Source organism: Amycolatopsis kentuckyensis (genome assembly GCF_041679295.1).
GTDB classification, from domain to species: domain Bacteria; phylum Actinomycetota; class Actinomycetes; order Mycobacteriales; family Pseudonocardiaceae; genus Amycolatopsis; species Amycolatopsis kentuckyensis_A.
Window position 1 is genome coordinate 114,765 of the sequence record NZ_JBGDMD010000007.1, and the last position, 55,655, is coordinate 170,419.

General features: G+C 72.6%; 59 protein-coding genes (2 of these 59 cut by a window edge). 29 read left to right on the plus strand and 30 right to left on the minus strand.

Annotated features, from left to right (window positions below; translation table 11 throughout):
- Positions 1-84, minus strand: the 5' portion of a protein-coding gene (locus ACERZO_RS29385) for a sigma-70 family RNA polymerase sigma factor (protein WP_086678273.1). The gene continues 429 nt to the left of window position 1, outside the view; the window shows 84 of its 513 coding nt (coding positions 1-84); the start codon lies at positions 82-84; its stop codon lies beyond the left edge, outside the window.
- Between the two features lie 4 nt (positions 85-88).
- Entirely contained in the window at positions 89-457 is a 369-nt protein-coding gene (locus ACERZO_RS29390) for a hypothetical protein (RefSeq protein WP_372668020.1), read from the minus strand.
- A gap of 105 nt (positions 458-562) precedes the next feature.
- On the opposite strand from ACERZO_RS29390, the gene ACERZO_RS29395 reads away from it, so the two are divergent.
- On the plus strand, positions 563-997 hold the full coding sequence (locus ACERZO_RS29395) for a QcrA and Rieske domain-containing protein (RefSeq protein WP_372668021.1): 435 nt from the start codon (positions 563-565) through the stop codon (positions 995-997).
- Positions 998-1,069: 72 nt separating this feature from the next.
- Here ACERZO_RS29395 and ACERZO_RS29400 read toward each other — a convergent pair whose 3' ends face one another.
- Positions 1,070-1,525, minus strand: a complete 456-nt coding sequence (locus tag ACERZO_RS29400) for a PTS sugar transporter subunit IIA (RefSeq protein ID WP_364446486.1) — start codon at positions 1,523-1,525, stop codon at positions 1,070-1,072.
- Positions 1,522-1,761 carry a glucose PTS transporter subunit EIIB gene (locus tag ACERZO_RS29405; RefSeq protein ID WP_372668022.1) on the minus strand — a complete coding sequence of 80 codons (240 nt, stop codon included), beginning with the start codon at positions 1,759-1,761 and terminating at the stop codon, positions 1,522-1,524. Before ACERZO_RS29405 ends, ACERZO_RS29400 begins: the two co-directional genes overlap by 4 nt.
- Before the next feature lie 242 nt (positions 1,762-2,003).
- On the opposite strand from ACERZO_RS29405, the gene ACERZO_RS29410 reads away from it, so the two are divergent.
- From ACERZO_RS29410 to ACERZO_RS29430, 5 genes are all read left to right on the plus strand, one after another.
- A complete protein-coding gene (locus ACERZO_RS29410) occupies positions 2,004-2,792 on the plus strand; it encodes a GntR family transcriptional regulator (protein WP_086678278.1) in 789 nt (262 codons plus the stop codon).
- Positions 2,789-4,024 carry a PTS transporter subunit EIIC gene (locus tag ACERZO_RS29415; RefSeq protein ID WP_372668023.1) on the plus strand — a complete coding sequence of 412 codons (1,236 nt, stop codon included), beginning with the start codon at positions 2,789-2,791 and terminating at the stop codon, positions 4,022-4,024. Before ACERZO_RS29410 ends, ACERZO_RS29415 begins: the two co-directional genes overlap by 4 nt.
- 40 nt (positions 4,025-4,064) lie before the next feature.
- Positions 4,065-4,331, plus strand: a complete 267-nt coding sequence (locus ACERZO_RS29420; RefSeq protein WP_013224593.1) for an HPr family phosphocarrier protein — start codon at positions 4,065-4,067, stop codon at positions 4,329-4,331.
- Positions 4,332-4,405: 74 nt separating this feature from the next.
- On the plus strand, positions 4,406-5,221 hold the full coding sequence (locus ACERZO_RS29425; RefSeq protein ID WP_372668024.1) for a serine hydrolase domain-containing protein: 816 nt from the start codon (positions 4,406-4,408) through the stop codon (positions 5,219-5,221).
- Entirely contained in the window at positions 5,218-6,699 is a 1,482-nt protein-coding gene (locus ACERZO_RS29430) for an alpha/beta hydrolase (RefSeq protein ID WP_372668025.1), read from the plus strand. The genes ACERZO_RS29425 and ACERZO_RS29430 overlap by 4 nt, the downstream gene beginning before the upstream one ends.
- Before the next feature lie 186 nt (positions 6,700-6,885).
- Here the strand turns inward: ACERZO_RS29430 and ACERZO_RS29435 are convergent, their stop codons facing one another.
- Entirely contained in the window at positions 6,886-7,821 is a 936-nt protein-coding gene (locus tag ACERZO_RS29435; RefSeq protein ID WP_372668026.1) for a D-2-hydroxyacid dehydrogenase family protein, read from the minus strand.
- A gap of 4 nt (positions 7,822-7,825) precedes the next feature.
- On the minus strand, positions 7,826-9,019 hold the full coding sequence (locus tag ACERZO_RS29440; RefSeq protein WP_372668027.1) for an endonuclease/exonuclease/phosphatase family protein: 1,194 nt from the start codon (positions 9,017-9,019) through the stop codon (positions 7,826-7,828).
- Positions 9,020-9,136: 117 nt separating this feature from the next.
- On the opposite strand from ACERZO_RS29440, the gene ACERZO_RS29445 reads away from it, so the two are divergent.
- On the plus strand, positions 9,137-9,796 hold the full coding sequence (locus ACERZO_RS29445; RefSeq protein WP_372668028.1) for a TetR/AcrR family transcriptional regulator: 660 nt from the start codon (positions 9,137-9,139) through the stop codon (positions 9,794-9,796).
- Here ACERZO_RS29445 and ACERZO_RS29450 read toward each other — a convergent pair.
- From ACERZO_RS29450 to ACERZO_RS29480, 7 genes are all read right to left on the minus strand, one after another.
- Entirely contained in the window at positions 9,783-11,030 is a 1,248-nt protein-coding gene (locus ACERZO_RS29450) for a GrpB family protein (RefSeq protein WP_372668029.1), read from the minus strand. The genes ACERZO_RS29445 and ACERZO_RS29450 overlap by 14 nt on opposite strands.
- A 59-nt stretch (positions 11,031-11,089) precedes the next feature.
- A complete protein-coding gene (locus ACERZO_RS29455) occupies positions 11,090-11,917 on the minus strand; it encodes a shikimate dehydrogenase (RefSeq protein WP_372668961.1) in 828 nt (275 codons plus the stop codon).
- 16 nt (positions 11,918-11,933) lie between these two features.
- A complete protein-coding gene (gene mltG / locus ACERZO_RS29460; protein ID WP_372668030.1) occupies positions 11,934-14,132 on the minus strand; it encodes an endolytic transglycosylase MltG in 2,199 nt (732 codons plus the stop codon).
- A complete protein-coding gene (gene ruvX, locus ACERZO_RS29465) occupies positions 14,129-14,629 on the minus strand; it encodes a Holliday junction resolvase RuvX (protein ID WP_372668963.1) in 501 nt (166 codons plus the stop codon). The genes mltG and ruvX overlap by 4 nt, the downstream gene beginning before the upstream one ends.
- Complete coding sequence (alaS, locus tag ACERZO_RS29470; RefSeq protein ID WP_372668031.1) at positions 14,622-17,282, minus strand: alanine--tRNA ligase; 2,661 nt, start codon at positions 17,280-17,282, stop codon at positions 14,622-14,624. Before alaS ends, ruvX begins: the two co-directional genes overlap by 8 nt.
- Positions 17,283-17,353: 71 nt before the next feature.
- Positions 17,354-17,659: a hypothetical protein gene (locus ACERZO_RS29475; protein WP_372668032.1), complete on the minus strand. Its 306-nt coding sequence runs from the start codon at positions 17,657-17,659 to the stop codon at positions 17,354-17,356.
- Positions 17,656-18,042: a DUF948 domain-containing protein gene (locus ACERZO_RS29480; RefSeq protein WP_086678291.1), complete on the minus strand. Its 387-nt coding sequence runs from the start codon at positions 18,040-18,042 to the stop codon at positions 17,656-17,658. The genes ACERZO_RS29475 and ACERZO_RS29480 overlap by 4 nt, the downstream gene beginning before the upstream one ends.
- 129 nt (positions 18,043-18,171) lie before the next feature.
- Here ACERZO_RS29480 and ACERZO_RS29485 point away from each other — a divergent pair, with 129 nt between their 5' ends.
- Entirely contained in the window at positions 18,172-19,053 is an 882-nt protein-coding gene (locus tag ACERZO_RS29485) for a hypothetical protein (protein WP_372668033.1), read from the plus strand.
- Here ACERZO_RS29485 and ACERZO_RS29490 read toward each other — a convergent pair.
- From ACERZO_RS29490 to ACERZO_RS29500, 3 genes are all read right to left on the minus strand, one after another.
- On the minus strand, positions 19,050-19,895 hold the full coding sequence (locus ACERZO_RS29490) for an NAD(P)-dependent oxidoreductase (RefSeq protein WP_372668034.1): 846 nt from the start codon (positions 19,893-19,895) through the stop codon (positions 19,050-19,052). The two genes, ACERZO_RS29485 and ACERZO_RS29490, sit on opposite strands and share 4 nt — an antisense overlap.
- Positions 19,896-19,921: 26 nt before the next feature.
- Positions 19,922-20,299 (minus strand): VOC family protein, encoded by a 378-nt coding sequence (locus ACERZO_RS29495; RefSeq protein ID WP_372668035.1) that lies wholly within the window; start codon positions 20,297-20,299, stop codon positions 19,922-19,924.
- Between the two features lie 116 nt (positions 20,300-20,415).
- Positions 20,416-21,792 (minus strand): replication-associated recombination protein A, encoded by a 1,377-nt coding sequence (locus ACERZO_RS29500; RefSeq protein WP_372668036.1) that lies wholly within the window; start codon positions 21,790-21,792, stop codon positions 20,416-20,418.
- A gap of 143 nt (positions 21,793-21,935) precedes the next feature.
- On the opposite strand from ACERZO_RS29500, the gene ACERZO_RS29505 reads away from it, so the two are divergent.
- The 3 genes from ACERZO_RS29505 (at position 21,936) to ACERZO_RS29515 (ending at position 24,679) form a co-directional block, all read left to right on the plus strand.
- Entirely contained in the window at positions 21,936-22,631 is a 696-nt protein-coding gene (locus ACERZO_RS29505; RefSeq protein ID WP_372668037.1) for a TetR/AcrR family transcriptional regulator, read from the plus strand.
- Positions 22,632-22,664: 33 nt separating this feature from the next.
- Positions 22,665-23,888, plus strand: a complete 1,224-nt coding sequence (locus tag ACERZO_RS29510) for a cytochrome P450 (RefSeq protein ID WP_372668038.1) — start codon at positions 22,665-22,667, stop codon at positions 23,886-23,888.
- Positions 23,889-23,950: 62 nt separating this feature from the next.
- The gene (locus ACERZO_RS29515; protein WP_372668039.1) at positions 23,951-24,679 is read left to right on the plus strand and encodes a metallophosphoesterase family protein; all 729 of its coding nucleotides are present in this window, start codon (positions 23,951-23,953) and stop codon (positions 24,677-24,679) included.
- Here ACERZO_RS29515 and ACERZO_RS29520 read toward each other — a convergent pair.
- The 7 genes from ACERZO_RS29520 to sthA all read right to left on the minus strand — a co-directional run bounded on the left by ACERZO_RS29520 (position 24,651) and on the right by sthA (position 34,993).
- On the minus strand, positions 24,651-25,517 hold the full coding sequence (locus tag ACERZO_RS29520) for an SGNH/GDSL hydrolase family protein (RefSeq protein WP_372668040.1): 867 nt from the start codon (positions 25,515-25,517) through the stop codon (positions 24,651-24,653). The genes ACERZO_RS29515 and ACERZO_RS29520 overlap by 29 nt on opposite strands.
- A gap of 913 nt (positions 25,518-26,430) precedes the next feature.
- Complete coding sequence (locus ACERZO_RS29525; RefSeq protein ID WP_372668041.1) at positions 26,431-27,618, minus strand: phosphotransferase; 1,188 nt, start codon at positions 27,616-27,618, stop codon at positions 26,431-26,433.
- A gap of 74 nt (positions 27,619-27,692) precedes the next feature.
- Positions 27,693-28,640 carry a DUF389 domain-containing protein gene (locus tag ACERZO_RS29530; RefSeq protein ID WP_372668042.1) on the minus strand — a complete coding sequence of 316 codons (948 nt, stop codon included), beginning with the start codon at positions 28,638-28,640 and terminating at the stop codon, positions 27,693-27,695.
- Positions 28,640-30,415: an aspartate--tRNA ligase gene (gene aspS / locus ACERZO_RS29535; protein WP_372668043.1), complete on the minus strand. Its 1,776-nt coding sequence runs from the start codon at positions 30,413-30,415 to the stop codon at positions 28,640-28,642. Before aspS ends, ACERZO_RS29530 begins: the two co-directional genes overlap by 1 nt.
- A gap of 95 nt (positions 30,416-30,510) precedes the next feature.
- Complete coding sequence (merB, locus tag ACERZO_RS29540) at positions 30,511-31,113, minus strand: organomercurial lyase (protein WP_372668044.1); 603 nt, start codon at positions 31,111-31,113, stop codon at positions 30,511-30,513.
- A gap of 449 nt (positions 31,114-31,562) precedes the next feature.
- A complete protein-coding gene (locus tag ACERZO_RS29545; protein ID WP_372668045.1) occupies positions 31,563-33,461 on the minus strand; it encodes an intein-containing Rv2578c family radical SAM protein in 1,899 nt (632 codons plus the stop codon).
- Positions 33,462-33,580: 119 nt separating this feature from the next.
- Entirely contained in the window at positions 33,581-34,993 is a 1,413-nt protein-coding gene (sthA, locus tag ACERZO_RS29550) for a Si-specific NAD(P)(+) transhydrogenase (RefSeq protein WP_372668046.1), read from the minus strand.
- A gap of 90 nt (positions 34,994-35,083) precedes the next feature.
- Here sthA and ACERZO_RS29555 point away from each other — a divergent pair, with 90 nt between their 5' ends.
- The 5 genes from ACERZO_RS29555 to crcB all read left to right on the plus strand — a co-directional run bounded on the left by ACERZO_RS29555 (position 35,084) and on the right by crcB (position 40,711).
- Positions 35,084-38,077 (plus strand): ATP-binding protein, encoded by a 2,994-nt coding sequence (locus ACERZO_RS29555; RefSeq protein WP_372668047.1) that lies wholly within the window; start codon positions 35,084-35,086, stop codon positions 38,075-38,077.
- A gap of 80 nt (positions 38,078-38,157) precedes the next feature.
- Positions 38,158-39,546: an FAD-binding oxidoreductase gene (locus ACERZO_RS29560; RefSeq protein WP_372668048.1), complete on the plus strand. Its 1,389-nt coding sequence runs from the start codon at positions 38,158-38,160 to the stop codon at positions 39,544-39,546.
- A gap of 69 nt (positions 39,547-39,615) precedes the next feature.
- The gene (locus ACERZO_RS29565; protein ID WP_372668049.1) at positions 39,616-40,008 is read left to right on the plus strand and encodes a fluoride efflux transporter FluC; all 393 of its coding nucleotides are present in this window, start codon (positions 39,616-39,618) and stop codon (positions 40,006-40,008) included.
- Positions 40,008-40,340, plus strand: coding sequence for a DUF190 domain-containing protein (locus tag ACERZO_RS29570; protein ID WP_372668050.1), 333 nt, complete (start codon positions 40,008-40,010; stop codon positions 40,338-40,340). Before ACERZO_RS29565 ends, ACERZO_RS29570 begins: the two co-directional genes overlap by 1 nt.
- Positions 40,337-40,711 carry a fluoride efflux transporter CrcB gene (gene crcB, locus ACERZO_RS29575; RefSeq protein WP_372668051.1) on the plus strand — a complete coding sequence of 125 codons (375 nt, stop codon included), beginning with the start codon at positions 40,337-40,339 and terminating at the stop codon, positions 40,709-40,711. The genes ACERZO_RS29570 and crcB overlap by 4 nt, the downstream gene beginning before the upstream one ends.
- Positions 40,712-40,868: 157 nt before the next feature.
- Here crcB and ACERZO_RS29580 read toward each other — a convergent pair whose 3' ends face one another.
- From ACERZO_RS29580 to ACERZO_RS29600, 5 genes are read right to left on the minus strand one after another with little or no spacing between them, the layout of a single operon-like run.
- Entirely contained in the window at positions 40,869-41,819 is a 951-nt protein-coding gene (locus ACERZO_RS29580; protein ID WP_372668052.1) for an LLM class F420-dependent oxidoreductase, read from the minus strand.
- On the minus strand, positions 41,816-43,915 hold the full coding sequence (locus tag ACERZO_RS29585; protein WP_372668053.1) for a S9 family peptidase: 2,100 nt from the start codon (positions 43,913-43,915) through the stop codon (positions 41,816-41,818). Before ACERZO_RS29585 ends, ACERZO_RS29580 begins: the two co-directional genes overlap by 4 nt.
- 20 nt (positions 43,916-43,935) lie before the next feature.
- On the minus strand, positions 43,936-44,775 hold the full coding sequence (locus ACERZO_RS29590; RefSeq protein ID WP_372668054.1) for a PPK2 family polyphosphate kinase: 840 nt from the start codon (positions 44,773-44,775) through the stop codon (positions 43,936-43,938).
- Positions 44,776-44,792: 17 nt separating this feature from the next.
- Positions 44,793-45,260, minus strand: a complete 468-nt coding sequence (locus tag ACERZO_RS29595) for an SRPBCC family protein (protein WP_372668055.1) — start codon at positions 45,258-45,260, stop codon at positions 44,793-44,795.
- Complete coding sequence (locus ACERZO_RS29600; RefSeq protein WP_372668056.1) at positions 45,257-45,577, minus strand: ArsR/SmtB family transcription factor; 321 nt, start codon at positions 45,575-45,577, stop codon at positions 45,257-45,259. Before ACERZO_RS29600 ends, ACERZO_RS29595 begins: the two co-directional genes overlap by 4 nt.
- Positions 45,578-45,721: 144 nt before the next feature.
- On the opposite strand from ACERZO_RS29600, the gene rocD reads away from it, so the two are divergent.
- Positions 45,722-46,954, plus strand: a complete 1,233-nt coding sequence (gene rocD, locus ACERZO_RS29605) for an ornithine--oxo-acid transaminase (RefSeq protein WP_372668057.1) — start codon at positions 45,722-45,724, stop codon at positions 46,952-46,954.
- A 244-nt stretch (positions 46,955-47,198) separates the two neighbouring features.
- Positions 47,199-48,548 (plus strand): DUF2252 domain-containing protein, encoded by a 1,350-nt coding sequence (locus tag ACERZO_RS29610; RefSeq protein WP_372668058.1) that lies wholly within the window; start codon positions 47,199-47,201, stop codon positions 48,546-48,548.
- On the opposite strand, the gene ACERZO_RS29615 is transcribed toward ACERZO_RS29610, so the two are convergent.
- Positions 48,535-49,413, minus strand: coding sequence for an FAD-dependent oxidoreductase (locus ACERZO_RS29615; RefSeq protein WP_372668059.1), 879 nt, complete (start codon positions 49,411-49,413; stop codon positions 48,535-48,537). The two genes, ACERZO_RS29610 and ACERZO_RS29615, sit on opposite strands and share 14 nt — an antisense overlap.
- Positions 49,414-49,475: 62 nt before the next feature.
- Here ACERZO_RS29615 and ACERZO_RS29620 point away from each other — a divergent pair, with 62 nt between their 5' ends.
- Complete coding sequence (locus ACERZO_RS29620; RefSeq protein WP_444843238.1) at positions 49,476-50,033, plus strand: phosphatase PAP2 family protein; 558 nt, start codon at positions 49,476-49,478, stop codon at positions 50,031-50,033.
- On the opposite strand, the gene zapE is transcribed toward ACERZO_RS29620, so the two are convergent.
- Positions 49,987-51,006 carry a cell division protein ZapE gene (zapE, locus tag ACERZO_RS29625; RefSeq protein WP_372668060.1) on the minus strand — a complete coding sequence of 340 codons (1,020 nt, stop codon included), beginning with the start codon at positions 51,004-51,006 and terminating at the stop codon, positions 49,987-49,989. The genes ACERZO_RS29620 and zapE overlap by 47 nt on opposite strands.
- Before the next feature lie 90 nt (positions 51,007-51,096).
- On the opposite strand from zapE, the gene ACERZO_RS29630 reads away from it, so the two are divergent.
- The 10 genes from ACERZO_RS29630 to ACERZO_RS29675 form a co-directional block, all read left to right on the plus strand.
- A complete protein-coding gene (locus ACERZO_RS29630) occupies positions 51,097-51,834 on the plus strand; it encodes a pyrimidine reductase family protein (RefSeq protein ID WP_372668061.1) in 738 nt (245 codons plus the stop codon).
- Entirely contained in the window at positions 51,831-52,385 is a 555-nt protein-coding gene (locus ACERZO_RS29635; protein ID WP_372668062.1) for an RNA polymerase sigma factor, read from the plus strand. The genes ACERZO_RS29630 and ACERZO_RS29635 overlap by 4 nt, the downstream gene beginning before the upstream one ends.
- Complete coding sequence (locus ACERZO_RS29640; protein ID WP_372668063.1) at positions 52,385-52,798, plus strand: Asp23/Gls24 family envelope stress response protein; 414 nt, start codon at positions 52,385-52,387, stop codon at positions 52,796-52,798. Before ACERZO_RS29635 ends, ACERZO_RS29640 begins: the two co-directional genes overlap by 1 nt.
- An 89-nt stretch (positions 52,799-52,887) precedes the next feature.
- Positions 52,888-53,325 (plus strand): Asp23/Gls24 family envelope stress response protein, encoded by a 438-nt coding sequence (locus ACERZO_RS29645; protein WP_372668064.1) that lies wholly within the window; start codon positions 52,888-52,890, stop codon positions 53,323-53,325.
- Complete coding sequence (locus ACERZO_RS29650; protein ID WP_372668065.1) at positions 53,322-53,543, plus strand: hypothetical protein; 222 nt, start codon at positions 53,322-53,324, stop codon at positions 53,541-53,543. Before ACERZO_RS29645 ends, ACERZO_RS29650 begins: the two co-directional genes overlap by 4 nt.
- A gap of 39 nt (positions 53,544-53,582) precedes the next feature.
- Positions 53,583-53,759: a hypothetical protein gene (locus ACERZO_RS29655; protein WP_086674141.1), complete on the plus strand. Its 177-nt coding sequence runs from the start codon at positions 53,583-53,585 to the stop codon at positions 53,757-53,759.
- Positions 53,756-54,106 (plus strand): hypothetical protein, encoded by a 351-nt coding sequence (locus tag ACERZO_RS29660; protein ID WP_372668066.1) that lies wholly within the window; start codon positions 53,756-53,758, stop codon positions 54,104-54,106. The genes ACERZO_RS29655 and ACERZO_RS29660 overlap by 4 nt, the downstream gene beginning before the upstream one ends.
- Positions 54,107-54,108: 2 nt before the next feature.
- Positions 54,109-54,645 (plus strand): DUF6286 domain-containing protein, encoded by a 537-nt coding sequence (locus ACERZO_RS29665; RefSeq protein ID WP_372668067.1) that lies wholly within the window; start codon positions 54,109-54,111, stop codon positions 54,643-54,645.
- On the plus strand, positions 54,642-55,241 hold the full coding sequence (locus ACERZO_RS29670; RefSeq protein ID WP_372668068.1) for an alkaline shock response membrane anchor protein AmaP: 600 nt from the start codon (positions 54,642-54,644) through the stop codon (positions 55,239-55,241). Before ACERZO_RS29665 ends, ACERZO_RS29670 begins: the two co-directional genes overlap by 4 nt.
- A 26-nt stretch (positions 55,242-55,267) precedes the next feature.
- On the plus strand, positions 55,268-55,655 hold the beginning of the coding sequence (locus ACERZO_RS29675; protein WP_372668069.1) for an ATP-dependent DNA ligase. Its footprint extends 692 nt past the window's final position; the window shows 388 of its 1,080 coding nt (coding positions 1-388); the start codon lies at positions 55,268-55,270; its stop codon lies beyond the right edge, outside the window.

A 55,655-nucleotide genomic window follows, 5' to 3' on the forward strand; every position in this document is an offset into this window, starting at 1 on the left:
CAGGTGGAGCGCGTACGACCACAGCGCGGCCGCGTGCTCCTCGTGGAGCGCGCGCATCAGCGCGTCTTCGGCGACTTCCCCCACGAACTCAGGCCGAGATCCGGCGCCGGTCCTTCACGAACAGCAGCGCGAGGCCGCCGACGATGCAGACCGCCTCCGTGATCACGCCCCAGTACTCCGGCTGGCTGTTGAACTGGTCGTGGTTCCCGGCGAACCCGACCGTCGCGGCCAGCACGTACGCGCCGAGCGTCAGGACACCGAACCCGACCGCGCCCAGCGCCGGCAGCCAGTGCCGCCAGGCCAGCACCGCGATCGCGATGACCAGGCCGCCGATCGCGTCGAGCAGGAACAACGGCCCGACGATCCCCGGGTAGTCCTCGGTCCACAAGAAGTAGTGCACGCCCGCCGAGCCCAGCAACGCGGCCGCCACGACGATGCGCAGAACCCAACCCACCATGATCGTTCCTCCACTCCACACCCACTCGGGTACATACACGGAACAGGGGCCGATCGGGTTCACCGCGGATTGAACCGATGCGGTGCCGATCTCGTTCATAAGGGCATGACTGCCGAACTGCACTCCCGCCGCACCGTCCTGACCACGGGTGCCGCCGTCGCCGGTGCCGCCGTCGGCGCCGTCGCGCTCACCGCCTGCTCGTCGGACGACGCCAAGTCCGGCACCGCGCAGGCGCCGATCGCCGCCGGGACGCCGCTGGTCGCGCTCGCCGACGTCCCGGTCGGGCAGGCGAAGGCCGCCAAGGCCCCGGACGGCTCCGACGTGATCGTGGCCCGGACGTCCGAATCCGCCTGCGCCGCCTTCAGCGCCATCTGCACGCACCAGGGCTGCACGGTCACGCCGAAGGGTGCCGACCTCGTCTGCCCGTGCCACGGCTCGGTGTTCAACGCCCTCACCGGGGAGGTCAAGCAGGGTCCGGCGAACAAGCCGCTGCCGAGCGTGCCGGTCAAGGTCGAGAACGGGAAGGTCGTCGCCGGCTGACGGGCCGGCAACGCCGGAGAGCCCTTGTGGACGGACACCGTCCACAAGGGCTCTCCGTGTGACAGGAAGAACTCAGGCGTCCCAGCCGAAGAGCTTCTCGCCGGCCGCGACGTCGCGCTCGGCGTCCAAACCGGACAGAACGTCCGCCGAGGCGTCCAGCGCGACGACCGGGACGATCGCCGAATAACCCGCCGCGGTCACCGCTTCCGGGTCCCAGCTGACGATCGGCTGGCCGGCCCGCACCTGCTCGCCCTTGACGACGTGCAGCGTGAAGCCCTCGCCCTTCTCCTTGACCGTGTCGATCCCGAGGTGGACCAGCACGGCCTTGCCGTCTTCGGTCGCCACGACGTAGGCGTGCGGGTGCAGCGTCGCGACCGTGCCGTCGACCGGCGCGACCGCGTCCGACCGCCCGCCCGAGGGCTGCACCGCGATGCCCGGGCCCACCATGGCCTGCGCGAACACCGGGTCCGGGACCTCCGTGATCGGCACCACGCGCCCGGCGACCGGGCTGAGGATCTCCAGGCTCACAGCAGGTCCTCGATGTCGCTGGCGATCGTGTCCGCCTCCGGCCCGACGATCACCTGCAGCGCCGTCGACCCCATCTTCACGACCCCCATCGCGCCGGCCTTCTTCAGCGCCGCTTCGTCGACGAGGCTCATGTCCTCGACCTCGCAGCGCAGCCGCGTGATGCAGCCCTCGATCTCGGTGAGGTTCTCCGTGCCGCCGAGTGCGGCGAGGATCTTTTCGGGCCTGTCATCCGCCATCGCGGTCTCCTTGATCACTGTTTGTTCCCAACCTGACGCGAACCGCGTGTCCACCTGTACTACGCCGTTCGTCGGCATGCACCCCGCCGCGGGCCACGAACGGATAACGGTGGTTGACACCCGTCCGCACGGCGGAGCATCCTGCCCCATCAGATCATTGGTCTAGACCGGAACGTACCAATGTTCCGGGCCGGACGCGAGCACCGGTCCCCCGGTGCCGGAGAACGAGGAGGGTGACGCCGATGAGCGCGGCCGCGCACGTCCCGCCACCCGACCGGGTCGTCAACGGGCCCACGCCCAAGCACGCCCAGCTGCGCGAGATCCTCCGCCGCACGGTGGAACGGGAGCTCCCGCCCGGCGCGCCGATCCCGTCGGAACGCGAGCTCGCCCAGCGCTACGGCGTGTCGCGGCTCACGGTCAGATCGGCGATCGGCAAGCTGGTCGAGGAGGGCCTGCTCGCCCGGGTGCGCGGCAAGGGCACCTTCACCGCCGCCCGGCGGATGGAGCTGCAGCTGTACCTGATGTCGTTCACCGACGACATGCGGCGGCGGGGGCTGACCCCGACGACCGAGGTGGTCTCCGCGGCCACCGAGGTCCCGCCCACCGCGTCGGCGCACGCCCTCGGCCTCACCGAGGGCGCCCCCGCGCACCACCTGGTGCGGTTGCGCCACGCCGACGGTGTACCCCTGGCCGTCGAACGGGGCTGGTACCACGCGGGCCGGGCTCCCGGCCTGCTCGAGCTCGACCTGACCCAGTCCATCTACGCGCAGCTGGCCGAGACGTACGACGTGCGTCCCGACCAGGCGTGGCAGACGGTCTGGGCCGAAGGAGCGGACCGCGAGACGGCCCGGTTGCTCGGCATGCGCGCCGGCAGCCCCCTGCTCGTGTTCCGCCGGGTCTCCAGCGCAGGCGGGGACCCGATCGAAGACATCACGTCCTGGTACCGGGGAGATCACTACCAGGTGACCATGCAGTTGGACCGGAACACCCCGGAACCCGGTCAACCACCCCACTATGGAGGATCCAGATGAGCTCCACCACCGCGGAGGGGGCGAAGAAGAGCGGCAGCGGTCTCGCCGGTCTTCAGCGCTTCGGCCGTAGCCTCATGCTCCCCATCGCCGTGCTCCCGGCGGCGGGCATCCTGCTGCGGTTCGGGCAGGACGACATGCTCGGCAAGGACGGCCTCGGCTGGAACAAGGTCGCTTCGGTGCTGGGCGCCGCGGGCGGCACGCTGTTCAACTGGCTGCCGCTGCTGTTCGCGGTCGGCATCGCCGTCGGCTTCGCCAAGAAGGGTGACGGCTCGACCGCCGTCGCGGCGGTCGTCGGCTTCTTCGTCTTCAGCGCCGTCGTGCAGGTGTTCGCCCCGCTGAGCGACCTTCCCGGCTACAAGGCGGGCGCGACCGAGCTGGCGCCGATCAAGTGGCCGTACTCGGTGCTCGCCGGTGTCGTGGTCGGCATCGTGGCCGCGTTGCTGTGGCAGAAGTACCATCGCATCAAGCTGCCCGCCTACCTGGCGTTCTTCGGCGGCCGCCGGTTCGTCCCGATCATCACCGCGGGCGTCATGGTGCTCCTCGGCGTGATCTTCGGCCTCGTCTTCCACTGGGTCGACCAGGGCATCCAGGCCGCCGGTGACGCGGTCACCGCGTCCCCGATCGTCGGTGGCGGCATCTACGGCGCGCTGAACCGCCTGCTCATCCCGGTCGGTCTGCACCAGTTGCTGAACGTCCCGGTGTGGTTCATCTTCGACGGCGGCGACATCAACAACTTCGTCGCGGGCAAGATGTCGGCGGGTTCCTTCACCACGGGCTTCTTCCCGATCTTCATGTTCGCGCTGCCCGCGGCCGCGCTGGCGATCTGGCAGACGGCCCGCCCGGCGCAGAAGAAGGTCGTCGGCGGTGTGATGATCGCCGGCGCGCTGACCTCCTTCCTCACCGGTGTGACCGAGCCGATCGAGTTCTCGTTCATGTTCGTCGCGTGGCCGCTGTACCTGTTCCACGCGATCATGACCGGCACCTCGCTGGCGATCTGCAACGCGCTGGGCATCCACCAGAGCTTCAACTTCTCGGCCGGCGCGATCGACTACCTGCTCAACTTCGGCGCCCCGGCGGCGCAGAAGCCGTGGCTGCTGATCCCGATCGGTCTCGTCTACGCCGTGATCTACTACGTGGTGTTCCGCTTCGCGATCACCAAGTTCAACCTGCGCACGCCGGGCCGCGAGGACGACTCGATCGAGTCGGACCTCGAGCGCACCGCCGCCGCGTAACATCCGTACCGACGTAAACCCCAGAAGCGAGAGGACGAACATGCCGGAGAAACGCGTCGCCGTGGCGAGCAAGGTGGGCCTGCACGCCAGGCCGGCCGCGCTGGTGGCGAAGGCGGCCGCGGCGCAGCCCGTCGCGGTGCAGATCGCCAAGGCCGGCGGGAGCCCGGTGGCCGCCGGCAGCGTGCTCAACCTGATGACCCTCGCCGCCGGCTACGGCGACGAGGTCGTGATCAGCGCCGAGGGCGAGGGCGCCGAGGAGGCCGTGGAAGCGGTCGCCCAGCTGGTCGCCACCGACCTCGACGCCTGAGCAGTACCCCCGCGAAGGCCTTCGCACCGGTCCCCGACACCGGTGCGAAGGCCTTCGTTTCGTAAGGTGGGCGCATGGAAAGCGTGCGCTTGGTCGGGGACTGGCCGGTGGACAACGCCGCGACGGCCGTGGTGTCCGCGAACGGAACCGTCGTGGGCAGCCACGGCGACACCGCGCGGAAGTTCCGGCTGGCCTCGGTCAGCAAGCCGCTCACCGCCTACGCCGCGCTCATCGCGGTCGAAGAGGGCGTCGTCGAGCTGGACACCCCGGCCGGGCCCGAGGGCTCGACCGTGCGGCACCTGCTGGCCCACACCTCCGGCCTCGCGTTCGACGCGCACAAGGCCATGGCCGCGCCCGGCACGCGGCGGCTCTACTCCAACGCCGGGTTCGAAGTGCTCGCCGACACCCTCGCCGAGCACTCCGGCATCCCCTTCGCGCAGTACCAGGCCGAAGCGCTGTTCGCCCCGCTCGGCATGACGAGCACCACGCTCGACGGCTCGCCCGCCGCCGACGTCGTGTCCACTGTGGACGACCTGGCCGCGTTCGCCGCCGAGCTGCAGTCCCCCAAGCTGCTCGACCCGGCCACCGTCGCCGAGGCGACGGACGTCGTGTTCCCCGGCCTCTCCGGGGTGCTGCCCGGGTTCGGGCACCAGAAGCCCAACGACTGGGGCCTCGGCTTCGAGATCCGCGACCACAAGAGCCCGCACTGGACCGGCGCGAACAGCTCGCCGCGCACCTTCGGGCACTTCGGGCAGTCGGGCACGTTCCTCTGGGTCGACCCGGACGCGGGCGCGGCCTGCGTCGCGCTGACCGACCGCGCGTTCGGCCCGTGGGCCGCCGAGGTCTGGCCGCGCTACACCGACGCCGTCCTGGCGGAATTGAGCGCGTGAAGCCGCTCCTCGCCGCGCTGCTGCTCCTGCTCGCCGCCTGCAGCGCGCCATCGGCCGCGTCCGCTCCCCCGCCGGCGTCCCCGCCCGCGGCCGCGGTCCCGTCGGCGCTCGGCACGAACGGCGCCGCCGCGCCGGTGCTGCGCTGGACGCCGTGCCACGGGAAGTTCCAGTGCGCGGGCGCGTCCGTGCCGCTGAGCTACCGCGAGCCCCACGGTCCGGCGATCACGCTCTCGGTGATCCGGCTGCCGGCGGGCGATCCGGGACGGCGGCTCGGCTCGCTGTTCTTCAACTTCGGCGGGCCGGGCACCGACGGCGTCGGTGAGCTGACGCGGTTCGCCGACCGCTACCCCGCCGACGTCCGGGCCCGGTTCGACCTCGTGAGCTTCGACCCGCGCGGGATCGGCGGGTCCACGCCGATCAGCTGCCCGGGTGCCGGCCACGCGCCCGCGCCGGGCTCGCCGCTGCGGCAGCCGGACGCGTTCTTCGCGGCGAGCGCCGCGACCGGCCGGGCCTGCGCCGCCTCGGGCGCCACCCTGAGCCACCTGTCGACGGCGAACGTGGCCCGCGATCTGGAGCTGCTGCGCCAGGCCGTCGGCGATCCGGCGCTGAACTTCTACGGCTACTCCTACGGCACCTACCTGGGCGGCACGTACGCGAACCTGTTCCCGGACAAGGTGCGCGCGCTGGTCCTCGACGGCACGCTCGACCTGGTCGCGAACGCCACCGGCCGGCCGGGGCAGGAGAAGGAGCCGGTCGACGTCCGCGCCGACGTCGCCGGGGCGCAGCAGCAGGAGCTGGACCAGTTCTTCGCCGCGTGCGCGGCGGCCGGGCCGAAGTGCGCGTTCTCCGGCGGTGACCCGAAGGCGAAGTTCGCCGGGGTCTTCGCGCGGGTGTCACGCACCACCGGCGTCGGCTCCCTGATGCGGACGGTCGACAGCGCGCTGTACCAGTCCGGCCGGTGGAAGCGGCTCGCGCAGACCCTTTCCGCGATGCCGGCGGATTCCGGCCCCGCCACGCCGGTGCTCGACCCGTACGTGCCGACGCATTCCGCCACGTTCCTGGCGGTCCAGTGCGTCGACAGCGACAACCCTGGCTCACCCGCGGATTATGCGGCACTCGCCGCCCGGGAAAGCGCACGTCAGCCGTACTTCGGGCTGGGCTCCGTGTTCTCGATGGCCCAGTGCGTGGGCTGGCCGGCGCACGATCCCGATCGCTACACCGGGCCGTGGAACCGGGCGCGGAAGAACCCGGTCCTGGTTCTGAACAACCGGTTCGACCCGGCGACGCCGCTGCACAACGCCCAGGCGACGGCGGCCGAGCTGGGCGACGGCCGGGTGCTCGTCGTCGACGGGTTCGGCCACACGTCGCTGGACGCGCCGAGCGCGTGCGCCTCGGCGGCTGTGACGCGGTACCTGACGGACTTGGCGACGCCGGCCGAAGGGACGACCTGCGCGCCGGACGCGGTCCCGTTCTCGTGAGTGAGAAACAGTGTTCTAACCCTGTTTCTCACTCACGACCAGCGTGGGTCCGTCGTTCAGCCGAACGGACGCCCCCACCAGGGTCTTTGGACCCTGCCCGGCGCGGTTTCCGGGTGGTGTCATGGTTCTCGTGCGGGCCCGCCGCCGGGCCGGTGCGGGGACCTCGGGCCCCGGCGGGCCGCACGCCTAACCCTCCATGACGCGGATCGGTTCCCCCGCCTGGTAGGCCGCGATGTCCTCGACCGCGTCGCCGTAGAAGATCTCGTAGGTCTCGCGGGCGACGAACCCCAGGTGCGGGGTCAGGACGGCGTTGTCCATCGTCCTCAGTGGATGGTCGGCGGGGAACGGCTCGACGTCGTAGACGTCCAGCGCCGCCGCCCGGATCTCCTTGCGCCGCAACGCGTCCACCAAAGCGGCCTCGTCGACGATCGGACCGCGCGAGGTGTTCACCAGCAACGCGCTGGACTTCATCGCGGCGAGCTCGGCCGCGCCGACCAGGCCGCGGGTGCGCCCGCTGAGCACGAGGTGGATCGAAAGCACGTCCGACCGGGCGAAGAGGTCCTCTTTGGACACCGCCGTGACGCCGTGCGGAGCCGCCTTCTCCGGCGTGAGGTTCTGGCTCCAGGCGATGGTTTCCATGCCGAAGGCCTGCCCGATCTTCGCCGCGCCGGCCCCGAGGCGGCCGAGGCCGAGCAGGCCGAGCGTCTTGCCGTGCAGCATGGTCCCGACGGTCGTCTGCCAGCCGCCTTCCCGCATGGACCGGAACTCCTGCGGCAGGTTCCGCGACGCGGCCAGGATCAGCGCCCAGGTGTGCTCGGCGGTGGGTTCGCCGAGGTAGCCGGTCCTCGACACGACGACGCCGTTGCGCTTCGCCGCCGGGAGGTCGATGGCGGCGTTGCGCGGACCGGTGCTGACCAGCAGTTTCAGGTCGGGCAGCCGGTCGAGCACCTCGGCCGGGAAGCGGGTGCGCTCCCGCATCGCGACGACGACCTCGAAGCCCTGCAGCTGCTCGGCGACATCGGTGAGGGGCTCGGTGAAGACGGTTATGTCGGCTTTCAGCGAGACCCAGTCACCGAAGGTCAGAGCGACGTCCTGGTAGTCGTCGAGGATCGCGATGCGCATGATCTCACCGTAGTGGCACGAAGACATCCACGCGGACCAAGTGGTGATCGGAGGCGTCGTTCAGCCGCGCCAGCGGGTCCGACGGCACCGGCCAGAACACCTCCGCGTGCCACGGCAGCAGGCCCTTCGACGGCAGCACGTAGTCGGTCCGCAGGTTCCCCGGCGCGACGTCGTTGAAGTCGCCCGTGTCGTAGAACGGGTCGCTCTTCTGGCCGGCGTTGGCACCGCCCTGGGCCTGCGCGGCCAGCACCGCGCCCTGGCTGCCCGGGTGCGTCCGGATCACCCGGCGCGCGTTCAGGAGCTGGTCGATCGCGCCCGGGACGCTGTCGCCGTCGAGCGGGTCGGAGTTGTTGTCCCCCGCGACCACGAACCGCTCCGAAGCCCCCAGGCCGCCGCGGTGGCCGCGGTCGTCGTAGAGGTAGCCGCCCCTGCCCGGCGTGACGTAGTCCGCCCAGAAGCGGATCTCGTCGTTGTTGCGGGTGCCGTTGCGGTCCTCCGGGCCGTCGAAGCTCGGCGGCGTCGGGTGCGAGACGAGGAAGTGCACGGTCGAGCGGCCGATCTTCAGCGGCAGGTCCCAGTGCGACTTCGACGACAGCCGCAGCACGTTCAGCTCCGCGCGGCTGTACCAGTCGTGCGGCGCCGGCGTGGCCGGGTCGTCCGGCAGCAGCGCGCCGGGCATGTCCTTCCACAGGAAGTGCTGGAACGTCCGCACGTGCGCCAGGTCGATCGGGTACTTCGACAGCACGAGCAGGCCGTACTGGCCCTCGAAGGCACCGAAGCCCTGGGCGTCGTTGCCGCCGCCGACCGTACCGCTGCGGTCGAGGTCGAAGCCCGTCGGGACGCCCGTGTTGACCGGCGCGGTGTAGGCGTACGGGTAGTCGATCGGCTTCGCGCCGTTCTGCCCGATCGCCAGGTAGTTCTTCCGGAACAGGTCCGCGGCGGCGTTGCCCGGCGCGTAGTCGAACTCGTTGATCAGCTGGACGTCGGCGCGGTTGCGCTGGACGACCTCGGCGACCTCGCGCGCCTGGGCGTTGCCCGGCGTCGAGAGGTCGGTCACCAGCTGCCCGGCGGCCGCGCGGTTCAGCGACGCGTTGAAAGTCGCGAAGCGGACATTGGTCCCGAAGCTCGCGGAAGCGGTGGCGGGCACGAACAGGGCGACGAGCGCGGCCACGGACAGGCCGGCGGCGAAGCGTTTCACGGTGGTTACCTCCCAGTCGGCGGTCACCCTATGCCGGATTTCGCCCGGCCGGGTGAGCAGCAGGTGAACGGCTGCCCGTCCCAGCGCCCGGACGTGGCCGGCGCTAACGTGCCGCACGTGGCCAAGAGCGAGGAAACGCGGTCCCTGATCGTCACGACCGCGATGCGGCTGTTCACCGAGAACGGCTACGACCGCACGACCATGCGCGCGATCGCCGCCGAGGCGGGCGTCTCCGTCGGGAACGCCTACTACTACTTCTCGTCGAAGGAACAGCTCATCCAGGGCTTCTACGACGAGATCGCCCGGCAGCACCTCGACGCCGCCCGCGCTCGGATCGACGGCGAAAGCGCCTTCGCGGCCCGGCTGAAGACCGTGCTGCTGTGCTGGCTGGACGTCGCCGAGCCCTACCACCGCTTCGGCACGCAGTTCTTCGTCAACGCGGCCGACCCGGAGTCGCCGCTGAGCCCGTTCAGCGACGACTCCTCGGCCGCCCGCGAAGCGTCGATCGGCCTCATGCGCGAGGTCGTCGACGGCTCCGACGTCAAACTCGACCCGGAGCTGCGCGCGCAGCTGCCGGAACTGCTGTGGCTCTACCAGATGGGCGTGGTGCTGTACTGGGTCCACGACCGCTCGGCCGGGACCAAGCGCAGCCGGCTGCTGGTGGAGCGCAGCGTCCCGCTGATCGCGCGGCTGGCCGCGCTCTCCCGGCTGCGGGTGTTCCGCCCGGTCAGCCGGGAGATCGTCGACCTCGTCCAGGAACTGGCTAAGCGGGACTGACCGCCCGGAAGTAGAGGAACCGCGGCTTGGTCCGCAGGTTCGCCGCCCACTTCGGGTCGGCTTCGGCCGCCTCCGGGGCCGGCATCGGCTCGACCAGCTTGTCGACGGCGAAACCCGCGTCGCGGACCGCCTGGAACGTCCAGCTCAGCGGGCGCCGGTAGAAGCGCACCCGCTGACCGGGCGGGAACTCGTCTTCGAGCAGCTCCACCTCGAAGTAGTTCTCCTTGCCGAACCAGCGCCAGTCCTCCCCCGGGTGGTGCACCGAAAACACCAGCGCGCCACCGGGTTTCAGGACCCGGCGGAACTCGGCGAGCGCCGGCCCCCAGTCCTGCAGGTAGTGCAACACGAGCGACGCCGTGATCACGTCGATCGAGCCCGGCTCGAGCGGGAGCGGCCGGGTCACGTCCGCGACCTCGAAGCGCGCCACGTCACCGAACTTCCGCTGCGCCAGGGAAACCATCCCCGCGCTCACGTCGACGCCCAGGACGTCCGCGCCCCGCCCGGCCAGCAACGCACTCAGGTGCCCGGCCGCGCAGCCGACGTCCAGGACGCGGCGACCCGACACGTCGCCCGCCAGGTCCAGGATCGCCGGTCGGTCGTAGAGCGCGTTGGTCACGGACTTCTCCGCGTGCGACGCGTAGTCCTCGCTGAACGCGTCGTACTGCGCCGCCCGCGCCCGGCCGAGGATCTCTTCGATCACCTCGGTCTTCGCGTCGGCGTACTGCTGGATGTACTTCCACTCCTTCGCGCCGAGTTCACGCTTCTTCGCCGCGTACAGGTCACGCTCCTCCGGGTGCGCGCGCATCCGGTCGCGCAGGAGCCGGTAGCGCTCGGTCTGACCGTTGCCGGGCGAGTAGACGTGCAGGTTGATGTTGGTGTCCGGGCCCTTGAAGCAGCGGTGCTTCTCCCAGTCCGGCTCGCGGATGACGAGCCGGTAGCCCGCCGCCTCCAGCGCCGGGACGTAGGCATCCTCGTCGTCGGAGTCCGGCACCTCGAGGAGGATGTCGACGCACGGCTTGGCGCACAGGCCCGGTACCGAGGTCGACCCGACGTGCTCGAGCACGAGCACCTGGTCGCCGAGCACGCCCCGGATCCGCTCGGCCTCGCGCTCGAAGAGCTCCGGCCACTCCGGGTCGTAGTCGACGAGCAGGACCGTGGAGTTGAGCTGCGGCGCGTCGCCGCCCACCCATCCCGACTCGATCTCGGTTTCGCTCAACGCGTCTTGGCTGGTCATTCCGGTTGACCCCCTTCTTCAAGGCAGTCCGCCAGAATATCGACCGGCGCAACCGGTTTTCAGGAGATCGGCAGCGGCAGCAGGTTCCCGGTCGCTTCGCGCAGCGCGTCCCGCATCGCCGCGCGCGGGGCCGGGCGCCCGGTGAAGTGCTCCGCCTGCCCGAACGCCTGGTGCAGCAGCATGTCCAGCCCGGTCGCGAGCCGGCCGCCCCGCGCCGCGACGGCCTCGGCCAGCGGCGTCGGCCACGGGTGGTAGATGACGTCGAGGACGTGCGCGACGCCCGCCAGCTCGGCCACGTGCGGGACGACCGCGTCCGGCGGCACGGTGTTCACCAGCACCGCCGAGGTCCCCAGCGAAGCGAAGTCCGCGTCAGCCCAGCGAAGCACGTCGACGTCGAGCGAAGCCCGCTTCGCCGCGTCGAGGGTTTCGCCGGCCCGCGCGGGTTCCCGCACGACCAGCCGCACCTGCCGCACGCCGAGCGCCGCGAGCCCGACGACCGCCGCGGCCGCCGTGCCGCCCGCGCCGAGCACGACCGCGGTGTCCGACGGCGCCGGCTCGTAGCCGCCCGCCGCCCGCAACGCGCCCGTGACGCCGTCGACGTCGGTGCAGTCCGCGAGCCAGCCCTTGGCCGTGCGGACCAGGGTGTTGGCCGCGCCGACCGCGGTCGCGCGCGGGGTCACCTCGTCCGCGTGGTCGAGCGCCGCGCGCTTGCCCGGCATGGTGACCGAGAGCCCGGCCCACTCCGGGCCGAGGCCGTCGACCAGGGCCGGCAGCTCCTCGGCGCTCGTCTCGATGCGCTCGTACGTCCAGCCGGTCAGGCCGAGCGCGGCGAACGCGGCGCCGTGCAGCACCGGGGACAGCGAGTGCGCCACCGGCTTCCCGAGCACGGCGGCGCGGCGGGGCTCAGAAGACACCACGTTGCTGGGCCAGCTTGACGTTGGCCTTGTGCTCGTCGAACGTGACCCCGAAGCAGGACAGGCCGTTCTTCTCGCACTTGACGAAGTAGACCCAGTCCCCGGCCGTCGGGTGCACGGCCGCCTGGATGGCGTCGGCGCTGGGCACCGAGATCGGGGTCGGCGTCAGGCCCGCGTTCTTGTAGGTGTTGTACGCCCCGGCCCGGTTCCGGTCGTCGTCGTTGGTCGCCAGCGTCGGGCGGTCCAGGACGTAGTTGACCGTCGAGTCCATCTGCAGCCGCATGTTGATCGCCAGGCGGTTGTAGATCACCCGGGAGAGCTTGCCGAAGTCGTTCTTCACCGCCTCGCGCTCGATGATCGAGGCGATGATCAGTGTCTGGTACGGCGTCATCCCCGGGCCGGTCGACTGCGGGCTCAGCCCGGCGTTCTGGATCGCCTCGGTGGAGCTGCGCACCAGCTGCCCGATGATCTCCTGCGGGGACGCCCCGGGGCGGACGTCGTAGAGGCCGGGCGCGATGAGGCCTTCGAGCCGCCGGTCCTTGCGGTCGGCCTTGTTCGCCGGCTCGATGGCCCAGTCGGGCACGCCGAGCGTCTTCAGGTCCGCGCCGTCGACCACCTTGCGCAGGTCGTCGGCGGTCACGCAGGTGCTCTTGCCGTTGATCTGCGCGCAGGACGCCTTCGCCATCAGGCTGTACACGCCGGGCGTGACCTTGCCGTCGGGCTGGGTGATGTCGTCGAACTGCGTGTACGGCCGGATCTCCAGCTGGCCGACGCGCGCGGCCCCGTCGGTGATCCGGTCGACCGCGCTGGCGCCCGACATGTGCGACTTCATCACGTAGAAGCCGTGCTGGATCCGGGCCAGCTTCGGGTTGTCCTCACCGGCCTTGACGAACGCCTTGCCGCTGGCGACGACGCCCGCCGTGGCGAGCTTCGCGCCGATCGCCGACGTCGAGTCGCCGTCGTCGACCTGGAACAGCACGTCCCCGTCGCCGGCGCCCTCGAAGTCGTCGTAGCCGAAGATCTTGTTGAAGCCGTAGTAGGCGCCGCCGGCGAGCAGCACGATCACGACGAGCGCGGCGACCCAGCCGAGGGCGCGCTTGCCCTTTTTCTTCTTGCGCGGCTGCTCCGGCTCGTCCTCGTACTCGTCGTACTCGGCGTCGTCGTAGTCCTCGTAGCCTTCGGCGTACTCGTCGTAATCGTCGTAGTACTCGTCACCCTCGGCGAAGAACTCTTCGGGCTCATCGTGCGCCGGTTCCGCCGGGGCCTGTGCGGGGATGATGTCGGTCGGCGGGTCCTCGCGGACCGGCGGGGGCGGCGGCCGACGGCGGCGCGGCGGCTCCACGCCGGGTTCGGGCACGCCGACAGACCGGTCACCCGGCTGGACGGGCCGCCGCGGGGGTTCCGGCGCGCCGCGGCGGGGGTCGGCGTCGGGATCGAGCGCCGCGCGACGCCGGTGCGACTCGGCTTCGTTCGGATCCGGCGCGGCCCGCCGGCGCCCGGCAGGCGGTTCGCCGGCCTCGACCGGCTCGGGTGCGGCGCGACGGCGTCCAGGCGGCGGCTCGACGGCCTCGACCGGCTCCGGCTCGGCCCGGCGACGCCGCCGAGGCGCTTCGTCCGGGGCACCCCGGAGCCGGGCGGCCTGCGCTTCGGCAGCCTCTTCCAGGTCCAGCATCGCCTGGTGGCGGCGGGCCGCGTCGGCTTCGGCCAGCTCCTCGGGACTCGGGCGGCGACGGCGTGCGTCCGCCCCCTCCTCCGGGCCCGGCGCGGGACGGCGGCGGCGCGGCGGCTCCTCGGGGGCCGCGCGGCGGCGCCCCGGCTCGGGAGCCGCGCGGCGCGGGGGCGGGCCGTCGACGCCGTCGTCCAGCCCGTGGCGGGCGCGGACGGGGGCCGAGCGCTCGGCTTCCCGGGGGTCGAAGTCGTCGTCGGCCGGCGGCAGCGTGGCCGGCGGCTCGAGCCGGCGACGGCGGCCGGACGGCGGTGCGTCGCGGCGCGGGTCGTAGCCCGGCTCGGGGCGCGCCCGGCGCGACGGCTGGGGCAGCTCGTGGGACCCGCTGTGCCGCGACGGCTGCGGGAGCTCCTGGTACCCGCTCGCGCGCGGGTCCTGGTGGTTCGGCCGGGACGGCGGCGGGGTGGCCGGTCCCGGTTCGCGGAGTCGCCTGCGCCCGCGAGGGGGCTGCTCGTCGTTCATCGGTCTCCCTCCCGGGCGCGGTGCGCAGCGGCGGCGTCGATCCAGGCCTGCAGGATCTCCACGGCGGCGGCCTGGTCGACCACCGCGCGCTGCTTGCGGCCTTTGACCCCGCGCTGGGAGAGGATGCGGGATGCGGTGACCGTGGTCAGCCGCTCGTCGCCCAGCCGGACCGGCACGGGCGCTATCCGCCCGGCCAGGCGTTCAGAATACGCGATCGCCAGCTCGGCCGCCGGACCGTGGCGGTTGGCGAGCGTTCGCGGCAGGCCCACGATCACCTCGACCACCTCGTGCTCGGTGACGAGGGCGGCCAGCTGGTCCAGATCACTGTCGTCGGTCGCATCGCGGGAGAGGGTAACCAATGGCGACGCCAGCACGGGGGCCGGATCGCTCAGCGCCACCCCGACCCGGACGGATCCGACGTCGACGCCGAGGCGACGGCCGCGCCCCGGATCGGCCTCTCCCGGCCGGTCCGGGCCGCGGTTTCCGCGGTTAACCAATGCCGGCAATCGCCGAACGCAGGGCCGTGACCGCGTCGGCCGCGCCGGCCGGGTTCGTGCCACCGCCCTGGGCCATGTCGGGCTTGCCGCCGCCGCGGCCGCCGATCTTCTCGGCGAACGACGGGACGAGCTTGCCCGCGGCGATCCCCTTGTCCTGGGCCGCCTTGGTCGTCGCGACGACGAAGCTCAGCTTCTCTCCGGCCGGCGAGAACAGCGCCACCACGCCGGGCCGCGAGCCGAGCCGGCCGCGGATGTCCGAGGCCAGCGCGCGCAGGCCGGTGCCGTCGACGTCCGGGACGACCTCGGCCACCACGGTCACGCCGCCGATCTCCTGCGCCTTGTCGACCAGGGAGCCCGCCGAGCCCAGCACCTGCTGGGTCTTGAGCTGCGCGATCTCCTTCTCGGCGTTCTTCAGCCGGCTCAGCACGTCCTCGATGCGGCTGGGCAGCTGGTCCGATGGCACCTTGAAGGTGTTCGCCAGCTGCGAGACCAGCAGCTGCTCCTTGCGGACGTACTTCAGCGCGTCCGTGCCGACCAGCGCCTCGACGCGGTGCACGCCGGAACCGATGGAAGCGTCGGAGACGAGCTTGACCAGGCCGAGCTGGCCGATCCGCTCGACGTGCGTGCCACCGCAGAGCTCGCGGGAGTAGTCGCCCATGTCGACCACGCGGACGTCGTTGCCGTACTTCTCGCCGAACAGCGCGACCGCGCCCAGCTCGAGGGCCTTGTCCTTGGTCGTGGTGTAGCTCTGCACCTCGACGTTGGTCTGCAGGTAGTCGTTGACCTCCTGCTCGACCTCGGTCAGCACGTCCGCCGACACCGAGCCCGGGGTGGTGAAGTCGAACCGCATGCGGCCGGGCGAGTTCAGCGAGCCCGCCTGTGCCGCGCGCTTGCCGTACGCGCCGCGGACGGCCGCGTGCACCAGGTGCGTCGCGGAGTGCGAGCGCTCGATGGACAGGCGGCGGTGCGCGTCGACCGAGCCGGTCAGCTTCGTGTCCAGGCCGACCTCGCCGTCGACGACCTCGACGCGGTGCACGTACAGGCCGGGGACGATCTTCTGGACGTCGAGGACCTTCAGCTCGACGCCGTCGCCCAGCAGGACGCCGGTGTCGGCGACCTGGCCGCCGCTCTCGGCGTAGAACGGCGTCCGGTCGAGGACCAGCTCGGCCTTCTTGCCCGCGGCGACGCTGCGGACCGGCTGGCCGTCCTCCAGCAGTGCGACGACCTTCGCCTCGGCCTGCAGGTCGGTGTAGCCGAGGAACTCGGTCTCGCCGTGCTGCTCCAGGACCTTGCGGTACTCCGAGAGGTCGCCGTGGCCGGTCTTGCGGGCCGCCGCGTCCGCCTTCGCGCGGGTCCGCTGCTCGTTCATGAGCGTGCGGAAACCCTCTTCGTCGACGGACAAGCCCTGCTCGGCCGCCATCTCGAGGGTCAGGTCGATCGGGAAGCCGTAGGTGTCGTGCAGCTGGAACGCCTTGTCGCCGGCCAGCACGTCCCCGCCGCCGCGCTTGGTCTCCTCGGCCGCCAGGTCGAAGATGCGCGAGCCGCTCGTGAGAGTCGAGAGGAACGCCTCCTCTTCGATCCGGACGACCTCGTTGATCCGGTCGAAGCCGGAGACCAGCTCGGGGTAGGTCGGGCCCATCGTGTCGCGGACGACCTTCGCGAACTCCTGCAGCACCGGCTCCTGCACGCCCAGCAGGCGCGTGGAGCGGACGATGCGGCGCAGGAGGCGACGCAGCACGTAGCCGCGGCCGTCGTTGCCCGGGGTGACGCCGTCGCCGATCAGCAGCACGCCGGTGCGGGCGTGGTCGGCGATGACGCGGAAGCGGACGTCGTCGGCGTGGTTGCTGCCGTAGCGCCGGCCCGAGAACTCCTCCGCGCGGCCGATGACCGGGCGGACGAGGTCGGTCTCGTAGACGTTTTCGACGCCCTGCAGGATCGTCGCGACGCGCTCGACGCCCATGCCGGTGTCGATGTTCTTCTTCGGCAGCTCGCCGATCGGCTTGTGCCCGAGCTTGGGGCTCAGGTCGCCGCGGACGTCCTGCATGAAGACGAGGTTCCAGATCTCGATGTAGCGGTCCTCGTCCGCGACCGGGCCGCCCTCGCGGCCGTACGCCGGGCCGCGGTCGTAGTAGATCTCGGAGCACGGGCCGCCGGGACCGGGCACGCCCATGTCCCAGTAGTTGTCCTTGCCGTCGCGCTCCTGGATGCGCTCGCCGGGCAGGCCGGTGAGCTTGCGCCACAGGCCCGCGGCCTCGGAGTCGTCGTTGTAGACGGTCGCCCAGATGCGGTTCGGGTCGAGGCCGTAGCCGCCTTCGCTCTGGGGCTTGGTGATCAGCTCCCAGGCGTACTCGATGGCGCCTTCCTTGAAGTAGTCGCCGAAGGAGAAGTTGCCGGCCATCTGGAAGAACGTGTTGTGCCGGGTGGTCTTGCCGACCTCGTCGATGTCCGGCGTGCGCACGCACTTCTGCACGGAGGTCGCGCGCGGGTACGGCGGCGGCGCCTCACCGAGGAAGTACGGCTTGAACTGCACCATGCCGGCGTTGACGAACAGCAGGTTCGGGTCGTCGAGGATCAGCGGCGCGCTGGGCACGCGCGTGTGGCCCTTGCTCTCGAAATGGCGCAGGAAACGATCGGTGATTTCGTGTGTGTCCACGGGTCAGTCCTTGTACTGGTGGCTGCGAGCGAGATCAGACGGCGACGGCGGAGGGTCCGGGCAGGCCCGGATCAGCCCTCCGCCCGGCGAGCTCGCCGGACCGGGCGCCGGGCGGCGGCCGCGTGGCGCCCCTCGGCGCGGGGCGCCGAGACGCCCGCCCGCTCCTCGACCATGTCGTGCAACTCCTGCTCCCGCTCGTTCATGCCCGCGCGCACCTCGGCGCCGAACGAACCCACGGCGCCGGCCAGCTCGCGCACGGCGTCGCCCAGGTTCGATGCTAACCCGGCCGGAGTGGCCTGACGAGCGGTTTCGGCGGCCTTGCGGGACAGCACGACACCGGTGACCACGCCGACGCCGAGCCAGAACAGCCGCTTCACTTCGCGGCCTTCTTCGCGGCCTTCAGCGCGCTCTTCTTCTTGCGCGCCTTGATCGCCTTGGACAGGCCGTACGACAGCGCCGCGGTCTTGACCAGCGGGCCGCCCAGCGTCGCGGTGAACACCGACGCCAGCGCGGAGACGTTGCCGGTGACCGCCTGCGCGTTCGACGTGATCCCGTCCACCCGCTCGAGCTGGGCGTTGACGTGGGTGATCGTCTGGTTCGCGCCGATCAGCAGCGGGTCGGTGTTGCTGTTGGTGCGCTCGATCGCCTCGGTGGCCGCGTCCAGCGTCTTGCCGAGCTTGATCAGCGGGATCGCCAGCAGGACGACCAGCACCACGAATGCTCCTGCGGCGATCAACGCGGCGATCTGCCCTGCCGACACGGGCCCTCCTCGGTTCACGGGTTTCGGGTGCTGGTGAGGTTACCGCCTGGCCGGGTTCCCGACCGTGTCACCCCGCGCGGGCCGGAAAACGCGTCGCCCGCGGCGGTCGCGGGGCGGTACACCTGGGCGATGGCACACGACGACGGACCCGGGCGCCGGGTCCTTTCCGGGCCGGGCGGCACGGCGGCCGACGTGCTGGCCGCGTTGCCCGGCGCGGACCTGACGACGGTCCAGCTGGAGGTCGCACGACGGCGGGCGGCCCGGCTGTCCGGTCCCGACGTGCTGCGCCGCCACCGCGAAGACCGCTTCGCGGCGCCGAGCCCGTTGCCGTTCGCGCTGGTGCGCCGGGTCGAGGACGCTCTGCTCGGCACAGCCGCGGGCTTCGACCTGGTGACCCTCTCGCCGCTCGTCCCGCTCGGCACCCATTCGGCGGTGGGCGGGGTGGCCCAGCACCGGGTGGTGCCGACCGGCCGCGGCACCGAGGTCGCCGCCGACCCCACCACCGGCCTGGCCCTGGAGGCAGCGGTCCGGCGCTCGGCGGAGGACGTGGTCCGGCTGGCCGCGGTGCAGCGGGTGGTGCGGGCCCAGCAGGTCCCGGCGGGGCTGTTCGCGCACTTCTCGCTGTTCGGCGCGGTGACGGCCGGCCGGGACACCGGCGACCTGGCCTTCGAGCGGCAGCACTTGGCCGAGCACATCCGGCTGCTGGCCGCGGGGTGCCGGGCGCTGGGCGCGACGGAGGTTTCCCTCGGGGTGACGGTGCTGGACCCGCGGTTCGAGGGCCTGCTCGGCTCGGTGCCGGACGTGCCGGTCCACCCGTTCCCGGACCGCGAAGGCGGCCGAGGTGGGTACTACGAGGGCCTCTGCTTCAAGGTGTACGCGTCCTTCGGCGGCGAGCTCGCCGAAGTGGGTGATGGCGGCTTCACGCCGTGGACGCAGAAGCTCCTGGGCAACGCGAAGGAACGCCTCCTGACCAGCGCCCTGGGGGTGGACCGGCTCGCGACGCTCCGCTAACGCTCCTTCACCACCGCGCGGTAGAGCGCCGCCATGTCCTCGTCGCCGTGCCCCGCGTCCACCGCCGCCTCCAGGTGCGAGAGGACCGCGCGGGCCCCTGCCACGTCGACGTCCTCGCCCGCGGCCTCCACCACCAGCCGCGCGTCCTTCGCCGCCAAGCCCGCCGGGAACGACGGCGGGTACTCGCCCGACAGCATCGCGCCGCCCTTCACGTGCGCGTAGCCGACGTCGAGGCCGCCGCCCTTGATCGTCTCCAGGAACAGCGCCGGGTCCAGGCCCAGTGCCCGCGCCAGGCCGAGGCTCTCCGCCGTGCCGTTGGTCAGCGCCAGCACCCAGGCGTTCAGCACCAGCTTCAGCCGGCTGCCGTTGCCCGCCGGGCCGAGCCACTGCGTCTTGACGGCGACCGCGTCGAACACCGGCGTGGCCTTGGGCCGGGCTTCCTCCGGGCCGGACGCCAGGACCTGCAGCTGCGCCTGCTCCGCCGGCTGCCGGGTGCCGAGCACCGGCGCGTCGACGAACACCGCGCCCGCCTTCTCCGCCAGCGCGGCGAGCCGGTCGGTCCAGTCGAGGCCGACCGTGCTCATCTGCAGCCACAACGTGCCCGAAGCAGGCGAAGCCGCTTCGAACGCTTCGGCCACCGCGGGTCCGTCCGCGAGCATGGTCACGAGGGTGTCGGCGCCTTCGACCGCCGCGGCCGCCGAATCCGCGACCGTCGCGACGTCGGCGAGGGGCTCGGCCTTCGCCCGGGTCCGGTTCCAGACCCGGACGTCGAGGCCCGCCTTCGCGATGTTGGCCGCCATCGGGGCGCCCATGATTCCGGTTCCGAGAAACGCGACGCTCATGCTCTCCACGTGCCCACGGAACGCGCTCAGTAATCGCCGAGGAGGCAGAACGGGTGCCCGGCCGGGTCGGCGTAGACGCGCCAGCCGCGGCCGCCGAGGTCGGGGTCGAGCAGCCGGCCGCCGTTCGCGAGGACCGCGTGGTGCGACTCGCGGAAGTCGTCCACCTCGAAGTCGAGGTGGAACTGCTGCGGGTGCGCCGGGTCCGGCCAGCGCGGCGGCTGGTGGTCCAGGGCCCGCTGGAACCCGAGGACCATCCCGGCCACGTGCAGCGTCGACCAGTCCTCGTCGACCCGCCAGCGCGGGTCCGGCCGGTCCACCTCGCCGCCGAGCAGGGCCTGGTAGAAGCGGGCGAGCACGACCGGTTCCGGACAATCCAGGACGATGCACTGCAGCGTCGCGGGCACGGGCACGCCTCCTGCGGGGTCGGATCACCTTCGAGGCGTGCAGCTTACGAAACCCGATGATCTTGACCGCCTCGGGCCGCGAAGATGATCAGGGCCCGAAGAATCGTCCGCCCGGCTCACCGTTCGCCGCGGATCGTCCGGCGCAGCTTGGGGACGCGCTCGGCGAGGGTGCGCTCGGCACCGCGCTGGGTGGGCTCGTAGTAGTCCCGGCCGACCAGCTCGTCCGGCGGGTACTGCTGCGCCAGCACGCCTTCCGGGACGTTGTGCGGGTACCGGTAGCCCTGCGCGTTGCCCAGCTTCTTGGCCCCCGCGTAATGCCCGTCGCGCAGTGGCGGCGGGACCGCGCCGGCCAGCCCGGCCCGGACGTCCGCCAGCGCCGCGTCGATGCTCGTGACGACCGCGTTCGACTTCGGCGCGGTGGCCAGGTGGATCGTCGCCTGGGCCAGCGCCAGCCGGCCCTCCGGCATGCCGATGAACTGCACGGCGTGCGCGGCCGCGACGGCCGCCTGCAGCGCCGTCGGGTCGGCCAGCCCGACGTCCTCGCTGGCGTGCACGACCAGCCGCCGCGCGAGGAACCGCGGGTCCTCCCCCGCTTCGATCATCCGGGCCAGGTAGTGCAGCGCGGCGTCCACATCGGACCCGCGGATCGACTTGATGAACGCGCTGATGACGTCGTAGTGCTGGTCGCCGTCGCGGTCGTAGCGGACCGCCGCCTTGTCCACAGTGGACTCGACGATGGCGAGGTCGATCGTCTTCGCCTCGGTGGCCGACGCCGCGTCCGCCGCCGCCTCCAACGCCGTGAGCGCGCGGCGCGCGTCCCCGCCCGCGAGCCGGACGAGGTGGGCGCGTGCGTCCTCGGTCAGCGTCAGCTCGCCGCCGAGGCCGCGCTCGTCGGCCAGCGCGCGCTCGATCAGCTCGGTGATGTCTTCGTCGGTCAGGGGACGCAGCTGCAGCACCAGCGAGCGCGACAACAGCGGGGAGACCACGGAGAACGACGGGTTCTCGGTGGTCGCCGCGACCAGCAGCACGGTGCGGTCCTCGACCGCGCCGAGCAGCGCGTCCTGCTGGGTCTTGGAGAACCGGTGCACCTCGTCGATGAACAGCACCGTGTTCTCGGCGTTGTACTGGCGCCGCCGCCGCGCCTCCTCGATGACGCCGCGCACCTCCTTGACGCCGGCCGAAAGCGCCGACATCGCGACGAACCGGCGGCCGGTGGCGATCGAGACGAGGTTGGCCAGCGTCGTCTTGCCCGTGCCGGGCGGGCCGTACAGCAGCACCGACGCCGGCGCGGCGCCTTCGACGAGCCGCCGGAGCGGGGCGCCTTCGCGCAGCAGGTGCTGCTGGCCGACGACCTCCTCGAGCGAGCGCGGCCGCATCCGCACGGCCAGCGGCGAACTCGCCGGGTCGGCCTGCGGTTCGCCCGCGTTCGACGTCGTGCGCTCCGGCGGCGGCGCCACGTCGGCGTTCACGGTGAAGAGTTCGTCCTGTGCCACACCGATGACGTTAACCGACGGCACCGACAGAACCACTTGCCCCGGTCCGGGGATCGGCGCTACCGTTGCGATGACCGGTTGACCGAAAGTGCGATTCTGGTCAACAGGTCAAACTCTCAACGAACCAGCAGGTGGACGAACGCATGAGCCATCCCAACCGCGAGCGCGCCGACCGCATCCTGGACGCGGCGGGCGAGCTGCTGCTGCGCATGGGCTACCGGAAGGTGGCGGTCGACGACATCGCGCGCGCGGTCGGCATCGGCAAGGGCACCGTCTACCTGCACTGGCGCAACAAGGAACTGCTGTTCCAGGCGCTGATGATGCGCGAGTCGGCCGACCTGACCGACGAGATCCTGCAGGCGATCAAGGCCGATCCGGCGATGATCCTCCCGCACCGGATGATCTCGGCGTCGTTCCTCACCACGCACCGCCGTCCGCTGGTGATGGCGATGCTGCGCGGCAACGCCGAGATGTTCGGCTCGCTCGGCGATCTCGCCCTGCGCAAGCAACAGGACGAGCTGCGCGGGCAGTTCGAGGACGCGATGCTCCGGCGCGGGCTGATCCGCGCGGACGTCCCGAACGTGACCTACGCGCTGCACGCGGCGACGCTCGGCTTCTACCTCGGCGACACGCTGTCGGACGAGTTCGACGGCATCGCACTGGAGGAGAAGGCAGCGGTCCTCGCGCACATCATCCGCACCGCGTTCGAGCCGGCCGGGGAGCCCGATCCCGCGGCGGTCGCGGACGTGGCGGCGGAATTGGGTTCGGCGCTCGAGGAGCTCGTCTCGGGCTACCGGAAAGGGATCTACGCACACGATCCCACCAGGGCACCCGGCTGATCCCGGGGCCACACAGGGGAAGAAGGGGCGGACATGACCACCACACAAGCGGACCTCTGGGGACTCCACGAAGCCCAGTTCTGGCTGCGGGGGAAGCAGCCGGAGGAGCGCGTGCACCACGCGGCCGACCTCGGGTTCTGGAACGTCTACGGGCACCCGGAGGCCGAAGAGGTCCTGCGCGACCCGGCGACGTACTCCTCGGACACCACCCGGCTGGTGCCGAAGGAGATGATGGCCGGCCAGGACATCGACGTCGACTTCGAGGAGATGCAGGCGGGGAACCTGCTGCAGCTGGACCCGCCGCTGCACAACAAGATGCGCAAGCTGGTCAGCCGGGCGTTCACGCCGAAGGTCGTCGCGGACCTCGAGCCGCGCATCGCCGCGGTGACGCACGAACTGCTCGACGCGGCGGGGTCGCCGGGCCGGCTCGAGCTGGTCGAAGACCTGGCCTACCCGTTGCCGGTGATCGTCATCGCGGAGCTGCTGGGGGTCCCCGCGAGCGACCGGAACCTGTTCAAGGGCTGGGTGGACAAGCTGTTCGACTCCTCGGAGCAGTTTTCGCTGAAGGAGCAGACCGAGGGGCGCCAGGAAGCGGTCAAGAAGTCCCTGGAGGGGCAGAAAGCGCTTACGGACTACCTCGGCACGCACGTCGACGAACGGCGCAAACAGCCGCGGGAGGACCTGCTGACGAAGCTCGTCGAGGCCGAGCTCGACGGGGAACGGCTGACGCGCAACGAAGTCGTCAACTTCGCGAACGTCCTGCTGCTGGCCGGGCACATCACCACCACGATGCTGCTCGGCAACGCGGTGCTGTGCCTGGACACCCACCCGGAGTGGGACGAGCGCGTGCGCGCCGACCGGTCGCTCGTGCCGCCGGCGATCGAGGAGTCGCTGCGGTACCTGTCGCCGTTCGCGGTGGTGGCCCGCGCGACGAACCGCGAGGTCGAGCTGGGCGGGACGACCGTGCCCGCGGACCAGATGCTGCTGGTCTGGGTGGCAGCCGCCAACCGCGATGACCGGGTGTTCACCGACCCGGACACGTTCAACCCGCTGCGGGACCCCAACCCGCACCTCGCGTTCGGCCGCGGGATCCACTTCTGCATCGGGGCGCCGCTCGCGCGGCTGGAAGGCCGGGTGGCGCTGGACATCCTGTTCGATCGGTACCCGGCGCTGCGCACGATCCCGGGTGAGCCGCCGAAGTTCCAGATCAACCCCAACATGACCGGGGTGCGGGAGCTGCCGCTCACCACGGCGTGAACCGGTTGCGCCCTGGGCGAAATCGCTCGCCCGGGGCGCTTGCCGTGTCCGAGGGTGGGGCGATGAAGGTGGCGGTGCTGGCGGACATCCACGGCGTCCTCCCCGCGCTGGAGGCCGTGCTGGCGGAGCCGGACGTGGCGGCGGCGGACCGGATCGTGCTGCTCGGGGACGTGCTGGCCGGCCCGATGCCGGTGGAGACCCTGGACCGGCTCCGTTCGCTGGGCTCGCGGGCGGTTTGGGTGCGGGGCAACGCCGACCGCGAGCTGGCGGCGTCGGCGCGCGGGACCGGGAAGTTCGTCCCGGACCCGATCTTCCCCTGGGCGGCGCGGCAGCTGCGTCCCGCGGATCTGCCGATCTTGGACGCGCTGCCGCTCACCGTGTCGCTGGACGGCGTGCTGTACTGCCACGCGACCCCGCGCGACGACACGGAGATCGCGCTCGTCGACAGCCCGCTGGAGCGGTGGGCGGAAGTCCTCGACGGCGCCACGGAATCCACGATCGTCTGCGGGCACACGCACATGCCGTTCGTCCGGCTGGCCGACCGGCGGCTGGTCGTCAACCCCGGCAGCGTCGGAATGCCCTACGGCGCCCGGGGTGCGCACTGGGCGTTGCTCGGCGACGGGGTCCAGCTGCGGCGGACGTCGTACGACGTCGAGGAGGCGTGTCGCTTCCTGGCCGCGCGGTCGGGCTATCCGGGCATCGAGGAATGGGCGGACTACTTCGTCCGCAACCCGGCTTCGGACGCGGAGGCGTTGCGGGTGTTCAGCGGGCGCGGAACGAGTTCCACATGATGACGGCGGCGTAGGGCAGGAACTCGCGGCCGCGGCGCCAGAGCCACGGGATTCCCTTGAGCACCAGCCACCCCACGTGCCCCGCGGCGCTCGGCTCGACCCCGCCGCCGCACGTGAGGCTGACCGGCTCCGGCACGGCGAAGCCGGCTTCGGCGAGCAGGGCGGTGAAGCCGTCGGCGAGGAGGCGGTGACCGAGTTCGGAGGGGTGCAGCCGGTCGACGCTCCAGACGGTGAGGTCGTAGGCACCGGGCAGGCGGTCGAGGTCGAGGCAGGGGACGCCTTCGCGGGCGACGACCTCGTCGATGGCGGCGTTCAGCTCGGCGACGCGGGCGCTGAGGGCGCGCTTGAGCGACGGCGGCAGGCGGAAGACCCTGCTGTGGTCGTGGAACCGGACCGGGACGACGGTGGTGTCCACTTCGCGGAGCCGTCGGATGACTTCGGTGAGGTCGGCGGCGATCCGGGCGGCGTCGAAGTCGGGCCGCAGGGTGTCGTTCATCCCGGCGACGAGCAAGGCGACATCCGGCCGGTGCGCGACGGCGGCGGGCACCTGCTCGGTGAGCACGCACCGCATCCGAGCACCGGTGAAGGCGGGATTGAGGTAGCCGGCGGGGCCGACCCCGAGCGCGGCGGCGACGAGCGGGCCGACACCCCGCCAGCCGCCCCGCTTGGGCAGCGGATCCCCGAGCCCGACGGCGGTGGAGTCCCCGAGCACGACGAGCCGCTCGGCGTGCTTGAGCGCGGGCACGGCCGCGGCAGGCACGGCCGCCAGGGCGGGGCGGGCGGGCCGGGAGGGTTCGGGAGTGACTTCGACACTGATCACGGTCACGCCCACGACCATCGGCCACGGAGACTCACACCCGGTGAGGACGAGGTAACGCGCCTGGGACGGAGCGCCTAATTCTTGACGCTCAGTTCACAGGAGCCGGAAATGTCCAGTTCGGGGGGTGGTTGGCGCTTGGTGGGATGACGTGTATGACTCATTCATGTCGCTTGACGACAGGGCTCCGGCAAAGCCGGGTGGGGCGATGCTCCGTCCGGCACCACCGCCCGCGGAACGCCGGGCCGAAGAGGCGCTTCAGCGGGATACCGAGCTTCGATGGTCATCAACGACTCGTTCATCGCATCCGGCGAGGTGAACGACTCGTTCATGCCAGCCGCCAACCGCCGCCTGAAAGACTGCCCACCGCCTCGCCACGAAGGCCGACGCCAAAGGCGAGAGGCCCCCGAGAACGGGCACCGACGAGAACCCAGACTCCCCCGCACCCCGATCCGAAGCCACAACACGGCCGGCAACGCCGGGTCAAGGCATCTTTCCCGCCTTGACGCGGTGTTGCCGGCCGTAGTCACAATGACAGCTTCGGGGTGCCGGAAGGCGCTTTGGCAGGACAGCTGTTCCCGGCCCCGCCCGCGGAACGCCAGGCCGAAGAGGCGCTTCAGCAGGATGCCGAGCTTCGACGGTCATCAACGACTCGTTCATCGCATCCGGCGAGATGAACGACTCGTTGCGCGAGCCTCAAAGGCGACGTTCAGCAGCAGAGCCGCCCCTTCGGCGGCACAGCCGCCCATTCAACAGCAAGCCACACCTTCGACGGCAGAACCGCCCCTCCCCCGCCCGAAAGAAAAGCCCACCCTCCCTGGGGGCTGCCCCCGCTACCAGCGTATCGAGAGGGTCCGACAGACCAGCCCGAATAAGCCCCCATCAGCCCAACCCATCCCCATCACGGCCACCCTGTGGACAAACCGCCCCACCCTCACCGGAACGCCGGGTAGAACGCCAAATCCGCGTGCGGCCCCAACCGCGCCGCCAACGCCGCCGCCACCCGGGCCGCGAACTCCGACACCGCCGTCATCCGCACATACCCCGCGTGCTTCGCCAAATCCCGCCACCAGGTCACCAACGCCGCCTCGCGGCTGACCGGGGCGGCGTGCCGGGACAAATCCAGCGATCCCAGCTCCTCCCCCGTGATCACCCACACCCGCAGCAGCTCGCTGGTCGTCAAGTGCTCGGCCAGCACGTCGTCGTCGGCGAAGGCCGGCCACACCCCGACCACCTCCGCGCGCCACGCCGCGATCATCGCTTCGCTCATGCCCGCCGGCAGGGCCAGCGCGTCCGGCCAGCTCGCGAACGGCAGCCGCAAGTGCGCCGCGTCGACCAGGGCCGATCGGACGCAGCCGTACTCGAAGTCCAGGAAGCGGACGCTCTCGCCCGTCACCAGGTTGTTGTCCGGGCTCAGCTCCACCGGGCTGAACGCGCGGAACCCCGCCGACCGCGACTGCTCCAGCGCCTCCGCCACCTGCGTCAGCACCTCTTCCGGCGCCGGGATGCCGAGGCGCTCCTGGATCACCGCCGGCACCCTCGCGCACAGCTCGTCGTCACCGCGAGCGTCGTTCTTCGCCGGGCCGCCCAGGCGCCGCAGCAACGCGTTGAAGTCCGCCTCGCGCCCCGCCGTGCTCGCGTGCAGCCGGCCCAGCGACCGCGCCCACGACAGCAGCGCGCGCTCGGCCGCGCGGGAGTCGCGGGCGTAGAGCTTGTCCTCCAGCGTCGGCGTGCGGCCGAGGTCCTCCAGCACCAGGACGCGGTCGCGGCCGTCGTGGGCCAGCAGCTCCGGGCACATCCGCTCGTCCGGCGCCAGCGCGGTGAACAGCTGGTAGCTGACCGCCTCCTGCGCGAACGGGTCGGCGTCACCCGCCGCCGGTGACTCCGGGTAGTGCTTGATGACCAGCGTGCGCGGCAGCGCGAAGGACGACGACACCACCCGCGCCCGGACGACCGTCGCCGGCCCGCTCCCCGCCAGGTCCTCCGGCGCGACCAGCGTGATCGCACTGCCGAACCGGCGCGAAAGAACGGACTCGCCCGCCGCGACCGCCGCGGCCACGGCGAGCTGCTCGGCTCCTGCCCCGACCCCAGCGTCGCCGGAGGAGGAGGTGTCGACTGTCATTGTCACCGACCCTACTCGTGACTGAGCAACCACGACTACTGACATCCGGACAAGAAGCCCCCCGTCCGGACCGGTCATCCCCGTGAAAGCGGACGCGTTCCCACCCGTGAACGTTGCCCATTCCGGCGCAGAGTCAACACAATGGCCGCTGCTGCAACGATTCCGAGAAGGTTGACGAGCAGCTGGCCGACCGACTGGAGGCACCGGCTCCACTCCCCCGCCACGGCCGCGATGACCGCGTAACCCGCGGCCGGCACCGTCGTCACGGAGATGAAGACGCCCACGAGCGCGGCCGACTTCGCCGACGTCATGGCGAGCATCCCGGCGGCGCCGGCGAGCATCGCGACGACCAGGGACGGCACGCCGACGGAGAACACGAAGTCGACTTCGTGGTTCTGGTCCAGCTGGAAGGCCTGTTCGCCGAAGACGTCGGTCGCGCGCACGAGCAGCGCGCCACCCAGCGTCACGACCATCGCCAGCGGGAAGCCGACGCCCAGCGCCGCGCTCGCCCGGCGGAGCAGGTCCCCGCGGCGCAGCACGAGCCCGACCGCGAGCGCGGCCAGCGGCCCGAACTCGGGGCCGACGACCATCGCGCCGACGATCGTCACCGCGGAGTTCGTCAGCACGCCGACCGCGGCCAGCAGGCAGGCGATGGTGAGGAACGCCAGGAACGTCACGTTCATCCGCGACTCCTCGCCCGTGCGGGCGACCAGCTCCTCCCACACGACGGCGTCCGCGCCCTCGCCCGGCGCCGCCTCCTCCGCCCGGTCGGCGGCGTCGGACAGCGCGGTGTCGAGGGCTTCGAGCGTGATGCCGCCGGTGTGGTCGAGGCCGAGCCCGCACAGCGCGTCGACGATCTCGTCGGCCGCCTCGCGCGCGATGTCGGCCTCGACCAGGTCACCCGCCGGTTCCACGGCGGCGCCGCGGTGCGCGATCAGGTGCGCCGTCCCGGCGTGGGCCCGCAGGACGTCCAGCGCTTGCGCGGTGACTTCCGGCGGGCACACGGCCCTGAGGTGCAGCACTAGTTCTGCGGGGCGGGCGCCGGCTTCGCGTCGATGCCCGCTTCCTTGCGCTGCTGCGCCGTGATCGGCGCGGGCGCCGCGGTCAGCGGGTCGTAGCCGCCGCCGGTCTTCGGGAACGCGATGACGTCCCGCAGCGAGTCGGCCTTGGCCAGCAGCATGACGATGCGGTCCCAGCCGAACGCGATGCCGCCGTGCGGCGGCGGGCCGAAGGCGAAGGCGTCGAGCAGGAAGCCGAACTTCTCCTGCGCTTCCTCGTCGCCGAGGCCCATCAGGTTGAAGACGCGCTTCTGGACGTCGCCGCGGTGGATACGGATCGAGCCGCCGCCGATCTCGTTGCCGTTGCAGACGATGTCGTAGGCGTAGGCGAGCGCGTTGCCCGGGTCCTGCTCGAACTTGTCGATCCACTCCGGGGTCGGCGAGGTGAACGCGTGGTGCACCGCCGTCCACTTGCCGGAGCCGACGGCGACGTCGTCGCCGATGTCCTCGACCGGCGCGAACAGCGGCGCGTCGACGACCCACACGAACGACCAGGCGTCCTCGTCGATCAGGCCGAGGCGCTTGCCGATCTCGTCGCGCGCGGCGCCGAGCAGCGGCTGCGTGCTCGACGCCTTGCCCGCGGAGAAGAAGATGCAGTCGCCCGGCTTGGCGCCCGCCGCGGCGGCGACGTTCTCGCGCTCGGTCTCGGACAGGTTCTTGGCGACCGGCCCGCCGAGGGTGCCGTCTTCGTTGACGAGGATGTACGCGAGGCCGCGCGCGCCGCGCTGCTTGGCCCACTCCTGCCACGCGTCGAGCTGGCGGCGCGGCTGGTCGGCGCCGCCGGCCATGACGACCGCGCCGACGTACGGGGCCTGGAACACGCGGAACGGCGTGTCGGCGAAGAACTCCGTCATGTCGGTGATCTCGAGGTCGAAGCGCAGGTCCGGCTTGTCCGAGCCGTACTTGGCCATCGCCTCGTGGTAGGTGATGCGCGGGATCGGCCGCGGGATCTCGTGCCCGATCAGCTTCCACAGCGCGGAGACGATGTCCTCGCCGAGCGCGATGACGTCGTCCTGCTCGACGAAGCTCATCTCGATGTCGAGCTGGGTGAACTCGGGCTGCCGGTCGGCGCGGAAGTCTTCGTCGCGGTAGCAGCGGGCGATCTGGTAGTAGCGCTCCATGCCGCCGACCATGAGCAGCTGCTTGAACAGCTGCGGCGACTGCGGCAGCGCGTACCAGGAGCCGGGCTTGAGCCGCGCGGGCACCAGGAAGTCGCGCGCGCCTTCGGGCGTCGAGCGGGTCATCGTCGGGGTCTCGATCTCGACGAAGTCCTGGGCGTGCAGCACCTCGCGCGCGGCGCGGCTGACCTCGCTGCGCAGCCGCATGGCCGCGGCCGGGCCGCTGCGGCGCAGGTCGAGGTAGCGGTGCTTGAGGCGGACCTCTTCGCCGACGTCGACGCGGTCGTCGATCGGGAACGGCAGCGGCGCGGCTTCGGAGAGCACCTCGAGCTGGGTCGCGAGGACCTCGATCTCGCCGGTGGGGATCTCGGCGTTCGCGTTGCCTTCGGGGCGCTTCGCGACCTCGCCGACGATCTTCACGCAGAACTCCGAGCGCAGCGCGTGCGCGCGCTCGGCCATTTCACCTTCGCGGAAGACGACCTGGGCGACGCCGCTGGCATCGCGGAGGTCGATGAAGATGACGCCGCCGTGATCGCGCCGCCGGGCCACCCATCCGGTGAGGGTGACGGCCTGTCCGGCCTGTCCGGCACGCAGGGTGCCGGCGTTGTGAGTGCGGAGCACTGCGACTGCTCTCCTTCGACCTGGGGTTATCGCTGCCCGGAAAGGCTAACGAACCACCCAGCGTACGACGTCGGCAGGCTTGGGTTGCGCGGTGGTCAGAGCACGAACTTCGGCCGGGTCTCGAGCGCGGCGACCAGCCGGTGGGCCTGGGCCAGGTAGGCGGCGACCCGGTAGATGCGGCCGCCGGGATGGGCGACGAGCCAGCTCGCGGCCGCCGAGGCGGACGAGAAGAACGGCTGGCCGGCGCAGGCGACGGCGTCGGCGTGGTCGAGGCCGAAGCCCAGGTCGACGGCCGCGACGACGGCCGAAGACGGGTCGGCCTGCACGATCGCGTGCGGGGTGAGGTCGATCCGGATGCGGGTGCCGGTGACCGGGCAGGTCGCGGCCGCGTGCACGCGCTCGCCGGTGGCGATGGCCAGCAGGAACATGTCGACGGTGCCGTCGGGGCCGGCGCCGAGGGTGCCTTCGGCCGGTTCGAGGCGGTGGTGGGCGCCGCGCGGCGCGGGTCCGGTGCTGACGAGGTCGCGGTGCAGGGTGAAGCCGATCAGTTCGACGAGCCGGCGCGCTTCGACGGGGGCGACGCCGACGGTGGCGGCCAGCCGCTCGACGCTGACGGGGTGCCGCCCGGCCCGGGTCAGCTTCAGGGCGGCCCACGCGAGCCGGGCGGCCGCGACCCGGTCGGTCTGCGAGGTCGTCATTCGCCGCTCTCCCTTCCGCATCGATCCCTTCGACGTTAGGCGTCGGCGAGCCGGAGCGACAACGACACGATCGGACATTTTTCCGCAAGCCCCCGACTCGGCCGCGCAATCGGGTGAGGACTACGGCGAACGGCGCAGTTCGCACGGCTCCGGGGACGATGGGGTGACGCCTTCACCCACACGGCGGCGAGGCGGGTGATCACGTACCGCGGGTGGCGGTTGTCCACAAAGGACAGCGGGCGCGGCGGATGGCCGAGCGGGTTCGCGAGGTCCGCGCGGTCGCGGCCGCGGAGCAGGCGGATCCGCTCCGCCGCGGGCGACGGCCAAGCGTGTTCGCCACGCCACGCGGCCGCGGGCCGCGGACGGATCCACTCGGCCGCAGGCGACGGCCAAGCGGGTTCGCCACGCCCGCGCGGTCGCGGGCCGCCGCGGCTCCCGCGCCATCGGGCTCAAAGCAGCCGCAGCTGCTCCGCCGCCGGCACCTCGATCCGCGGCTCGGGCACCACCTCCATCCCCCGCGAATCCTCCCCGCGGCTCCGCAGCAACCCGTGCCGCCGGAGCAGCGGCGCCACCCGCTGCCCCAACCGCTCCCGATACGCCTTCTGCACGTAACTCCCCCGCGCGTACAACTCGCGGTACCTCGGCACCAGCTCCGGGTACGTCCCCGCCAGCCACCGGCCGAACCACTCCCGCGCACCTGGGCGCAAATGCAGCGGAATCACCGTCGCGCTCGTCGCGCCCGCTTCGGCCAGCCGGGCGAACAACGCGTCCAGCGCCTCGGCCGAGTCCGTCAACCACGGCAGCACCGGCGCCACCAGCACCGAGCACGGCAGCCCCGCGTCGCGAGCCTTGCGGATCAGCTCCAGCCGCGCCCGGGGGCTCGGCGTACCCGGTTCGAGACGGTGCTGCAGCTCGCCGTCCAGCAACGCCAGCGAGACCGCGAGCGACACCGGTACGTCCCGGGCCACCTCCTGCAGCAGCGGCAGATCGCGCGCCAGGACCGTGCCCTTCGTCAGCACCGACAGCGGCGTCCCCGAGCGGGCCAGCGCCGTGATGATCCCCGGCATCAGCCGGTAGCGGCCCTCCGCGCGCTGGTACGGGTCGGTGTTCGTGCCCATCGCCACCGGCTCGCGCCGCCACGACGGCCGCTTCAGCTGCGCCGCCAGGACCTCCGGCGCGTTGACCTTCACGACCACCTGCGTGTCGAAGTCGTGGCCCGCGTCGAAATCCAGGTACGTGTGGGTGTTCCGGGCGAAGCAGTTGTGGGACACCATGCCGTCGGCGATGAAGTCGCCGGTGCCGGTGGTGATGTCGAACAGCGGCAGTTGCAGTCCCAGTGGCTCGATCGTCTCGACGCTGCGGCGGCTCGCGCCGATCACCGCGCCGTCGAGCGATCGCTTCCACGCCACCGCCGGGTTGCCCACGTGCAGGAACCGCAGCACCTCCGCGGTCCCGCCGAGCAGCCGGACCTCCTGCCGCGCGGGGAACTTCGGCACTTCGTCGATCTGGTGCGCGAAGCCGAAGCGGGTGAGCGCGGCGGCGAAGGCCTCGATGATCTCGGGTTCGTCGTGCGCGACGGCGAGGACGCCGCGGCCGTAGTCGCCCGCCAGGTCGAAGACGCCGGCGAGGAACCCGCGCTGCCAGTGCGCGTCCGGGTCCGGCGGCACCTGGAGGAACCCGACGGACGCGCCGAAGTCGGGCAGGTACCCGAGGGCGCGGGTGGCCGCGTCCGGTTCCGCGGCGAACCCGCCGGAGCGCAGCATCCCGCACAGGTAGCCGGCCCGGTAGCCGAGCGTCTCGTCCGGCGTCGGCTCGAACCGGCCGACGCCGATGAGCTCGGTGCCGGGTTCGAGGTGCGGCCGTTGCGCGGCGCCGAACTTGCTGCCGGTGACGTGCTTCCAGCCCTTGCTCGTGAGGAACCGGTGGTCGCCGCCGGCGACGAGCCGGGTGCCGTCGTCCAGGGTCACGCGGTAGGCGGCGCGCAGGGTCGTCCAGTGCGCTTCGACGCGGGTGGGCACGAGCCGGCGGGACGCGCCGTGGCCGCGGGTGCCGTAGATCTCGTCGCCGACCTTCAGTTCGGACAGCGCCCGGGTGCGGCCGTCCGCCAGGAGGATCTTCGTGCCGCCTTCGAGGCAGTACGTGCAGGCGTGGGAACAGCCGCGGTACGGGTTGACGGTCCAGTTGAAGGGAACGCCGGAACCCGAGGGCACCTTGTTCAGCACGGAGCGCGCGTGCACCTCGTGAAAGGTGACGCCGTCGAACTCCGGTGACCGCACGGACCGCACCAGGCCCTCCAGCCCGGGCAGTGCCGGCTCACCCTCCCCCGCTCGCTGCCGATCCCATCGCACCGCGCCAGTCGAACATATGTTCTAGTCGAGTGTCAAACCGGTTCGCCGCAGGCGAATCCGCGTGGTGCGGGTGTGACTCCTGGGACGCTTCGGCTGATCTGCGCGGCTGCCGCGCCAGATCAGGACGAGAAGCGGTCCAGCGCCCGGATCTTGTTCGTCGCGTCCAAAGCGGCCACCTTGTACGCCTCCGACAGCGTCGGATAGTTGAACACCGCGTCCACGAGGTAATCGACCGTCCCGCCGCAGCCCATCACCGCCTGTCCGATGTGGACCAGGTCCGTCGCGCCCGTGCCGAACACGTGGACCCCCAGCAGCTTCCGGTCCTTGGTGGACACCAGCAGCTTCAGCATCCCGTAGCTGTCCCCGGTGATCTGGCCGCGCGCCAGCTCGCGGTAGCGCGCGATGCCCACCTCGTACGGCACCGACGACGACGTCAGCTGGGCCTCCGTCGCGCCCACGTACGAGATCTCCGGGATCGTGTAGATGCCGATCGGCTGCAGCGCGCCCAGGCCGTTCGCCGGTTCGCCGAACGCGTGGTACGCCGCGAGCCGGCCCTGGTCCATCGACGTCGCCGCCAGTGCCGGGAAGCCGATCACGTCGCCGACCGCGTAGATGTGCGGCACCTCGGTGCGGTAGTTCTCGTCGACGACCAGGCGGCCGCGCTCGTCCGACGACAGCCCGGCCGCGTCCAGCGCCAGCTCGCCCGTCATGCCCTGGCGGCCCGCGGAGTACATGACGCCGTCGGCCGGGATGCGCTTGCCGCTGACCAGCGTCGTGATCGTCGCGTCGTCGGACACCGCCACGTCCGCGACCTTCTCGCCGAAGCGGAACGTCACGCCGAGGTCGCGCAGCTGGAACTTCAGCGACTCCACGATCTCCGGGTCGCAGAAGTCGAGCATCTGGTCGCGCTGCTCCACCACGGTGACGCGCGAGCCGAGTGCCGCGAACATCGACGCGTACTCGATCCCGATCACGCCCGCGCCCACCACGACCAGCGACGACGGGATCTGCTCCAGCTGCAGGATCTCGTCGGAGTCGAGCACGCGCGCGGCGTCGAAGTCCACCTGGGCCGGGCGCGCCGGGCGGGTGCCGGTGGCGATCACGACGTAGTCCGCGCTCAGCGTCCGGCGGTCGCCGGGGTGCTTGCTTTCGACGACCACCGTGTGCGGGTCGGCGAACGAGCCCGTGCCGGAGATCAGGTCGACGTGGTTGCGCATCAGCTGCGCCCGCACGACCTGGACCTCACGCCCGACGACGTGCTGCGTGCGCGCCAGCAGGTCGGCGATCGTGATGTCCTGCTTGACGCGGTAGCTGGCGCCGTACAGCTCGCGCTGGTTCATGCCGGTCAGGTAGAGCACGGCCTCGCGCAGCGTCTTGGACGGGATCGTGCCGGTGTTGACGCACACCCCGCCGACCATGTCGTGCCGGTCCACGACCGCCACCCGCTTGCCGAGCTTCGCCGCGGCGATGGCGGCCTTCTGGCCGCCGGGGCCCGAACCGATGACGATGAGGTCGTACTCGTGCGCGCTCACGGTGTCGAGCCTGCGCACCCGGACGCCCCGGCGCAACCCCCCGCGGGTGAAGATCCGCGCGCGGATCCGGTTCCGGGCTAGCGTGGCCGGGTGCTGCGCGTCTCGCTGCTGGGCGAGCAGGTCATCGCCGACGACACGACCGGCACCGTGCTGACGCGGTCGCCGCGGTCGGTCGCGCTGGTGGCCCACCTCGTCGTGCACGCCGGGCTGGCCCAGCCGCGGCGCCTGCTCGCGGGGCTGTTCTGGCCGGACTCCACCGACGCGCAGGCCCTGACCAACCTCCGCCGCGAGCTGCACCAGCTGCGCCGCGTGCTCGGCGACCTGCCCTCGCTCGCCGTCACCGGGCGGGACCTGTGCTGGCGGGACACGCCGTCGACCCGGGTGGACGTGCGGGAGTTCGACGTCGCCTACCGGGCCGCGCTGGCCGCCGAAGACCCCGGCGAAGCCGTCGCCCACGCCCGGACCGCGCTCGCGGCCCACCGCGGCGAGCTGCTGCCCGGCCTGGCCGACGACTGGGTCCTGGCCGCCCGCGCCGAGCTCGACCGCCAGTGCGTCGAGCTGTGCGACCTCATCTGCCGGACCCCGGCGGGCGACCCGGCCGCCGCGCTCGCCGCGGCCCGCCGCCGGATCCGCCTGCGCCCCCTCGAAGAGACCGGCTACCGGACGCTGATGGGGCTGCAGGCCGACGCCGGCGACCGCGCGGGCGCGGTCGGCACGTACCACCGGTGCGCGTCGGTCCTCGAACGCGAGCTCGGCGTCGTCCCGGCCGAACCGACCCGCGCGGCCCTGCGCCGGCTGCTCGACCGGCCCGGTCCCGAGGTCCGGCGGGCGGCCGCCACCGGGCTCGTCGGCCGGGCGGCCGAGCTGGCGCGGCTCGGCGAGCGGTGGCACGCGGCCGCCGCGGGCCGGGCCGGGATCGTCCTCGTGCGCGGCGACGCCGGCGTCGGCAAGACGCGGCTCGTCACCGAGCTCGCCGGGCTGGCGCGCGCGGAAGGCGCCGTCGTCGCGACCGGACGCTGCTTCGGCTCGGCCGGGCAGCTCCCGCTCGCGCCGGTGGCCGACTGGCTGCGTACGCCCGCCGTGCAGCGCGCGGCCGCGGCCCTCGACCCGGGGTGGCGCGCCGAGGTCGACCGGCTGCGGCCGGCCGCGCGCCCGGCCGCGGGCGGGCACCCGACCGTCGACGCGTGGCAGCGCCTGCGCTTCTTCGAGGGGCTCGCCCGCGCGCTCACCGCCGGCGACCGGCCCGTCCTGCTGGTGCTCGACAACGTGCAGTGGTGCGACGAAGAGACGGGCGCGTTCCTCGCCTTCTGCCTCGGCCTCCTGCCCGACGCGCCGCTGCTGGTCGCCGGGACGCTGCGCGACGGCGACCTCGACCCGGGCGTGGCCGCCTGGACCGGCCGGCTGCGCGACGACGGCAAGCTGACCGAGCTGCCGCTGCGCCCGTTCGACGCCGACGGCACCGCGCACCTCGGCGAAGCGGTGGCCGGACGCCCGTTGTCCGCGTCGGACCGCACCCTGCTGCACGCGGCCACCGGCGGGTTCCCGCTCTACGTCGTGGAAGCGTTGCGCACCAACGCTTCCCCGCCGTCCGGCCGGCTGGACGGCGTGCTGCGGGCCCGCCTCGAACAACCCGGCCCGGCGGCCCGCGAAGTCGCCGGGCTGGCCGCCGCGGCGGGCCGGGACGTCACCCTCGAGCTGCTCACCGAGGCGAGCGACCTCGACGCCGACACCGTCGTCGAGGCCGTCGACGAGCTGTGGCGGCGCCGGATCGTGCGCGAGGTCGGCGGCGGCTACGACTTCACCCACGACCTCCTGCGCGAGGCCGCCTACCAGCAGGTCAGCCCGCCGCGGCGGTGGCTGCTGCACCGGCGGCTGGCCCAGGGCCTGGAGCTGCTGCACGCCGACGACACCGACGCCGTGGCGGCGCAGCTGGCCGAGCAGTACGCCCGCGGCGGGCGCCCGGACCGCGCTGTCGAGCACTACCGGCGGGCCGCCGCCGTCGCCGCCCGGACGTTCGCGCACGCCGAGGCGATCCGGTTGCTGAAGGAGGCGCTGACGCTCGTCCGCGCGCGTCCGGCGAGCGGCAACCGCGACCGCGCCGAGCTCGACATCCTCGAAGCGCTCGCCGGGCCGCTCAACGCCCACCGCGGGTACTCCTCCCCCGAGCTGCAGCACGTCCTGGAACGGTCGCTCGCGCTCGCGGAGACCGGCGGCAGCAAGGAGTCCGCGCTGACCGCGCTGCTGGAACTGTGGTCGTCGCGGTTCGTCCAGGGCCGGACGGCGGAGGCCCACGAAGCCGCCGAGCGGGCCCTCACGCTGCTCGTCCCCGGCACCAGCGCCGAGCAGGGCGGCTCGGCGCACTTCATCGTCGCGGGCTCGTCGCTGACCCTCGGGCACGACCCGGCCGAGGCGCTGCGGCACTTCGAGCTCGGCGCCGAGCGCACGCGCGGGGCGTCGTCGTGGCCGATCGGCACCCGGCCGGACGTGCACGGCCCGGCCTGGGCGGCGCACGCCCACTGGCTGCTCGGCCACGACGACGCGGCCGTGGCGAGCAGTGCCGACGCGATCGCGCTGGCCCGCCGGATCGAGCAGCCGTACAGCCTGGCCATCGCCCTGGCGTACGCCGGGATCACCCACCAGATGCGCGGGGACCGGCCGGCGCTGTGGACGGCCGTCACGGAGCTGCACGCGCTGTGCGACCGGTACGGCTTCGCCTACTACCGCGAGTGGGCGCTCGTCCTGGGCGGCTGGGCCCGCGGCGGCGCGGCCGGGCTGGCCGCGGCGCAGGAGGGCGTCGCGAACCTCAAGGCCGAGGGGTCGTTCGCCCGGATGCCGTACTGGCTGACGCTGGTCGCCGAGCTCGCGCCCCCGGCGGCGGCCCGCGCGACGCTGGACGCCGCCCTCGCCGCCGGCGAAGCCCGCGACGACCGCTGGTGGCTGCCGGAGGTGCTCCGGCTGCGGGCCGCCCACGACGCCGATCCGGTCCCCCGCCTGCGGGCGGCCGCCGAGCTGGCCCGCGTCCAGGGCAGCGTCGCCCTGCGGCGGCGGGCGGAGGCGGACCTGGGCGTTCGGCTCCCGTCCTGACGCCGCCCGAACGGACCGAACGCTGCGCGAACGCCCGCTGCCTAGGTTCCCCCCGGTACGGGAAATCCGAGAGGGGCACCATGACCACCACCGCACTGCCGCACGAGGAACTGGCCACCGCGCTGCGCGGCGACCTCGTCACGCCGGCCGACCCGGGCTACGACGAAGCCCGCGCGGTCTACAACGCCATGATCGACAAGCGCCCGGCGGCGATCGCCTACTGCCGCGACGCCGCCGACGTCGTCACCTGCGTCCGCTACGGGCGCGAACAGGGCCTGGACCTGGCCGTGCGCGGCGGCGGCCACAACGCGGGCGGCCTCGGCGTCGCCGACGGCGCGCTGGTCATCGACCTGTCCGGGCTGCGCAGCACCACCGTCGACCCGGTCAACCACACCGTCCGCGCCGACGCGGGGTGCACGTGGGGCGACGTCGACCACGCGACGGTCGCGTTCGGGATGGCGACGCCCTCCGGCGTCGTCGCCTCGACGGGCGTCGCGGGCCTGACGCTCGGCGGCGGCATCGGCTACCTGGCCCGCCGCTTCGGCCTGACGGTCGACAACCTGCTCGGCGCGGACGTCGTGCTCGCGGACGGCTCGTTCGTGCACGCTTCGGAGTCGTCGCACCCGGACCTGTTCTGGGCCCTGCGCGGCGGGGGCGGCAACTTCGGCGTCGTCACGTCGTTCACGTTCCGCTGCCACGACATCGGCGAGCACGGCGTGGTGATCGGCGGGCCGGTGCTCTACGACCTGGCCGACGCGCCCGACGTGCTGCGCTGGTACCGCGAGCTGCTGCCGTCGCTGCCCGAGGAGCTGAACGGCTGGTTCGGCCTGCTGACGATCCCGCCGGCACCGCCGTTCCCGGAGGAGCTGTGGGGCCGCAAGGCGTGCGGCATCGTCTGGTGCTACACGGGCGCGCACGACAAGGCGGACGAAGTGCTGGCGCCGGTCCGCTCGTTCGGGTCGCCGTTGCTGGTCGGCCTGCAGGAGATGCCGTACACGGCGTTGCAGGGGGCGTTCGACGCGCTGTACCCGGCCGGCCTGCAGTGGTACTGGCGGGCGGACGTGTTCCACGAGATCTCCGACGCGGCGATCGAGGTCCACGTCAAGCACGGCGCGGACCTGCCGACGATGCACTCGACGATGCACCTGTACCCGATCGACGGCGCGGCGAGCCGGGTCGCCCCGGACGCGACGGCGTTCCCGCACCGGTCGGGCGGCTGGTCGGGCGTGATCGTCGGGGTGGACCCGTCGCCCTCGCAAGCCGAGGCGATCTCGCAGTGGACGCGGGAGTACTGGGAGGACCTGCACCCGACGTCGGCGGGCGGGGCGTACGTCAACTTCATGATGGAGGAGGGCCAGGACCGGGTGAAGGCGTCGTACGGCGCGAACTACGAGCGCTTGGCGGCGGTGAAGCGGCGGTACGACCCGGACAACGCGTTCCACGTCAACCAGAACATCCGGCCGGCGTAGCGCGCGGCGCGGCGGCCGGGACGAGGGGGCCCGGCCGCCGGGGGTAGGTTCGCCGCAGGAGGTGATCACGTGCCCCGGTGGGACGTCCTCGCGGCGATCGGCGCCGGCGGCGCGCTGGGCAGCCTCGCCCGCTACGGCCTGTCCGTGGCGATCCCGCACGCCCGCGGCGAGTTCGCCGTCGCGACGCTGCTCACCAACGTCCTCGGCTGCCTGCTCATCGGCGTCCTGATGGCGCTGCTGACCACCACCGCGCGCCCCCACCACCTGCTCCGGCCGTTCCTCGGGGTCGGGATCCTCGGCGGGTTCACGACGTTCTCCACGTTCGTGACCGACACCCTCGACGCGGCGACGACCGGGCGTCTCGTGGGATCCTTGGCGTACGTGGCCGCGTCGCTGGTGCTGTGCCTGGCGGCGGTGACCGCCGGCCTGACGGCGACGCGCGCGGTGCGGAAGGGGCGCTGATGGAAGGACCGGCCACCCGGCTCACGATCTACCTCGGGGAAGACGACCACTGGCACCACAAGCCGCTCTACCACGAGATCGTCCGGCGAGCCCGCGACGCGGGCCTCGCGGGTGCTTCGGTGCTTCGCGGCGTCGAGGGCTACGGCGCGTCGTCGCTGATCCACACGACGCGGATCCTGTCGCTGTCGGAGGACCTGCCGGTGGTCATCGTGATCATCGACCGCGAGGAGAAGCTGCGGGAGTTCCTGCCGCAGCTGGACGAGCTGATCGGCGAGGGCCTGGTGACGCTCGACCAGGTCGAGGTGGTCCGCTACGTGGGGCGGACGGAGTGACGGTGGTCCTGGTGGCCGTCGGCGGAGCGGCGGGGTCGATCCTGCGCTACCTGACCGACCGCCGGGTGCAGTCGTGGCGCGATTCGCCGTTCCCGTTCGGGACGCTGACGGTGAACATCATCGGCTCGTTCATCCTGGGGTTCCTGAGCGGCTGGCTCCTGCACGGCGCTGAGCCGTCATCGGTGCGCGCGCTGGTGGCCGTGGGGTTCTGCGGAGGGTTGACGACGTTCTCGACGTTCGGCTACGAGACCGTGCGGCTGTTCCTGGAGAAGACGCGGCTGTACGCGGTGCTCAACGTGCTGGTGACGGTGGTCGCCGGTCTGGCTTCGGGCGCTCTCGGCCTGCTCCTCGCCACGGCGATCTGGTCCTGACCCGAGCGCCCCAATGCGGCCTTGGTTGCTCCACCGATGCCCCCACCGCCACCCTCAACGGAGGCGCTTCGCGCCGCGGTGCTGATTCAACGCACCCAATGTGGCCTTCGGTGCGTCTGACGCACCGAAGGCCACATTGGGGCGCCGGCAACCGGGGTCAGCGCGGCGCGAGCCCGCGCACCTGCTCGAACGGGTCCCCGCCGGTCGGCAGCAACGCGATGATCGGCGTCGTCAACCCGTTGTCCACATAGGACTGGACCTGCTCCCGGCACGACTCCACGCTGCCGTGGATCACCAGCTCGTCCACGACCGAGTCCGGGATCACCTGGTTGGCCTGCTGCCGGTCCCCCGCCGCCCACGCTTCGTGCATCGGGGCCAGCTGCGGACCGCGGCCCAGCCACTCGTGGAACGCCGCGTACACCGGGACCGTCAGGTAGCTCGAAATCAGCATCCGCCCCAGCCCGCGCGCCGCGTCGGCGTCCTCCGTGGGGCAGACGAAGATCCGGGCCGCCAGCTCGACGTCCGGGCCCACCACCGACCGCACCTTCGGGACGTCCGAAGCCGCCAGCCAGTTCGTGATTGCGCCGTCCGCTTCACGCGCCGCCAGCTTGAGCATGCCCGGGCGCAGCGCCGCCAGCATGATCGACGGCGGCGGGTCGGCCGGGCGCTCCAGCCGGAACTTCGACACCGCGAACGTGTCGTACTTTTCGCTGACCTTCTCCCCCGCCAGCGCCGAACGCAGGAACCGCAGCGTGTCACGGGACCGCGCGAACGGCTCTTCGAAGGACGCCGCGTTCCACTGGGAGACGATCACCGGGGACGAGGCGCCGATGCCCAGCACGAACCGGCCGGGTGCCAGCTCCGCGACCGTCGCCGCCTGCATCGCCAGCAGGCCCGGGCCACGCGTGTACACCGGGACGATCGCCGTGCCGAGGCGCAGCTGCGGCGCCCACTGCGAGGCCAGGACCAACGGCGTGAACGCGTCGGTGCCCGCCGTCTCCGCCGTCCACGCGTCGGTGTAGCCCAGGTCCGGCAGCTGTTCGACCATCTCCCGGTGCGCCGTCAGCGGCACCCCGGTCAACGGGATCGTGAGGCCCCATCGGCTCATGCGTTCTCCTTGTCCACGGCGGAAAGCTCGCGCAGCAGCCAGTCGACCTGCGTGCGCATCAGGTTCTCCGCGACCTCTTCGGCCTGCGGCGTCATGTGGGTCGCGCCCGCCAGCGGCAGGAACACGTGCGACCGCCCCTTCGCCAGCAACGCCGACGACAACCGCAGCGCGTGCGCGACGAACACGTTGTCGTCGGCCAGCCCGTGCACGATCAGCAGCGCGCGGCTCAGCTCGCCCGCGCTCTCGATCAGCGAGTTGTGCGCGTAGCTCTCCGGCTCGTCCTGCGGCTTCCCCAGGTACCGCTCGGTGTAGTGCGTGTCGTACAGCGACCAGTCGGTGACCGGCGCGCCCGCGACCGCCGCGTGGAACACGTCCGGCCGGCGCAGCACCGCCAGCGCCGACAGGTAGCCGCCGTACGACCACCCGCGGATCGCCACGCGTTCCAAGTCCAGCTCCGGATGAGACGCGGCCGCCGCCTGCAGCGCGTCCACCTGGTCCTGCAGCGTCACGTCGGCGAGGCGGCCGGCGACCTCGCGTTCCCACACCGCGCCGCGGCCGGGCGTGCCGCGGCCGTCCGCGACGAGCACCGCGAAACCCTGGTCGGCCAGCCACTGCGACGTCAGGAAGGCGTTGCGGCTCTGCAGGACGCGCTGCGCGTGCGGCCCGCCGTACGGGTCGAGCAGCACCGGCAGCTTGCCCTCACTGGGCTCGTACCCGCGCGGCAGGAGCAGCGCCGCGCGCAACCCCCGCTCCCCCAGCGTCAGCCAGGTCAGGTTGGGCACGATGTCCGGGTCCACAGTGGACGTCTCGATGGACGCGACCGGCGAACCGTCCCGCAGCACCGAAACCCGCGGCCCGCTGTGCTCCAGGCTCCACGACGAGAGCACGGTGACCGCGGCGTTTCCGGCACCGTGGTGCACGCCGTCCACAGTGGACAGGCGCCGCACCGAAGCGCCGTCGGTCCGGAACACGTGGATCTGCGTCGGGTCGTCCTCGGACGCGCTGAAGAGGATCTCGTCGCCGACGTCGAGGACGGCGCGCAGCTGCAATCCGGCCGGGGTGACGGCCTCGCCGCCGACGAACAGCCGGTGGTCGCCGTCCACCATGCCCTCGACGACCAGGCGGCCGTCCGGCGTCCACGCCGGGACCCCGCCGACGATGTCGACCCAGTGCTGGTCGGTGGCGGTGTACAGCACCGACGTCGAGCCGTCGGCGACGTCCAGGCCCAGGACGTCCATCCGCTTCTGATCGCGCGGCTGGACGGCGAGCAGCGGCGCGCCGCCGGCCGACCAGTGCACCGAGGCCAGGTACTCCCACTCGCCCGGCGCGACGTCCACGCGGGAGCCGTCGAGGCCGAGCACGGCCAGGGAAACGAGCGCGTTCGTGGTGCCCGCCGCCGGGTACGCGACGACGTTCGCCGGGTTCTGCGGGTTGGCCGGGTCGGCGATGGTCCAGCGCGGCACCGGGCCGCGGTCGGAGCGCTCGGCGAGGATGCTCCGGCCGTCCGGGGCCCACCAGTAACCGCGGGTGCGGTCCATCTCCTCGGCCGCGATGAACTCGGCGAGGCCCCAGGCGATGTCCTCGCCGTCCTCTTCGACCAGCACGCGGTCGTCGCCGGTGGCCAGCTCCATGACGTGCAGCCGCCGGTTCTGCACGTAGGCGACGTGCTTCCCGGTCGGGTCCGGCCGCGGGTCGATGACGGCGCCGTCGACGCGCAGCGTCACCTCACCGGACGCGAGGTCCAAGGTGTACAGCTTGCCCGAAAGCGAGAACGCGGCGACCGTGAAGCCCGCGTCGACGCCGTAGTGGACGACGCCGCCGCCGGCCTCGCGGGCGCGTTCGCGGCGCGCGCGCTCCTCGGCGGGCAGCTCCTCCTCGCCGGGCAGCAGCTCGACGGCGTCGACCAGCTTCGTCTCGGCCCCGGTCGCCGGATCGGCCGACCAGAGGCTGTGCCGGGGGTCGGTGCCCGACTCCGCGCGCAGGAACAGCACGCGCGAGGCGTCCGGGGCGACCCGGAACTCCTTCGGCGCGCCGAGGGTGAAGCGCTGGGTCCGGGCCTGCTTGCGGAGGAACGGGAGGTCGTCGACATCGGTCACGCCCGCACTCTTTCAGACGATCACGCGGATACGCCAACGCCCTTGAGCTTCGCCAGCTCCGCGTCGACGTCGTAGTCCGGTTCGGGGAACCGCGGCTTCAGCTCCGTCAGGGTCTCGATCAGCAGTTCGGCGACGGCCCAGTTGCGGTACCACTTGTGGTCGGCCGGCACCGCGTACCAGGGCGCGGTCTTCGCGAAGATGCCGGCGTAGGCCTCCTGGTAGGCCGGCCAGTGCGAGCGCGCTTCCAGGTCGCCCGGGTTGTACTTCCAGCGCTTCTCGGGCGTGACGAGCCGGGCTTTGAGCCGCTTGAGCTGCTCTTCGGGCGAGATGTGCAGGAACACCTTGAGCACGGTCGTGCCCGCCTCGGCCAGCTCCGCTTCGAACGCGGTGATCTCGGCGTACCGGCGGCGGCGCTCGGCCGCGGTGAGCAACCCGGACACCTGCGGGACGAGGATGTCCTCGTAGTGCGAGCGGTCGAAGACGCCGATCTGGCCGGGCGCCGGCAGCTGCTTGCGGATCCGCCACAGGTAGTGGTGGCGCCGCTCGGCGGCGGTCGGCTTCTTGAAGGCCGCGTACCGGACGCCCATCGGGTTGACCAGGCCGAGCACGTGCGAGACCGTGCCGCCCTTGCCGGAGGTGTCCATGCCCTGCAGCACGAGCAGCACGCTGCGGGTGCCGCCGCCGACGCCCTCGGCGTAGAGGGCCTCCTGCAGCGCCGACAACCGCTCGCCGGCGCCGTCGAGCTTGGCCAGCGCCTTGGGCTTCTTGCCGGGGCCGACCGGGGTCGAACCCGGGTCCGGCAGCTCCGCGCCGACGCGCAGCGCGTCCCGGACCCGGCTTCCTGCGTCCTTCTTCGCCATCCCGCGAAACTACCCGCTCAGGTCGCAGCTTTCTCGGCGAACAGGGCCAGCCCCCGGTCGTGCCCGCCCTCGCTGGAGACGCCACGGCGGATCTTCGCCGCGTCCGCGCCGTGCCGCTCGAAAGCCCGGTGCTCCAGCTCGACACGCGTGCTGCGCGGCCCCTCCTCGACGAACCTGACCTCGATTTCGCTGGCGTGCGCCGGGTCCGGGTCGGGCTTCCAGTCGCCGTCGATCCGCCAGGACAGCACCACCCGGGCCGGCGGCTCCCAGACGAGCACCTCGCCCCAGTCGCACTCGGCGCCGTCGACGGTCTTCTCGTACCAGCGGCCACCGGCCTTCGGTTCCAGGACGGCCTCGGCGAGGTCGGCTTCCCCGAGGTGGTGCTCGCGCGGCCACCAGCTGTCGAAGGCCTCGGTGTAGGTCTTGAACGCGTGCTCGCGCGAGCACGCGACGACGACGCTCTTGCGGAACGGCTCCACGGTCATGGCTGCTCCTCTTCGGTGGATTCCGCCAGTTCGGCGAAGGACTTCAGCGCGTCCGACCACATCCCGTCGAGATAGGCGCGCAGGGCGGCGAGGCCGGCCGGTTCCAGCCGGTAGAGCCGCTTGGTGCCGGCGGCCCGGTCGGTGACCAGGCCGGCCTCCTTGAGCACCTTCAGGTGCTGGGAGACGGCCGGGCGGCTGATCGGCAGGTCCGCGGCCAGCTCGCCGACCGCGCGCGGCCCGTCGCGCAGCGCCTCGAAGATCGCGCGGCGCGAAGGGTCGGCGAGGGCGGCCAGCTGGTCGCTTCCGTAAGTCGCCACGAACGGTAAGTTACTGCTTACCAAACCGGTCGTCAATCGCCGAGCAATGTTTCGCGGGTGTTGCGTGCGGATTGCGCAACGAACGACGGGTGAAAGCAATGATTCCCGGCTGAACTCTGCGTCTTCTGCCTTTAACCTGAACGCATGACGACGTTCGCCGGCCGGGAGACCGCCGCCCCCACCGCCGCGAGCTTCATCGAGCTCGACGAGCGGTGGAGCACGCACAACTACCACCCCCTGCCCGTCGTGATCGCCGAGGCTTCCGGTGCTTCGGTGACCGACGTCGAAGGCCGCTCCTACCTGGACTTCCTGTCCGGCTACTCGGCCCTGAACTTCGGCCACCGCCACCCGGACCTGATCGCCGCCGCCGTGGACCAGCTCGGCCGCGTCACGCTGACGTCGCGGGCGTTCCACCACGACCAGCTGGGCCTGTTCTGCCGCGAGCTGGCCGAGCTGACCGGCACCGAGCTGGTGCTGCCGATGAACTCCGGCGCCGAGGCCGTCGAGTCGGCGGTCAAGATCGCCCGGAAGTGGGCGCACCGGGTCAAGGGCGTGCCGGACGGCACCGCCGAGATCATCGTCGCCGGCTCCAACTTCCACGGCCGGACGACCACGATCGTGTCGTTCTCGACCGACGAGACCGCGCGCGCCGACTTCGGCCCGTTCACGCCCGGCTTCGTCACGGTGAAGTACGGCGACGCGGCCGCGCTGCGCGACGCGATCACCCCGCGCACCGCCGCGGTGCTGCTGGAGCCGGTGCAGGGCGAGGCCGGCGTGATCGTGCCGCCGGAGGGCTACTTCGCCGACGTCCGCGCGGCGTGCGACGAACACGGCGTGCTGCTGATCGCCGACGAGATCCAGTCCGGGCTGGCCCGCACGGGCACGGTGCTGGCGCTGGACCACGAAGGCGTCCGCGCCGACGTGTACACGCTGGGCAAGGCCCTCGGCGGCGGCATCATGCCGGTGTCCGCGGTGGTCGGCCGCCGCGACGTGCTGGGCGTGCTGAAGCCGGGCGAGCACGGCTCGACGTTCGGCGGCAACCCCCTGGCCTGCGCGATCGGCCGCGCGGTGGTCAAGCTGCTGGCGACGGGCGAGTTCCAGCAGCGCTCGACGGAGCTGGGCGCGCACCTGCACGGCCGGCTGAACTCGCTGATCGGCACCGGGCTGTCGGAGGTCCGGGGCCGCGGCCTGTGGGCGGGCATCGACATCGCCCCGGGCGGTCCGTCGGGCCGCGAGGCGTCGGAGGCCCTGGCCGGCCGCGGCGTGCTGTGCAAGGAGACGCACGAGCGCACGCTGCGCGTGGCGCCGCCGCTGGTGATCACGTGCGAAGAGCTGGACCGCGGCATCGACGCGATCGCCGAGGTCATCCGCCCCTGAGACGTCCGGATGCCGCCGGGTGAGCCTCCCGCCCCGGCGGCATCCGGAGCACAACGCGCCGAACCGGCCGGCCGCGCACCCGCCGTTGATCGGGCGCGGCGGAAGGTCCGCCCTCGCCGCCGTGGTGCGGCAGCCCGCGCCGCATCGGCCGAACGCCCGCCCCATCCACCCTGCCCGCGCAGCCCGGCCGGGTGACCACCCCCGCACCGGGAGCAGAACGTCCCCTTCGGACGTTGTGCCCGGTATGGGATTCGGGGAGCGCCCGCTGGTGGGCACGAACAGCGTCACACCGGGCGAGCTGTACGAGCAGGGGAAACGGCTGCGGGAGAAGGTCCCGGCCACCGCGCACGACCACGAGGCCGCCGGCGCGGGCCGGCCGGACGCGAAGCAGTACTTCGAGGCCAGCAACGCCGGGCGGCTTCCCGAACTGGCCGAACTCCGCCGGGAGCGCATGCTCGCGTCCCCGTTCACCTTCTTCCGCGGCGCCGCCGGGCTGATGGGCGCCGATCTCGCCGGCACGCCCGATTCCGGGCTCACCGCCCAGCTCTGCGGCGACGCCCACGCCGCCAACTTCGGGCTCTACGGCACGCCCGAAGGCAAGATCGTGATGGACATCAACGACTTCGACGAGACCGTCCCGGGCCCGTGGGAGTGGGACCTCAAGCGGCTCGCCGCCAGCCTCGTGCTCGCCGGGCGCGAGGGCGGCATCGGCGAGTCCGGGTGCCGCGAGGCCGCCGAAGACGCCGTGAAGTCCTACCGCCGCACCATCCGCGCGCTGGCCGACCTGCCGTTCCTGCGCAGCTGGAACGCGCTGCCGGACTCGTCGGTGCTGTCCAAGGCCCGGGCCGACGAGCTGATCGACGACTTCGCCGACGCCGCCGAGAAGGCCCGCAAGAACGACAGCGCGAAGATCTCCGCGAAGTGGACCGAGCGCGTCGACGACCACGAGACCGGCCTGGCGCGCCACCGGTTCGTCGAGGACCCGCCGGTCCTCACGCACGTCGACGACCGGACCGCCGAAGCCGTCGCCGCCGGACTGGTGTCCTATGTGGACACCCTGCGCGAGTCGCGGCGGACGCTGATCGAGCGGTACCGGATCGCCGACGTCGCCTTCCGCGTGGTGGGCACCGGCAGCGTCGGGCTGCGCAGCTACGTCGCCCTGCTGCACGGCAACGACGACGAAGACCTCGTCCTGCAGGTGAAGCAGGCGGCGAAGCCCGCACTGGCGCCGTACCTCGACCTGCCCGAAGCGGACCACGAAGGCCGCCGGATCGTCGACGGCGCCCGCCTGGTGCAGGCCGAGACCGACATCCTGCTCGGCTGGACGACGATCGACGGAGTGCCGTACATCGTCCGCCAGTTCCGCAACCTCAAGGGCGACATCGACCCGGCGGAGCTGGAGAAGGACCACCTCGACGACTACGGCCGGCTGGCAGGCGCCCTGCTGGCCCGCGCGCACACGCGGTCACTGCACCCGAAGCTGCTGGCGGGCTACTTCGCCGACGACTCCGAATTGGACGAAGCGATGGGCGCGTACGCGGTGCGGTACGCCGACCGCACCGAGGCCGACCACGCCGCTTTCAGCCGGCGCTGAACAACTCCAGGATGTCGGCCGCACAACCCCACGCCAGGGTGATCCCCGAGCCGCCGTGGCCGTAGCAGTGGACGACGTCGCCCGCCCGTTCCAGCCGCACCACCGGCCGGAACGGGCGCAGCCCCACCGCCGACCGCAGCACCTCCGCGCCCGCCAACGCCGGGACCAGCTCGCGGCACCGCCGCACGATGTCCGCCGTCACGCCCGGGTTCGGGATCGTGTCGCCGCGGCCCGGCTCCTCCGTTCCGCCGCACACCACGTGCGTGCCGTGCGGGATGGCGTACGTCACGCCCGGGCCCGTTTCGTCCACCACGAACTCGCGCAGGCCCGGGTCGGCCAGGTGCACGACCTGCCCGCCGATCGGGACCATCGAGCCGTCGCCCGCCAGCGGACCCGCGCCCAGGCCCGCCGCGTTCACCACCGTTCCCAGGCAGGACAGCGACGTCAGCGACCGGTATTCGACGCGCACGCCCAGCGAAACCACCTGGGCCAGCAGCCACTCCAGGTACACCGGCGTGTCGACCAGCGCCGTCGTGAACACCAGCTGGTCGCCGTCGCGGACCGGGTCGATCATCGCGCGCAGCCACTGCGGCTCCGGCTCGCCCGAGGCCAGCAGGACCCGGCCGCGGCGGAACCGCACCCCCGGCGCCTCCTGCGCCCGCAGCACGTCCAGGGTTTCCGCCGTCCAGCGCGCGATCCGCTTGTCCGGGCGGCGCACCGGCGGGTACAGCACCCCGCCCGCCACCGCCGACGTCGACTCCCCCGGGCCGGCCGCCGCGACGACCGTCACGTCGTGGCCCGCACCGGCCAGCCGGTACGCGCAGCTCAGGCCGACGATCCCGGCCCCCGCCACCGTGATGTGCATGCCCGCATCGTGGCAGACGGCCGCCCCACGCCGCCGCGGCTACCCTCGCGCGGGTGAGGACGATGTGGGTGCCGGCCGCGGTCTGCGGGCCGCTCGCGCTGCTGCTGGGACTGCCGTTCGCCGGCGGGACGACCCCGGGCGCGGCCGACGCCGTGGTCGCCGGCTGGACGGCGCACCTGAGCCCGGGCGTGCTGCGCGCGCTGGTCTTCCCGACCGAGCCGTACGTCGTGTTCGCGCTCGGCGTCCTCGGCGTCGTCCTGTGCCTGCGCGCGGGCCGGAAGCTGGAGGCCGGGCTCGCGCTCGCGGCGCCGCTGCTGGCGATCCTGCTGACCGCCGTCCTGCTCAAACCCCTGTACGACCGGTGGAAGAACGACACCCTGGTCTACCCGAGCGGCCACACCGTGAGCCTGGTCGCGGTGCTGACCGTGCTCGTGCTCGTCACGCGCAAGGTGATCGTGGTGGTGCTGAGCGCGCTGGCGCTGCTCTGCGCCACGGCCGGGCTGGTCGGCCTCGGCTACCACTACCTCACCGACGTCGCCGGCGGGACGCTGTTCGCCGTCGCCGTCGTGCTGCTCACGTGGCCGGCGCCGCGTCCCGCGCCAGCGCCGTCAGCCGGCTGACCGCGCGCAGGTACTTCTTGCGGTAACCGCCGTTCACCATCTCCTCGGTGAACAGCGCCGGCAGCGGCTCGCCCGAGACGACCACCGGGATGGCCCGGTCGTAGAGCCGGTCGGCGAACGCGACCAGCCGCAGCGCGACGTTCTGGTCCGGCGCCGGGTGGATGTCGCGCAGGTGCACCCGCGTGACGCCGTCCAGCAGCCGCCCGTAGCGGGAGGGGTGCAGCGAAGCCAGGTGCTCGACCACCGCGTCGAAGTCGTCCACAGTGGACCCTTCGTGCGCCGCGACGGACTCTTCCAGGACGTCCGGCGAAACCGGCGGCGGCGCGTCCGGCAGGCCGCGGTGGCGGTAGTCCGGGCCGTCGACGCGCACGACACCGAACCGGGCCGAGAGCGTCTGGATCTCGCGCAGGAAGTCCTCGGCGGCGAACCGGCCTTCGCCGAGCTTCTCCGGGAGCGTGTTGGACGTCGCCGCGACGTACACGCCCGCGTCCATCAGCTCCTGCAGCAGCCGCGTGACCAGCGTGGTGTCGCCCGGGTCGTCCAGCTCGAACTCGTCGATGGCCAGGATCCGGTGCTCCGACAGGCGCCGCACGGCCTCGGCGAAGCCCAGCGCGCCGACCAGGTGGGTCAGCTCGACGAACGTCCCGTACGCCTTGGGCGAGGGCGCCGCGTGCCACGTCGAGGCGAGCAGGTGCGTCTTGCCGACGCCGAACCCGCCGTCGAGGTAGAGCCCCATCGGGCCGGCCGGCTCCGACGACCCGCCGAAGAGCTTGAAGCGCTTCTTCTCCTTGCGCGCGCCCACTTTGGCGGCGAACGCCGAGCACGCCTCCACCGCGGCCGCCTGGCTGGGCTCGTCGGGGTTGGGGAGGTAGGTCTCGAACCGGACCGCGTCGAAGCGCGGCGGCGGCACCAGCGCACCGATCAGCTCGTCGGAGGACAGCTCGGGTCGGCGGTCGGTGAGGTGCGCGGGCATGGTCGCAGAGCCTAACGGCGTCGCTGACCCCGTCGGGTGGCGATGTCCCCCGGTCGAGACGCACTTCACGCCCGTGCTGGGATTGTCGGCGTGCGGAGCGTGTGGCCTTCTTCGACGGACGAGCTGACCGGGGTCGACCTGGAAGCGATCTACGCCTACCCGGCGGACCTCGACCGCCCGTGGGTGCAGGTCAACTTCGTCGCGTCCGCCGACGGCGCCGTCGAGGTCGACACGACCTCCGCCGGCCTTTCGCACGCCGCCGACCGCAAGGTCTTCCTGCTCGGGCGTGACCTCGCCGATGTGATCCTGGTCGGCGCCGGCACCGCCCGCGCCGAGGACTACCGCGGGGTCGTCGCGGGCCCGAAGCGCCTCGAACGCCGGCGCCGGCTCGGCTTCGAGACCGTCCCGCCGATCGCCGTCGTCACGCGCACCGCGGACCTCGACCCCGCGTCCCGGTTGTTCACCGAGACCGTCGTACCCCCGATCGTGGTGACCACGGAGTCCGCCAAAACCTGGCCGCTGGAGGCCGCCGGAGCGGAGATCCTGCGCGCCGGGGACACCGACGTCGACGTCCGGCGCGCGCTCGAGCTGCTCGCCGCGCGCGGGTTGCGCCGCGTCGCGTGCGAGGGCGGGCCGCGGCTGTTCGGGCAGCTGGTCGAAGCCGATCTGGTGGACCAGCTGTGCCTCACGGTCGCGCCGCTGCTCGTCGCCGGGAGCGCGGCGCGGATCGCGGCGGGGCCGGTCGCCGTGCCGCGCCGGCTCGCGCTGGCGTCGATCCTGGTCGAGGACGGCTTCACGCTCCTGCGCTACCGCCGGGACGCCGGGTGAGCGACGACGGCGACCTGGTCGCCAAGGCCGCGGCCGGCGACGACGCCGCGTTCGGCGCGCTCGTGCGCCGGCACACGCCCCGGATGTACCGCGTCGCGCTGCGGATCACCGGCAGCGCGGGCGAGGCCGAGGACGTCGTGCAGGACTCGTGGCTGGCCGCGTGGCGCGCCCTGCCCGCCTTCCGGCACGAATCCGCGGTCTCGACGTGGCTCTACCGCGTGGTCACCAACAGCGCGCTCGCGCTGCTGCGCCGCCGCCGGCCCACGGTCTCGCTCGACGAGCCCACCGACCGGTCCACTGTGGACACGGCGTTGCTCGCCGCCGCGGTGCCGGGCCCCGAAGGCCGGGTCGTGCGGGCCGAGGAGGTCGACGCCGTGCTGCGCGCGATCGGCCGGCTGGAGGTCTCGCAGCGGGTGCCGCTGGTGCTGCGCGAACTGGAGGGGCTCAGCTACGAAGAGGTCGCCGAAGTGCTCGACGTGAACGTCGGAGCCTTGCGTTCCCGCCTGCACCGGGCCAGGGTGGCGCTGCTCGCCGAGTTGAGGGAGCGGTGATGGCCGAGTTGTCCGACCCCGAGCGGGATCCCCGCTGGGACGCCGTGCGCGCGGCGGCCCGGCGCCGGGTGCCGACCCCGCCCGGGCTGGTCGAACGGGTGCTGCGGGCGGTCGCGCGCGGCCGCCGGACCGCCCTCGAGGTGCCCGGCGACGACGGCGACCTGCGGGTCGCGGAAACCGTCGTCACCCGGCTGGCCACGGCGATCGCCGGCGAGCGGGCGCCGGCCGGGGTGCGGGTTTCGGCCGTCGCGGTCGAGGACGACGCCGTGCAGGTGCTCGTGTCGGTCCGGTTCGGCGTCGCCGCCGACGAGGCCGCCGAGGCGCTGCGGCGGGAGGTCACCGCGGAGCTGGCGCGCCAGCTCGGGAGCGAGGCGACGGTGAACGTGCACGTCGTGGACGTCCACCGCGACTGACGTTCCCCCGATCGGGTGAGTCTGCGTGAGGTTTGCGCCCGCGCGGGCATCGTACGGGCGAGAGACCGCCGCGAGAGGAGCCCGCACGCATGCACCCGGAACGGACCGAAAGCCCCGGCACGGTGACCCCGCTCAACGAGGAGGGCACCGCCGGCCGCACCACGATCTCCTCGCTGGTCGTGCAGAAGGTCGCCGGCCTGGCCACCCGCGAGGTCGCCGGGGTGCACGCCCTGGGCGGCGGCGGGGTGTCGCGCGCGATCGGCGCGCTGCGCGAACGCATCCCCGGCTCCGGCACGGTGAGCACCACCGGCGTGGCCGTGGAGGTCGGCGAGAAGCAGACGGCGATCGACCTCGACGTGATCGTCGAGTACGGCGCGCGCATCGTCGACGTCGCCCGCGCGGTGCGGCGCAACGTGATCACCGCGGTCGAGCAGATCACCGGCCTCGAGGTGATCGAGGTGAACATCGCCGTCAACGACATCCACCTGCCCGGCGAGGAAGAAGCCGAATCGACGCGGGTGGAATGACCGGGCGCGACCGGGCGGCCTTCCGGGAGTTCGTGCGCACCCACCACCCCGACGTCGGCGGTGACCCGGCGGTGTTCGCCGCAGGACTGGCCCGGTTCCGCGCCGGGGAGTCCGAAGTGGACACCCGCTACGACGCCCCGGTGAGCTTCACCGCCCGCCGGCGCGGGATCGCCGCACTGCTCGCCCGCTTCCGCCGCCGGCCACCGCGGGTGCGGTGACCACGCTTTCCGCCACGATGGACCGTCCAAGGAGGACATGTGAACGCAACGCAGACCGGGCTCCTGGCCGGGCTGATCCTCGGCCTCGCCGCGTCCCAGGGGTTCACCGCGTTCCTGGTGACCCTGGCCGTCGGGATCATCGGCCTGGTCGCCGGCCGGGTCCTCGACGGCGAGCTCGACCTCGGCGAGCTCTTCGGCAAGGGCCGCGACAAGTGAGCCGCGTCCTGGACGTGCCGCGCGAGCTCGCCGAGCCCGCCGAGCGCGGCACGCTCACCGTCGGGCACGCCGTGGTGCGCAAAGTCGCCCAGCACGCCGCCGACCAGGTCCCCGGCACCGCGAGCGACGGCAAGAAGGGCGCCAAGGCGAAGGTCGGCGGGCTCGACAACGACGTCGACTTGGCGCTGGACCTGGCTTTGCAGTACCCGGCGCCGGTGCGGACCGTCGTCGGCGTCGTGCGCGAGAAGGTCACCGAAGAGGTCGAGCTGCTCACCGGCTACCACGTGCGGACCCTCGCCGTGACGGTGTCGGCGCTGCGGCCCGCGGTGGCGCCGAGGGTGCGGTAGCCGTGCGCGTGTTCGTCCGCCTCCTTTCGACGCTGCTCGGGCTGGCCTTCGCCGCCGCCGGGGCGTTGCTCGCCCTGGAAGTCGGCTGGCACTGGTGGCGTCCGGCTTCGGACCCGCTGCTGGTGCCGTGGCCGCGTTGGCAGGCGCAGCTCGCTTCGCTGGGCTGGGACGCCTACGCGGTGCGCGTCGGCGCCGGTGTGCTCGCCGCGGCGGGACTGGTCCTGCTGCTCTGCGCACTGGCCGCCGGAAACCGCGCGGTCCGGCTCACCGACCCGGCCGACGAGGTGAGCGTCTCGACGTCGCCGCGTTCGCTGGCCCGGCTGGTCGGGCTCACCGTGCGCGCGCAGGACAACGTCGCCGGCGCGACGGTCACCGCGAGCGCCCGCCGCGTCCGGGTCCGCGCGAAGAGCACTCTCGAAAGCGAAAGCGAGCTGCGGCCGCGGCTGCTCGAGACCGTGACCGCGCTGCTCGACGACGTCCCCCTCGCGCGACGGCCGAAGGTGACCGTGGTCGTCGACTCCCCGAAGGATCGCCGATGAGCAAATCGATTGCCGCGAAGGCGCTTTCCCGGTCGTACGCGGGCGAACGCACCGGCGTGTTCCTCGTCGGGCTTTTGGCCCTGCTCGGCGGGGCGCTGGCCCTGGTGGTCGGCTTCGGCGTGCTCGGCGAGTTCCGCGGGCGCCGGCCGCTGCTCGACCCGATGGCGCTCGACTGGCTCGGCGGGCACGCCACGCCCGCCCGGATCGCCGCGATCGTGCTCGGGCTGCTCCTGGTGGTGCTCGGCCTGCGCGGCACGGTGCGGTCGCTGCGGCCGGAACCGCGGCCCGACCTGGACCTCGACACCACCGAGGGCGCCGAGCTGGTGGTCACCGCCGCCGCGATCTCCGGCGCGGTCCAGGCCGACGCCGAACAGCTCGACGGCGTGAGCCGCGCCCGGGTCCGCGCCGTGGGCTCCCGGACGTCTCCCGCGTTGCGGATCACGCTGTGGCTGCACGAGGGCACCGACCTCAAGAGCGTCTGGGAAGACCTGGACGGCCGCGTGCTGACCAGGGCCCGGGAGTCGCTCGGCCTCGACGTCCTGCCGACGGCCGTCCGCCTGGAACTCGACACGAGCACGGCGAAACGCGTGCGCTGAACGGCGTCTTTCCGCAGAATGCCCGCATGCCCCTACCGCTGCAGCCGCCGCTGAAGCCGATGCTCGCCAAGCCCGCGAAGGCCATCCCGGACTCCGGGGGCCTGCTGTTCGAACCGAAGTGGGACGGCTTCCGCTGCATCGTCTTCAAGGACGGCGACGAGCTGTACCTGCAGTCCCGCGCGGAAAAGCCGCTCAACCGGTACTTCCCGGAGGCCGTCGCGCGGCTGCTGGAGACGCTGCCGCCGCGGGTCGTGCTGGACGGCGAGCTCGTCGTCGCGCGCGGCGGGCGGCTCGACTTCGACGCCCTGACCGAGCGCATCCACCCCGCCGAAAGCCGGATCACCCTGCTGGCGGCCGAGCAGCCGGCCGAGTTCGTCGCCTTCGACGTCCTCGCCCTCGACGACGAGTCCCTGC

Bases quoted from the DNA above. Each gene is read 5' to 3' on its own strand.
- ACERZO_RS29390 (WP_372668020.1), bottom strand. From the start codon at position 457: ATGGTGGGTTGGGTTCTGCGCATCGTCGTGGCGGCCGCGTTGCTGGGC.
- ACERZO_RS29395 (WP_372668021.1), top strand. From the start codon at position 563: ATGACTGCCGAACTGCACTCCCGCCGCACCGTCCTGACCACGGGTGCC.
- ACERZO_RS29405 (WP_372668022.1), bottom strand. From the start codon at position 1,761: ATGGCGGATGACAGGCCCGAAAAGATCCTCGCCGCACTCGGCGGCACG.
- ACERZO_RS29410 (WP_086678278.1), top strand. From the start codon at position 2,004: ATGAGCGCGGCCGCGCACGTCCCGCCACCCGACCGGGTCGTCAACGGG.
- ACERZO_RS29415 (WP_372668023.1), top strand. From the start codon at position 2,789: ATGAGCTCCACCACCGCGGAGGGGGCGAAGAAGAGCGGCAGCGGTCTC.
- ACERZO_RS29420 (WP_013224593.1), top strand. From the start codon at position 4,065: ATGCCGGAGAAACGCGTCGCCGTGGCGAGCAAGGTGGGCCTGCACGCC.
- ACERZO_RS29425 (WP_372668024.1), top strand. From the start codon at position 4,406: ATGGAAAGCGTGCGCTTGGTCGGGGACTGGCCGGTGGACAACGCCGCG.
- ACERZO_RS29435 (WP_372668026.1), bottom strand. From the start codon at position 7,821: ATGCGCATCGCGATCCTCGACGACTACCAGGACGTCGCTCTGACCTTC.
- ACERZO_RS29450 (WP_372668029.1), bottom strand. From the start codon at position 11,030: ATGACCAGCCAAGACGCGTTGAGCGAAACCGAGATCGAGTCGGGATGG.
- mltG (WP_372668030.1), bottom strand. From the start codon at position 14,132: ATGAACGACGAGCAGCCCCCTCGCGGGCGCAGGCGACTCCGCGAACCG.
- ACERZO_RS29485 (WP_372668033.1), top strand. From the start codon at position 18,172: ATGGCACACGACGACGGACCCGGGCGCCGGGTCCTTTCCGGGCCGGGC.
- ACERZO_RS29490 (WP_372668034.1), bottom strand. From the start codon at position 19,895: ATGAGCGTCGCGTTTCTCGGAACCGGAATCATGGGCGCCCCGATGGCG.
- ACERZO_RS29505 (WP_372668037.1), top strand. From the start codon at position 21,936: ATGAGCCATCCCAACCGCGAGCGCGCCGACCGCATCCTGGACGCGGCG.
- ACERZO_RS29510 (WP_372668038.1), top strand. From the start codon at position 22,665: ATGACCACCACACAAGCGGACCTCTGGGGACTCCACGAAGCCCAGTTC.
- ACERZO_RS29515 (WP_372668039.1), top strand. From the start codon at position 23,951: ATGAAGGTGGCGGTGCTGGCGGACATCCACGGCGTCCTCCCCGCGCTG.
- ACERZO_RS29520 (WP_372668040.1), bottom strand. From the start codon at position 25,517: ATGGTCGTGGGCGTGACCGTGATCAGTGTCGAAGTCACTCCCGAACCC.
- ACERZO_RS29525 (WP_372668041.1), bottom strand. From the start codon at position 27,618: ATGACAGTCGACACCTCCTCCTCCGGCGACGCTGGGGTCGGGGCAGGA.
- merB (WP_372668044.1), bottom strand. From the start codon at position 31,113: ATGACGACCTCGCAGACCGACCGGGTCGCGGCCGCCCGGCTCGCGTGG.
- ACERZO_RS29560 (WP_372668048.1), top strand. From the start codon at position 38,158: ATGACCACCACCGCACTGCCGCACGAGGAACTGGCCACCGCGCTGCGC.
- ACERZO_RS29570 (WP_372668050.1), top strand. From the start codon at position 40,008: ATGGAAGGACCGGCCACCCGGCTCACGATCTACCTCGGGGAAGACGAC.
- ACERZO_RS29580 (WP_372668052.1), bottom strand. From the start codon at position 41,819: ATGAGCCGATGGGGCCTCACGATCCCGTTGACCGGGGTGCCGCTGACG.
- ACERZO_RS29590 (WP_372668054.1), bottom strand. From the start codon at position 44,775: ATGGCGAAGAAGGACGCAGGAAGCCGGGTCCGGGACGCGCTGCGCGTC.
- ACERZO_RS29595 (WP_372668055.1), bottom strand. From the start codon at position 45,260: ATGACCGTGGAGCCGTTCCGCAAGAGCGTCGTCGTCGCGTGCTCGCGC.
- rocD (WP_372668057.1), top strand. From the start codon at position 45,722: ATGACGACGTTCGCCGGCCGGGAGACCGCCGCCCCCACCGCCGCGAGC.
- ACERZO_RS29610 (WP_372668058.1), top strand. From the start codon at position 47,199: ATGGGATTCGGGGAGCGCCCGCTGGTGGGCACGAACAGCGTCACACCG.
- ACERZO_RS29615 (WP_372668059.1), bottom strand. From the start codon at position 49,413: ATGCACATCACGGTGGCGGGGGCCGGGATCGTCGGCCTGAGCTGCGCG.
- ACERZO_RS29620 (WP_444843238.1), top strand. From the start codon at position 49,476: ATGTGGGTGCCGGCCGCGGTCTGCGGGCCGCTCGCGCTGCTGCTGGGA.
- zapE (WP_372668060.1), bottom strand. From the start codon at position 51,006: ATGCCCGCGCACCTCACCGACCGCCGACCCGAGCTGTCCTCCGACGAG.
- ACERZO_RS29640 (WP_372668063.1), top strand. From the start codon at position 52,385: ATGGCCGAGTTGTCCGACCCCGAGCGGGATCCCCGCTGGGACGCCGTG.
- ACERZO_RS29645 (WP_372668064.1), top strand. From the start codon at position 52,888: ATGCACCCGGAACGGACCGAAAGCCCCGGCACGGTGACCCCGCTCAAC.
- ACERZO_RS29650 (WP_372668065.1), top strand. From the start codon at position 53,322: ATGACCGGGCGCGACCGGGCGGCCTTCCGGGAGTTCGTGCGCACCCAC.
- ACERZO_RS29670 (WP_372668068.1), top strand. From the start codon at position 54,642: ATGAGCAAATCGATTGCCGCGAAGGCGCTTTCCCGGTCGTACGCGGGC.